Genomic DNA, 57,671 nt, shown 5'->3' on the forward strand with positions numbered 1-57,671 from the left:
TGCCACCACGACGAACAAGATCCTGCCAGCGCAAAGTCCGACGCCCTGTGGACAAATGGCCACGCATGATCAACACCTCTTCGTCGTCCACCTCCAGAAACTTCGCCGTCACAACGATTGCTTAGCGGCATTAGGTCTAATTCGTTGTCACGGTGAGGCGGACGAACTTGCTGGGATTGGAGGTGCTCATGGCCGGGGTGACGCGGATGGTGACGTTTTCCGTGACGCCATCGCCGGTGGGAGTTGAACTCATGACCTGAACGTTGGCTCCCGTTTTGTCCCAGGTGGCGAGATTGCTGCTGGTTTCCACGGTGTAGGAAAGTCCGGTGCGCTGGATGCGGCGGCGGAACTGCATGGTGAGGTATTTGTCTCCGGTAGTACCATCAGTCTGCAGCGTGGTGGCTGGCAGCATGGAGCGCGGGTTTGCGGTGCCGGCCGGAATGCCCATGGCGTGCTCCATGAGGCTGCTGATGCCGTCGTTGTTGGTGTCCTGCACAGGATTGGTGATCTGATAAACGGTGGTGGTGATGGTGGCGGTGTTGGCCGGCACGACGCTGTCCGTGGCGGTGATGGTGATGGTGTTGGGGCCATCCTGGAGGCCGGAGAGTGGGCTGCTCCAGGAGGAGAAGGAGCCGGTGACAGGAGTGCCGGCCACGGTCATGCTGGCAATGCCGCTGCCCGCATCAAACGCGGTGCCGCGCAGAGTCCCGGTGGTGCCGCTGATGGTGGTGACGAGCGCTGTCACATCGGGCGGGGTGGCATCCTGGACGGAGCTGACGGTGCCTGACCACGCGCTGGTGACCGTCTGGCCGGGAGCGGCGGTATAGTCCACGCTCCAGTCATTGAGCTGCGGGGTGGCGCTGGAGTCCGAGGTGGAGAGGCTGGCGCGCAGCATGATGGCGGAGGCGGAGGCCACGGCAGGCAGGGTGTTCAGATCCGTGCCAGAGGCGACGTTGGCGGCCAGCACGTTGCTGCCAGAGTCCAGCACGCTGACGGAGAGAGCGGTGCCGGCCGGGAGCGTGGCACCATAGTTCAGGCGGCCCCACAGCTGACGCACGGCGGGAGAGAGGGTGCCCGAGGTGATGGTGCCGGTGTTGAAGCTGTAAACAGGCGTCTCACGAGTGATCGTGATGCTGTCAAACAGCATGGCGCTGCTGCCGTTGAGCGTCCGCAGGCCGGCGCGGCCGGAGGTGTGGTGGCTGTCGTAGGCGACGAGACTGGCGGAACCGCCGTTCAGGATGGGGGTTTCAACCACGCTGCCACCACTGACGCCGACCTTCCAGGCGTTAAGGACGAGACGGGGCCCGCTGGCGCTGAACGTGAGCCGGATGATGTCCGAAGCGGAGACCGTCACGGAGGGGAAGGCGGCGATGTTGCCAACGCCGGTATAGGCGATGGAGATGGTGGCGGAAGTGGCTGAATTGTAGGTGACCAGGGCCTGATAGCCCACGGGTGCGCCGTTCACGACACCGCCGCGCAGGATCAGCGCGCCGCTCATGGCCGCCGCCGGTGTTTCGGGGCAGAGGTAGGCGTCGATGGAGCCATCGTAAAAATTGTTGGCAGGGGTGTCCGCGGCCAGGCACCAGGCGTAGGCACCGCTAACGCGGCCTTCCATGTCTCCGTTCTGGTTGATCGGCAGTTCGGGCGAGGTATTCGGACCGGCGGTCAGGGCGCTGCGGGCAAAGGCATAACCAGAGGTCCCTCCCTGAACGGTGAAAAGGTTGCTCCAGGTCACGCCACTGGCGTTGAAGTCTTCCACCACTGCCGACGGCGAGGTGGCCGTGGGGGCGAGGGTCACGCTGCCGGCGACCGTGTCCGCAGACACACCGGAAAGCGCATCCGCAGCAAAATCCCCCCAACGGGTCTGTGACCAGGTGGAGTCTCCAAACGTGACCGAGCGCTGATACCGCAGTCGGTACCAGTACTGCACATAGTTGCCGAGGGCGGTGGCAGTGGCGCTGGTGCCTGTGGTGGACTGGTTGATGGCCAAGGTGGTGAAGTTGATGGGATTGTTTGTGCCCTGGATGTCATAGCTGAGGGCACCGCTTACTGGTGGCCAGGACAAGGTATTGGAGGTGCCGCCGGTGAAGAAGGGCTCAGAATTCATGGAAGGAGCAGCCGGGGCGAGCACGAGCCCCCCGACTGTGCCGGAGCGTCCGGAGCGGTCGCTGATGGTGAGGCTCACATCCTTGGCCGCGCCTTGCAGGGTGACGCTGCCGGACCAGACGCCGCCTGTGAAGGAACCTGTCTGGCCGGGGGAGACGGCGATGCCGCCATTCACCAGCAGGCGAAGCTGGGGCTGCGAATAGCTTCCGGCCACAACGGGTGTGGTGCCGCCATCCCATGAAACGGGGGTGCCGTTGGTGCTGTTGGCGCCGCCGGAGGTCATCATGATGGCGTCGGCAGAGGTATGGCGCGCGTTGGCTGTTGAGAAGATGTTGCTGTTGTCAAAGCTCAGGTCCACCATGAGGTTGTCCGTGCCGTTGTAGTCAAACGGCGTGCTGAAGGTGTAGGTGTTCCAGCCGACGATGGGTGTGGTCGTGCCTTGGTAAACGGTCACCCAGCCAGTCTCCCAGGCGAAGGTGCCACTGAAGCTGGCCTTCGTGGTGTGCTTGAGCCGGATGGTGTAAGTGCTGTAGGCGCCGCCGGAATTGGCGATGTTTAGAGCGAGACCGGAGAGGCTTATGGGGCGGCCGCCGAGCTGAGCGGCTGTGTAGATCACCTGGGTTCGCGTGTCATGGTTTCCGCCGTAGAAAGGAAAGACCGAGGTCGTTGCGCCATCTCCCACCAGCACCTGGCCCAGTCCTGGTGCGCTGACGGAGATGTCTGCGGTGCCGTTGTAAGTGTTGTCGGTGGTGCCTGTGGCATTGACCGCACGCACGGTGATGCTCTGGCTGGTGCCGGAATTGATCTGGCTGCCGCTCGTGAGGCCGGTGATGACAAACTGTGAGGACGTACCCGCGCCGACGGCATTGAGCGGGAACTCGCCCGAGGTGCCCGTGACGCTGCCGCTGGTGGCCGTAATAACGGCAACGCCAGCGCTTCCTATAGTGACATTCCCACTCCATAGGCCGCCTGAGAATGTGCCGGTGCTGCCGGGGGTGATGGTGTTTGCGGTGCCTCCGACCGTGCAGGCCAGCGCTGCGGAGGTGCCGTCAACCGCGGTGGCTGGGTAGCCATCGATGGTGCGAGCGCTGGCCGTAAGTGGGAAGGATGTGCCGGCAACGCCCGACCCTGAGAGCGTGGTGAGGCTGAGGTATTTGAGGTCATCATCGAACACATTGATCGGAGCGGTGCCATTGCCGAAACCGCTGGCGCTGGCGGTGACAGTGGCCGTCTGGAGACCGTCGGTGAGGCTGTCATTGATGATGTTCAGCGTGAAAGCCGCGGAGGTGCTGCCGGCGGGGATGGTCACCGTAGCCAGTGCAGGCTGGGCTTCCGTGGTGTCGTTGGAGGAGAGGCTGACAAGCGTATCGGTGGCCTGCGAAACAGGAATGGAAACGGTGCCTGAAACGCTTCCTGCGGATTCGACGGCAGATGCGGGCAGGGAGAGGGTGAGGGGCGAGGGGGACAGCGGGTTAAAGATGTTGCTCAAACCCAGCGTGGTCCCCGACTGCGCCTTCAGAAGAACGCTTGAGGTGTAGGGGACTGTGAATGAGCCGGTCCACACTCCAGAAACGAAAGCCCCTGTGATGGATGGGGTGGGGGTGAAGCCGGGGTCGGAACCCAGAATGAAATCCGGACGGAGGTTGGTGGTGGTGCCTGCATAGGACCATTGCAGCGGATCGCCGGAAAGAGCGTTGGCATAAACGGAAAGCGGCGCGCCCGCATCGGTGGCGCTCGTCATGGCGGTGGCGGGAATGACGCCCGTCGTGAGGCACATGTCCACCAGCACGTTCTGCGCGCCATCGTAGGTGAAGGGAGTGGTGAAGGTGAAGGTGTTCATTCCGGCAAACGCCGCCGTCGGTCCCTGGTAGCAGGTGGTCCAGCCGGTGGTCTCAAACAATGCGGACGCCGTGTAGTCGGACTTCGAGGTGTGCTTCATCCGAATGGTCAAGACCCCCGTGTTTGCGGAAGAACCGAGGGAGATAACGTTGAGAGACAGGGACTGGAACACTTTGGCCGCTCCGAGCTCCGCGGCGGTGCAGATGGTCTGCGCCCGGTTTGAGAAACCGGTGTGGCTGAGAGGATAGGACCAGCTGGAAGCTCCGGTGCCGGTCTTGGTGGCCTTCATGGCGGTGACGCCTGCGTTGCCCGTAAAGCTGCCCACGGTGTTTCCATAGATGTCCAAAGCGGAGACGGTGGTGGAGAAGGGCACTCCCGCCGTGGGCTGGGTGATGGTGCTCCAGCCAAACTGGACGGCTGTGCCATAGGTGACGGCGAAGGTGCTGCTGCTGCCTTTTCCTCCGGTGACGGGATCCGTGAGGGTGAGGACGGCGTTGGTGGCAAAGCTGGACACCGTCACACTCTGGGATCTTGTGCCACCGCTGAATGAGCTGACAGTCGTCGGCGAGACGGTCAAAGAAGTGGCGCCATCTACAGCGGTGAGGACCGGGGCCCCCGAGTAATTGGTGATGACGACATTGTTCACGTCGCGTGCGGTGAAGGTCACACCGAAGGGCGCATAGCGCACCTGGGTGCCCACGGCGGAAACGAGGAAGTTGTCCACGTCATCGTCGGTGACGCTGATGGTGGCGCCGCCGCTGGTGGTGTTGGCGGCGCTGGCGGTGATGGTGGCGCTTTGCGTGCCGTCACGCAGGGTGTCATTGACGATGTTGAGCGTGAATGACGCGGAGGTGGATCCGGCGGGGATCGTGACGGTGGAGGTGGCGGGCTGGGCTTCCGTGGTGTCGTTGGAGGCTAGATTGACCGTGAGTGCCGACGGCAGCGCAAAGGAGACCGTGACGGTGCCGGAAACGGTGGCCCCATTTTCAGAAACGGAAGCCGGCAGAGTCACCCCCAGAGCGGGGGTGCTGACCGTGAAGTTGCCCGTGGCGCCCGCGGCAACGCCGCTGCTGGCACGGAACTTGACACTGGAGGCCGTCGTGCTCCCAGGAGTGAAGCTTCCAGTCCATACGCCGTTGGTAAAACTGCCGGTGACCGTCGGAGTCACAGGAAGGGCGAAACTGGAGGAGCCGAAGCGTGCATTGGGCACCACGGCATTGCTGGCGGGGGTTGGGTTGGTCGTGCCGGTCCAGGTGAGAGGGCTGGCGTAGTCCGTGTCTGTCTGAAGCAGCACGGTACGGGTCGCGGAGGCGGTGGTGTATTGGACGTAGCCCTGGACGGTGCCGGTGGCGGAATTGTAGTAGCTGTAGTCCACCATGAGCGAACTGGTGCCGTTATAGGCAAAGGGTGTGGTGAAGTCGAACTGCTTCCATCCGGTGGAACTGATGGCCGGATTGCCCTGATAAACGGTCGTCCAGCCGCTGCTGTCCCAGGAGGCAGTGCTGTAACTGGTCAGCGCGCTGTGCTTCATGCGGATGGTGAAGTTGCTGAGCGTGCTGCCGGGCACGGTGCTGACATACAGAGCCAGATTGTTGAGGTTGCGGGCCGTGGCTCCCACCTCGCTGGGCAGGTAGATCACCTGCATGCGCTGCGTGCGGCTTTGCGAGCCGAGAGGAATGGACCAGACCGTAGTGCTCGTACCGGAGGTGTTAAAAGTCGGATCACTGGAGATGGCAAGATTGGCCGTCTGATTGAAGGAGCTGAGAGTGTTGTTGAAGGCATCCTGCGCGGTGATGGTGACCGGCTGTGCGATGCCATTGGCAAGGACCGAGGAAACCGAGCTGATGCTGAAGTGATCCAAGGGGCCGTACGACACGACAAACGGATTGCTGCTGCCTTTGCCTCCGGTGGTCGCGTCCGTGGCGGTGATCACGGCATTGGTGGCGAAGCTGGAGATGATGATGCTCTGGGTTTTCGTGCCACTGGAAAAGCCTGACATCGAGGTGGGGGAAATGGTGAGCGGAGTGACACCATCGAGAGCCGTGAGGGTGGGCGTGCCGGAGTAGGTGGGAATGGTGACGTTGTTCACGTCACGGGCCGTGAAGGTCACCGAGAAGGCGGCCGCGCGCACCTGGGAGGAAACGGCGGAAACGAGGAAGTTGTCCACGTCATCGTCAGTGACGGTGATGGTCGCGGTGCCGCTGGTCATGCCGCCAGCGCTGGCGGTGATGGTGGCGTTTTGAGAACCGTCCCGCAGGCTGTCATTGATGATGTTAAGCGTGAAGGCGGCGGAGGTGGAGCCGGCAGGGATCGTCACGGTGCTGGCGGCGGGCTGGGCTTCGGTGGTGTCATTGGAAGAAAGACTGACCGTGGTGGCGGAGGCCTGGGGCACATTGAGCGAGACCGTTCCGGACACTGTGCTGGCAGACTCGACGGCGGAGGCAGGCAGGGAGATGGAAAGGGTCGGCGGGCTGGTGGAGAAAAAGTTCGACATGCCGGAGATGCTGCCGGCGCTGGCTTGAAGCCGGATGCTGGACACAGCGGTGGGCACGGTCAGGCTGCCGCTCCAGACGCCGCCAGTGAAAGCGCCGGTGGTGGCGGGAGTCACCGCGATGGTGGTGCCAAAAACCAGCTTCACATTCGGGAGCTGCGTGGTGGTGAAATTGTTGGCGTAAGTCCAGGTGTAGGGATCGCCGTAGCCCCAGGAACGCTGATTGCTGCCGTAGAGAACCCGCGCCGACGCGGTGGTGGTGCCCAGGCAATAGCCTGCGGCGGCGGAGGAGGCATTGTCGAACACCACATCCACCAGCAGATTTTGCACGCCGTCATACGAAAACGGGGTGATGAAGTTGAAGGTCTTCAAACCAGTGGTGGCAACGCTCTCAGATGGACTGGAATACACGGTGACGAGACCGGTGTTGTCGAAATTGGTGCTGCTGGGATAGGAAGCGGTAGCGGTGTGTTTTACACGGATGGCAAAACGAGACATCGGCAGGCCGGGCAGGACGGAGATATTGAACTTGATTCCTGTCAGCAGTCCGGCACCGCCGATCTCAGACGGGAGAAAAATCATCTGAGTACGCGTGCCATCGTAACTGGTGTCGAAGGGCTTGCCCGCAGAGACGGTGCCGGTGCCAATGGTTGACTCGGAGGCGGTGGTAATCCCCTGCACGCTGGCGGTGCCTGTAAAAGTCGGGACGGTGTTTCCCTGGGCGTCCTGGGCGGTGACCGTTGTGCTGAAAGGCACTCCGGGAGACTGCTGGGTGCCGATGGCGCTCCAGCCAAACTGGCTCATGGTGCCATAGCTGACCGCAAACGCATTGCTGGAACTTGTGCTCCCCGCAACGGAGTCCGTGACGCTGACGATGGCGCTGGTGGCATAGCTGCCGATGGAAAGGCTCTGCGTTTTGACGCCGCTGGAGAAGCCGCTGAGCGTGGCCGGGGTGATGGGCAGAGAGGAGCCTCCATCCGCCGCGCTGAGGGTGGGCGTGCCCGCGTAGGTGGTGATGGTGACGTTGTTCACGTCCTTCGCGGTGAAGGTGACGTTGAAGGCCCCGTTGCGCACCTGCGGGCTTGGGATCGTGGTCATGGCAAAATGATCCACGTCATCGTCCAGCACCGTGATGTTCTGCGAGGAAGAGGTGAATCCGGCTGCCGTGGCGGTGAGGGCCACGATCTGCGAGCCGTCCTTCAGGTTGTCGTTGACCGGCGTGAGCGTGAAGTAATTGCTGCTGGAACTGCCGGCAGGGATGGTGACCGTGGCGGGGACGGTCAGCTCAGTGGTGTCGTTGGACGCAAGATTGATGGTCAGCGGACTGGTCACGCTGCCGGACAGATAAACGTATCCGGCGGAGGTCTGCGGAGCAGCACCCTCGCTGATGCTGCTGTAGAAAAGCGAGATTGTCAGATTGGTACTCTCATTGTCGAGGACTTGAATCGTCGCCGTGCCCGGGGTGGAGCCGGCCAGGGTGGCGGTAATGGTGGCGATCTGTGTGCCGTCGATGATGGAATTGTCCGGCGCGGTGATGGTGAAGGCGGCGCTGCTCTGACCGGCGGGAATAACTACCGAGGCAGGCACGGTGGCGCGGGCCGTCAGGGATGAAGCCAGCGTCACGGTTAAATCTGCCGCAGTGGGGCTGGCGAACTGCACGGTGCCCTGGGCGGTGGCTCCCTCGGTCACGGTGGCTGGCAGCGTCACGGTAACGGTGGTGCTGTCATTGTCGGTCACCGTGCTGGTGCTGGTGGCGGTGGGGTAGCCGGTGGCCAGTGCGCGGCACTGAACGGTTTGGGGACCATCCAGCACCGCGTCATCCACCACGGTGACATCGAAAGTGACGGTGGTCTGTCCGGCTGGAAGTGTGACCGTGGCCGGAAGAGTGATCTCCGAGGTGTCCAGGCTCTCCAGGGATACGGTAAGCGCTGAGCCCGGAGCGCTGGAGACTGTAACCCTGCCTGTGCCAGACAAGACGCCCTGGCCTTCTGCCACGCTGGCAGGGAGTGTGAGAGATAGCGTCTGCCCCGAGGATGTGGTGGTCACGGTATTGCTGGTGCCGGTGGCGCTGCCTGACGTGGCGGTGACGGCAATGCTCCCCACCGAACCCAGGCGGATGTCTCCACTCCACACGCCGCTCACAAAGGCTCCGGTGTTCACTGGAGTGATCAGCGCCGGGGCGCTGGATTTGACCAGCCGGAGGTTTGGCTGCGCGGTGCTCGTGTAGGCGTAGGTGCTCGAGCCACTCCACGTCAGCGGGTCGCCTGAGTATGCACCGTTGTAGATGGTCCGGGCGGCGGCGGACGTGGTGTATTTGCAATAAGAGGCGCTGCTGTAGCTGGCGCTGGCAAAGCTGATGTCCACCATCAGATTGCTGGAGCCGTCGTAGTCAAAAGGGTTGGTAAAGGTGAAGTAGTTCAAGCCCGTCGCGAGGGTCTTGCTGCCGGTGTAAACGACCGTCCAGCCGCTGCCCTCCCAGGAGGTGTCCGAGGAGTAGTTTGCCCGGGTGGTGTGCTTGAGGCGTACGGTAAAAGTACTGGTGGTGGGAGACCCCAGTGTAGCCACATCCAAAGCGAGGCCTGTGAGACGGCCCGCCGAGCCCGCCTCCGCCGCCGTGTAGATGGACTGGGTGCGGTGGACCTGATAGCTGGTGTCCAGAATGTAGTACGTGCTGCTGATGCCAGTGCCGACGGTGGTTTCACTGGCGGCGGATGTATTCATGGCCGTCAGCGCCGCCGTCCCCGCAAAGTCCGTGACGGGATTGTTCGCGGAGTCTTTGGCGCGCACTGTGACTGTTGCCGGCGCATTGACCACCAGAGGCGAGGAGATGCTGTCCCAGTCAAAGTGGTGCAGGCCCGGCGTGACCGTCATGGCGACCGGTATGGTCTGCTGGGGCTGCAGGCCGTCGTTGCTGTTGATCTGCAGACCTGCCTGATAAACCCCCGGCTGCAGGCCTGAGGCATTGAAGCCCACCTGCAGCGGTGTGCTGCCTCCGGGCGCGATGGTGCCGCTGGTGGGCGTGGCGGTGAGCCAGTTTGCCTGTTCGGCAATGTCGAGGAACTTGGTGAAGATGGCCGTGGTCTGCGCATCGTTGATGTAGCCGCCGCTCTGTCCCGCATAGAGCAGGTAATAGACCCGCGTCACTCCAGTAAGGCCCGTGACGGTGTGCTGGTCGTCATTGGTGTCCGTGGCATAGGTGTGCGCCACGCTGCCGTTGTCCGCGACGATGATGATATGATTGACCGAAGGGTCCCCGGCATTGTACACGCGTTTGACGAAGCCCTTGTAGTTCACTCCCGAGCGTGACGCGGTCAGCACTGCGGCATCCATCGAACCACCGCTGTCCGCACCCAGATTGCCGGTGATGCCGAAGGTCGAAAGGCCGGCGACATCCGCCGCGAACACAAACAAGCCGGGCTGTTTGCGCGTGAAGTACCTGCCTCCCGCGCCCAGGCTGGTGGCCGGGGATAAGATCACATTGTCGGAGTAGGAGATGGAGGTGCCGAGGTTGGTGTTGAGGTAGTTTCCGCCGTCATACATGTCGTTGCCACCATCCGAGATGTAGTTGCCCGTGACACCATCGGAGAAATCGTAGCGGTTCGGGATCAGTGCAGTGATCTCGGCGTAGCGGGCATTGATCTGCGCCAGGCAGTCGTCCAGGCCCCTGCCGAAGCCCAAGGACGAAACTGCGGCCGCCTCGGGCGTGCGGGGTTCCGACCAGGAAGTGGCAGGGCGGGAATCCGCCTCCTCTTTGGAGATGGGCATGGTGAGGCCGACGAATTCGCGACCGGAAGCTACGCTCACCGCATAGGAAGGGCTCAGGCTCCACGTCAGCGGACTGACGCCGGGGTTGCTCAGCGTCAGCGTACGCGTCTTCGAGGTGTTTTGGGCGATGCTGAGCGCAAAGCTGGACGGGCTGGCGGACAGACGCGGACCGGCCGCGACATCAAAGGCATTCGACAGCGTGGTGGCCGTGGGTGAGGCCACGGTAAGCTTCACATTCGTGCCAGGCCCCATGACGCGCACGTTTCCAGTCCACACGCCATTGGTGAAGGGAGCGAGCACGGCAGGCAGCACATTGATGGCGCCGCCATCTCCCGCGGCGGTCAGATTCACCGGACCTCCGACAGCCGTGGTGATGGTGACATCATTGACGTCCTTGGCGGTGGCGGTGAAGGCAAAGGCGATGCCTTCATTTTGCGAACCGGGAACCGTGGAAAGAATGAAGTGATGCACGTCATCGTCCAGCACATCGATGTCCGCGCTGCCGCTGGTGAAAGTGGCCGCGCTGGCGGTGAGCGTGACATGCTGCGTCCCGTCCAGCAGGAGGTCGTCCACGGGATCGAGATCAAAAGCTGCCGAGGAAGCTCCGGCGGGGATGGTGACCGAGAGGGTGGGCAGCGCGGTGGTGTCGCTGGAAGTCAGCGTGACGACGAGGTCCTCGGCCGTCTGGCCTGCGAGAGAAATCGTGGATGTGGTTAGCGTGGCCGCGCCTTCGCTGATGCTCGTGGGCACGCCATTGATGGTGAGGGTGCGCGCTTCATTGTCCGTGATCGTGAGAGTGTTGGTGCCGCTGGTCCAGCCGCCGACGGTGGCGGAGAGCACGGTGGTCTGCGGCCCGTCCACCAGGGGGTCATCCACCACGGTGAGGCTGAAGGGCACGGAGGTGGCGCCCGCGGGCAGAGTCACGCTGGCAGGCACGGTGGCCTCGGTGGTGTCGCTGGAGGCCAGCTGCACCGTGATGGCATTCGCCGGTGCAGCACTGGAGGTGATGGTGCCGGAGATCGTGCCCGCATCTTCGGCATAGGTGTCTGAAGAGAGATTGATCGTCAGCGTCGCGCCCTCGTCATCATTCACGTCGAGGGGTGTGCTGACCGCTGCGTAACCGATGCCAACCGCACCGATCTGAGTGGTCTGCGGCCCATCAAGGATGGCGTCATCGATGATGTTCAGCGTGAAGGGAGCACTGGTACTGCCTGCGGGAATGGTGACGCTGGCAGATGCCGGCACAGCGGCGGTGGCGACACTTGAGCTGAGGGTCAGGACCACATCCGCGGCAGGCGCTGGCGAGACGGTCACCGTCCCGCCGAAGGTCCCCGCATTTTCGCCGACGCTGGGGCCTGCAAGACTGATGCTGAGCGTGCCGTCCGCGGTCACATCAAAGGCATTGGAGTCTCCCGTGGCACTGCCCTGTGTGGCGCGCAGCCTGCCGCTGGTGAATGGCAGCCCGGCGGTGACGTCTCCGCTCCAGGCGCCGTTCACAAAGGTGCCCGTTTTCACCGGGGTGAGGGGCTGCGGGATGTTTTGCGGACCGCTGGCAGCCACCGCATTGGCCACGACACGGTCCATCGAGGTGTTGGTGGTGAAGTAGTCCGTGCCGATCAGGATCACCTTGCCGAGGTCTACATTGCGGTGCACCACCACGGGGTAGCCGGTGCTCACCTCGCGGATGGAGACCACTCCATTGGTGGTGGCGGAGTAGGTGCTCATCCACTCGTGCGTGATGGGCGGTGTGATGCCTGCATTGAGAAAGGTGCTGGTGACATTCTCCAAGGTTGTGAACTCGGGAGACGTCATCTTGGTCACAGTCAGCAGACCTGACTGGACTAGGATCTGCTCTTCGTTCACCCCGTAGGAGCAGACGATCACCGTGCCGCCCTGGGACACAAAGGTGTTCAAAGTGCTGCTCCAGGCCGTGCCCAAAGCCTGCATCTGAGAAAACGTGCTGTTTTCCTGCTCAGGTATCAGAAGCACGTGCTGGCCTGCGAGCGCAGTCGTTAGCGCTGACACAGTGGTGGAGGAGAAGGAGGTCTCCACATAGTCGGTGAAATAGCGTGAGATGGCGGTTTTAGTGTTCGGATATTCCTGAGCCGTGTCCGCGTAGCCGACAAAACTGACGACTTTCACCGTGGCGGGGCCGGCCACGCCCGTGAAGGCGCTGAGGCCCGCTGGGCCTTCGTAGTTCGTCATGGTGCCGCCTGAACTGTCCTTCGCAGTCACGGTCACGGGAAAGGGGGAGTTCACGCGCTGGGGAGAGGGCACCGCGTCCCAGGAGAAGCTGGCCACGGGCGCGGTGACGTTCAGCGTCACGGGCACGCCCACGGTGGGATTGGTGTAATCATTCGAGGTGATGTTAAGCTGCGCCGTGGTGGTTCCTTCCGAGAGCGAGGCCGCATTGAAGGTGACCGACACCATGGCGGACTGGCCCTCCTCCACCGTTCCGCTGGCCGGCGCGCATGTCAGCCAGGTCTGGGACCCGGAGGCATTCCAGGTCATGGTTCCCTGGCCGTTGTTGGAAAGGGTGAGTGTGCGCGTCTTGCTGGACTGGCGCGGGATGTCCAGTGTGAAAGAAGCGGGAGCGACGCCGAGGTGCGGGCCGGGCAGGACATTGAAGGCATTGCTCTGCGCCGTGGCCTGCGGGCCAGTGACGGTGATGACGACGTTCATGGCCGGAGGCAGCACGCTCACGTTTTGCTGCCACACGCCATTCACAAATTCCGCCGCCGGGTAGCTGTAGCTGATGGGACCGGAACCATTCGCCGCCGTCTGGGTGACAGGTCCGGCCACGGCAGGCAGCGTGAGACCATCGATGTCGCGTGCGGTGATGGTGAACTGAAACGGCGCGCTTTCCCGCTGCGGACTGGCGACCGTGCTCAGCGCGAAGCTGGCCGCATCATTGTCACGCACCGGGATGGTGCCCGTCACTGGCGGATTGCCAAACGCGGAGGCGCTGACGGTCACGGTCTGAGTGCCGTCGAGATCTGTGTCATCCAGTATTTCAGCGGAGAGCAGGACGCTGCTCTGCCCCGCAGGAATGGTGACGGTGGCAGGCAGGGTCAGCTCCGTGATGTCGCTGGAGGCCAGGGCGACCGTCACGGGCGTAACCGCTATGCCGCCGAGAGTGACGGTGCCCACCGTGGTGCCCACTCCCGCGCTCTCGTTTGTTTCCGTGTTCAAAGTCAGGGAGATGGCGGCCGCTTCATCGTCCAGCACCGTCACGGTGGTGCTTCCCGGCGTCCAGTTCGGCACGCTGGCGGAGATGGCTGCGGTGCGGCTGCCATTGAGCAGATTGTCATTGGGAAGCAGCAGGGTAAAAAGGGCGAGCGTCTGCCCGGCGGGGATCGTCACACTGGCAGGCACCTGGGCGGAGACATTGTCCGACACGAGCGTCACGGTCACATCCCTGTCCACCGGCGTGCTGACGCTCACGGTACCTTCCGGTGGTGAGCTTCCTTCTTGGACACTCGAAGGCAGGGTGAGAGTGATCACGGCCGTTTCATTGTCATTCACAAGAAGGGTCTTGATGGCAGGTCCGAAAGTCGCTGCGTTGGCGGAGATGAGCACCGGTTGCGTGCCGTCGATAAGAGAGTCGTCCAAGATCGTGACCGGGAAGGTCACGGAGGTCGAACCCGCGGGCACCAGCACGGAGTCGGGCACGGTGGCATCCGCCGCGCTGGACGCGAGGGAGACCGTCAGATCTGCCACCTGCGCCGGAGAGATGGACAGGGTGGCCGTGACAGGGGCGTCTCCTTCGCTGGCCGTTGCTGGCAGGGACAGGGAGAGCAGATTGTTGACCGTCTCGACGACTGCAATGTCGTCAATGGCGATGCCGTCCGTGGCAATGCCGTAGTTGTCGTATTGATTGAAACGGATTTTGAAATTCGAGCCGTAGGTGAGTCCGTGGGAGGCCATGACGGCGTCCATATCCACGACGTATTTGGTGTAAGTGTCCGTCAGCGAGCGCAGGGGTTGCACTTCATACCAGTTGATACCACCATCCGCACTGATGGCCACGCCGTCGAAATCATAGCCGGTGCCCGGGAATGGAGAAGGGGGAGGACCGTTGCCTTCATCGCTGTAGGATCTGGCCCAGAAACTGAGCTGCACGTTGTGGTGGCCGGCCATGTTGAGCGTGAGGGTGGCCTCATTGCGCGAGTAGTTGTCATCCACGCTGGAGTCCATCGTCAGATGGTAGGTGCCGGCATGGGGGGAGTTGCTGCTGGTGACCTGGGTGCGGTAGGAGTTCGTGCCAGTGATGGTCCAGCCGGCGCCGAGTGTCGGTGTGGCGAAAGGCTCGCTGAAGATGGGAATGGTAAAGGGATCCACCGTCAGGCTGATGCTGCGGGCGAGCACGGCGCCGCTGGTCGTATTGGAGAAACTCACCGTGTCCGTGTAGGAACCTGGGGGCAGACTGCTGGCGGCGGCATTGAAGGACGCGACGACGGTTGTGCTACCACCTGCAGCCAGAGTGCCGGATGCAGCGGAGAGTGTGACCCATGGCTGAGTCTTGGCGGCGGTCCAGTTCAGCGAAGAGGTGCCGGAGTTGGTCAGCGTAAAGGTTTGCGCGGCCGGAGTGAAGGGGCCGCCCACCACGCCGGAAGCCGTCGTGCTGGCGAACGGCGTCACGCCCAGATCGTCCGGAAAGTCAAAGGCCTCCACCAGGCCCACGGTGGTGCTGCTGGAGGGGGAGGTGGCGCTGGAGCCCATGCCGCGCTTGGCAAAGGCGGCCCAGATCTCGTTGCGGTTCGCGCCCCCGTTGTCCACCAGGTCGGCCTGGAGGATGGCATCGCGGGACTGCAGCATGTTCGGATTCACCGGGCAGAGCTTCATGGCGTCCGTCGTGAGCTGCAGCGTGAGCTGATTGCCCACCGCCCAGCCATAGCGGGCCACCAGGTTGGCGCGCATCTCCCACAGGGTCACGCACCAGACTTCGCCCTCGTTGTGCACTTCATCCGCGGTGCTGCCGATGACGCTGCTGCGGGGGATGCCTGCATGGGCGCTGGCCTGCGTGGGATCGATGTCCCTGAAGGTCAGCGGGTTTTTCGTGAGGTTCGTGGAGTACGGGTAGCGCCGGATGCCGTAGTAGTAGTTCTCGGTGAGGCCGAAGAAATTCTTCGTCGCATAGCCGCCGGCGGCATAGTTGCCGTTGATGTCGTCGGAGGCTTCGCTGAGCAGGCAGAGCGCATAAAAGTCGGACCAGCCTTCGCCCATGCCCTGGGTCTGGTTTTGGTAGATGCCCACACCGCCGCCCACCAGGCGGTTGCTGAGGCCGTGGGTGTATTCGTGGATCACCACCTCGTGGTCCAGGTCGCCATCGCGCTGGGGAGAGGGGTTGGAGAAAATGTACATCTGCATGCGGCCGGGAGAGCCGTCGGAAGGGGTGGAGAAGTTGGCATTGTCCGTACCGCTGCCGTCCTGCGCGTCTGCCTGCACGGCATCATTGCCCAGGCCGCCACGTCCGAAGTTGTTCGTCTGGAAATTGCCCGCGCTCTCGGTGAAGCCCAGCCCGTAGTAAACGTCGTGAATGTAGTTGCAGAGGTAGAAGAGATTGGTCACCGCTGCATCGCGATACGTGGACGGGGCCTGGGTGAGGTCCATCGTGAAATCGAAGTTACGCGTGGCGGAGGTGGGGCGTGGGAGATCGGCCACGTTGTCCGCATTCGTGTCGGTGTGCGCATCCACGTTGTTGCCCAGGGTTTGCGTTCCACCGTCGTCGATCCAGCCGTTGGGGGAGGCCGTGGTGTTCAGGGCGTCCAGCGTGACCAGATTCCGGCTCACCTCCGCCGGCTGTACGCTGGAGGGCGTGCTGTAACCCGGAGAGAATGGCGTGGGGCTGTCATACGGCTGGAAGCCGGGCTTGGCGTACACGCGGTAGCTTGCATTGCTGATGTCAGTGGTGATGCTCTGCCGCACCAGCACCGTGCCCTTTTCCGCATCCACCAGCACGCGGAACATCTCGTTTTGCTGCAGGCTGAAGGTCTCCACCTGCCATGCCAGGCGCAGGGTGCTTTCATCAATGGGCACCCAGGTCAGGTGCGCCGTGGTGTCTGAATAACCGGGCGCGGTCAGCTTCTGCGACTTGTCAGCACCGATTGAAGAGGCGGCCTGAGTGGCGACGACCGCGGCCTTTTGCAATTCCCCGCCCAGGTTCGTGGCCACCGTGGTCAGCGCGTCTCCAGCATCCAGCGGCGGCCTGGCCACCAGTGCCGCCTGGTCTCCAGCGGCCTGCACGGGGTCCGTGAGATAATGACTGCCCAGGGTCACCAGGTCACCATTTTTTGTCAGGTTCGCCTTCAGGATCGTCTGGAAGACGGGCACGCCGGCCACCTCCTGCTGCCAGACGACCGTGCGCATGCCGTTGTGGGCCGTGATGTCTTCACGAGTGACGCGGGACTTGCCCGGCTCCAGGGCGGCCGCCCCATGGCCAAACAGGGCTTCGTATTTGGTCACAAACTCCCGCACCGCTGCATACGGGTCCGCAGTCGCGCCCTTTCCCGTGGTCAGAAAGCGGCCCGCGGCCATGATGTTGCTTGGGGCGCCGGTGATGGCGTCGAAGTCCACCTGCACGCCGGGGATCTCCTGGCGCAATGCGGCGAGCGCCTGGACTCGGGTGGCGCTGGGTGCGGCAGCCTTAGCCTCCCGGCGGTCGATCTCCTCCACGCGCTTCTTCGCGCGGTCCAGGATGAAGCTGCGTTTCGCCTGGGCCACAGTTGGCTTGACAGCAGTGCTCGTCTTAGATGATTTCTCTGACGCAGTCTCTACCTCAGTTTTATGAAGAAAGCTTCTTACGGCTGTAACGACTAGCAATAAGGCTAGGACAAAGCCTAATCTTTTAAGAAAAATCAATTTCACGGCGGGATGATTCCCCGAGTGAACGTGTAAAGACAAGAATTATTTGGTGAAATAACGCGCGCTTTGCCCGATCGCGCGACTGACGGCAAAATCGGGTGCAAACCTTTCCTTGTGTAGCTGCGTGCCTGCGGCCATTTTTGTCTGCATGTACGCGACCACCAGCTTTGACTCCGACCTCGACCGCTTGGGTCTGGAAACACCCATTTCGGGCATCGACCGCGCTCTCAAACAGCTGTGGGAGAGTGACGAGGCAAAGACACGCGCCTCGCTGATCAATCTGGCGATCTACACCGAGGACTCCAGCCAGCTGAACAAGGACAACGAGCTGCTGGACAATGTGGCCGCGCAGAACGCCTGCCGCGCGCTGCTGATCCTCGCCATGCCGGAGATGCGGCCTCCGCGTGCGCGGGCGTGGATCCAGGCGCGCTGCCGTCCCTACCAGGGCAAGCAGGTCGTCTGCAGCGAGCAGATCAGCTTTGTGCTCGAAGGCGGAGACGCCACGCAGGTGCAGAACATCGTGTTTGCCCACCTGGACTCCGACCTGCCCCTGGTGGTCTGGTGGCAGGCGGACCTGTCCAAGAACTTTGAAGAACGCCTCTACAGCCGCATTGACACCCTGGTGATCGACAGCGCGCGCTGGGAAGATCCCGCCCGCCAGTTTGACGCGCTGCTGACCGCCATGAACGCGGGCCATGACCGGATCAATGTGCGTGACCTGGCATGGACGCGCTCCCACTTCATGCGCACGGCGCTGGCCGCCTGCTTTCAGGATGCCACCGCCTGCCGGAATTTCTCCAAGCTGACCACCATCCGCATCACCCATTTCAAAGGCCAGCGCACCTCCGCGCTGCTGCTCGCCGCTTGGATCAACCAGCGGCTGAAGGCAAACCTGGAGGTGGAGCTCAGCGAAAAGGACAGCGGGCCCGCGCTGCAGGGCCTGGTGCTCGAAGGGGAGGGCATCCGCGGCGAGGTGCGCCGTGACTGCGACTCCTGCTTTGTACGTGTGAACTCCACCTGCGGAGACCACAAGCACGAGGAGCTGCTGCCTGCGGACGTGGACAGCGACGCCGAGCTCGTGAGCGAACTGCTTTCCCGTTTTCATGGCAGCACGCTGTACTCCTCCATGCTGCCCTTTGTGCGCAGTATGTTGAAATAACCGTTCGACATTCCGCGCCGGGGATCTCAAGACTGTAGGCATGCGCCCCTGGCTCGAACTCGCCCGTATCTCCAATCTTCCCACCGTCTGGACCAACGTCACCGCGGCGTGGCTGATCGCGGGCGGCGTGGCCACGGATCACCGCTTTGCCTGGATGCTTCTCGCGGCCTCTCTGCTCTACACCGGCGGCATGATTCTGAACGATGCGGCGGACGTGAAGTTTGACAGCGAGCACCGGCGGGAGCGCCCCATCCCCAGCGGCAGGGTCAGCGCCAGCACGGCGTGGACCATGAGCGTGCTCATGCTGCTGGGCGGAGCGACGATGGCGGCCTGGTTTGGCTCCAATCCGCGCGTGACCGCCATCCTGGTGGCGGCCATCGTGTTTTACGATCTCTTCCACAAAAAATGGGCCGGCTCTGTGGTCATCATGGGCATGTGCCGTCTGCTGCTGTACCTCATGGCCGCCAGCGCGGTGTCCGGAGACGGCTGGATCCAGATGCCTGCTGCCGACCCCGCTGCTGCTGCGGCGGCGGATCCCGCGGCGGTGCCACCGGGATTCATCATCACCCTGCCTGCGGCGTTTGCGCTGGGCTGCTATGTGGTCGGCATCACGCTTGCAGCGCGCTCGGAGCACAAGGCGGGGATGGCGCCCGCGGCCTCCACGCTGCTGGCCCTGGCACTGCTCTACACACCGGGGATCGTCTTCATGATGCGTTTTGCCTCGGCGGGTGGGAATGCCATGCAGATATTCATTCTCGCCGCCTTTGCCATTCTCATCTCCTATGCCACCCAAAAATTGCGCCAGGGTGGCCAGGCCACCGGTCAGGCCGTGGGTCTGCTGCTCGCGGGTATCGTGATCGTGGATGCGCTCGCAGTATCCAGTGTCTCTGTGACCGTGGCGCTTGGATTCGTCGCTCTGGCTCCCGTGCTCCGCTTCTGGCAGCGATGGGTGGCGGCCACGTGAGTGAGGTGGAATACCGCGGATGGCTGCACCTGTTTGGAGCGCACTCCTCGCCACCAATCCCTTTCCATCCATTCGGCACACTCCCCTGCCCTACCCCAGTTCCACCCCAAAAAAATCCAGCATTACCTGCCGGTACACCCGCCGCTTGAACTTCGGCACCCAGTCCATCTGAAACTCAGACGGCTTGATCCATTTGAAGCCCGCAAACTCCCGGTGCGTCGCATCCAGGTTAAAGTCTGAGTCCGCTCCGTTGAACCGGCACAAAAAGTACGCCTGCTCCTGCCCGCCATAGATGCCGTACTTCAGACGCCCTTTCGCAAACGCATACCGGTAGCCGTCACGCCGCTGGAGGATCTGCAGCATTTCACGCTTCACCCCGATCTCCTCCTCAAGCTCCCGAAACAGCGCCGTTTCCGCATCCTCCCCTTCGTCCACGCCGCCCTGGGGAAACTGCCACGCATTCTTGATGTTGATCCGTTCCGCCACAAAGATGCAGCCGTCCTCCCGCTGCAAGATCGCCGCGACGTTCGGTCGGTAAACAATGGCTTCGGCGGGAATCATAGGCCGGACGGATGGCGCATTACATACCCTTTCGTTGGCCGCGAGCGGCTGCTCCAGCGCGGTCCGTCGCTGTCCGCGTCACTGTATCCCGTGTCCAGCCGCAGCCCCGCCACTTCCAAAAACACATGCCCCTTGCGCGCATACACCGTGATCCATTTGCCATGCCCGCTGCTGCCGAAGTTCCGGAAAGCCCCTGACACCGTGGGCGCGTTCAACGCCCCCGCTGCGTGCAGCACATACGAGGTCGTCCCGGAACAGTCATAGGCGCTGTCCTCAAAATGGGCATGCCCGCCGCCGCGCCGGTACGGCTTGGTGCAGATTCGGTTCCCTGCGGAAATCGCCCGCATCACTGCCGCAGGCGCATTGGCTGGCGGCACGGCCCTGCCCCCGATGATCACTGCAGTCTTGCCCGGGGCATATTTGTAGTTCCAGCTCGCGCCAGCGCTCCCGCCGCCGCATTGGCAGAGAAGAACGCAAAGGGACAGGGACATGACAAGAAAAAGCAAGCGCATCATCCGTGCCATCGTATTCAGCCCGCTCGAAATGACAAGGCGGGTCAACACCGCCTTGCCTTGTTTTCAAACACCCGCCAGAATCCGCCAACCATGATCAAACAACTCGCTGCTCCCCTGATGCTGGCCGCCGCCGCCTGCGTCGTGGCCTTTTCCGCCCCTGCCCCCAAGCACAAGATCCTCTTCTTCTCCAAGTCCAGCGGCTTCGAGCACAGCGTCATCTCCTGGAAAAACGGCAAACCCAGCTACGCCGAAAAAGTCCTCCTCGAACTCGGCGAGAAAAACGGCTGGGAATTCGAATTCTCCAAGGACGGTTCCAAATTCAGCAAGGACTACCTCGCCCAGTTTGACGCCGTCTTCTTCTACACCACCGGAGATCTCTGCAGCGAAGGCACCGACAAAAACCCACCCATGAGCAAAGAAGGCAAGCAGGCCCTCTTCGACTACGTGAAGAGCGGCAAAGGCTTCATCGGCACCCATTCTGCCAGCGACACCTTCCACACCGACAACGAAGCACTCAAAGGCCCCGAGCGTTACCTCAACCACGGCGAAAAAGCCGACGCCTACGTCCACTTCCTCGGCGCCGAGTTCATCAAGCACGGCAAGCAGCAGGACGCCAAAAACACCGTCACCGATCCCAAATTCCCCGGCTTCGAAAAAGTCAGCCCCACCTACGGCTTCATGGAGGAATGGTACTCCCTCAAAGATTTCTCTCCTGACATCCACGTCCTCAGCGTCATCGATGCCCCCGCCATGGAAGGCAAGGAGTACGAACGCCCCGCCTACCCCAGCACCTGGGCACGCAAAGAAGGAGACGGCCGCGTCTGGTACACCGCCATGGGCCATCGCGAAGACGTCTGGACCAACCCCACCTTCCAGGAAATCCTCATCGGCGGCGTGAAATGGGCCCTCGGCGATGTCAAAGCCGACGTCCCCCCAAACCTCAAGGAAACCGCCCCCGGCGCGATGACAAATCCCCCCTACGTCGCCCCACCGCCGCCCAAGCCTGCGAAGGCGGATGCCGCCAAAAAGTAGTCCAGTTGCGCCGCAACTGGAGCCTCTTCGGGTCCGTTTAGTCCGACTTTCCCTCTGTTAATTCCCTGTCCAAATCCAGTTGCAGCGCAACTGGACTACTTTCCCTACCATGCCCAAGCCCATTCAAGTCCTCATCTGGATTGCCGTCTCCGCTCTCGGGGCCGGTGCCGTCGCCTTCTCCGCCTTTCATAATGGGGAAAAGATCAACGCTCTTTGGCTCATCGTCGCGGGCGTCTGCTCCTTCGCCGTCGCCTACCGCTTTTACAGCAAGTGGCTCATGACGAAGGTGCTCGTGCTGGATGCTCACCGCGCTCCGCCCTCTGTCACGCACAAGGACGGCAAGGACTTCGTTCCCACCAACAAGTGGGTCGTCTTCGGCCACCACTTCGCCGCCATCGCCGGCCCCGGCCCCCTCGTTGGCCCGGTGCTTGCAGCCCAGTTTGGCTACCTTCCCGGCATGCTTTGGATCCTCATCGGCGCCACCCTCGGCGGCGGTGTGCATGATGCCATCGTCATGTTCGCCTCCATCCGCCGCGGCGGAAAATCCGTCGGCCAGATGCTCAAGGAAGAGGTCAATCCCGTCGTCGGCCTCGTCGCCATGATCTCCGTCCTCGCCATCATGACGATCCTCCTCGCCGTGCTCGGCCTCGTCGTCGTCAAAGCTCTCGCCGAAAGCCCCTGGGGCCTCTTCACCATCTTCATGACCATCCCGCTCGCCTTCATCATGGGCTTTGGTCACACCATCTTCGGTGTCAGCGTGCGCAACATCACCATCTTCGGCATCATCGGCCTGCTCGTCAGCGTCTGGGCTGGCAGCAATCTCAAGCAGTGGGGCATCGAGCACTACTTCTACAAAGATGGCGAGACCATCGCCTGGTCCATCATGATCTACGGTTTCGCCGCCTCCGTGCTCCCGGTGTGGATGCTGCTCGCTCCGCGCGACTATTTGAGCACCTTCATGAAGATCGGTACCGTCGCCGTTCTTGCCGTCGTCGTCATCTGGGTCGCGCCAGAACTGCAGATGCCCAAGCTCACCAAGTTCATCGATGGCAGCGGTCTCGTCTTCCTCGGGGGCGTCTTTCCCTTCGTCTTTATCACCATTGCCTGCGGTGCCATCTCCGGCTTTCATGCGCTCATCTCCTCCGGCACCACCCCCAAGCTCCTCGACAACGAGGGAGACATCCGCAGCGTGGCCTACGGCGCCATGATCACCGAGATGCTCGTCGCCCTCATGGCACTCGTTGCCGCCAGCGCCCTTCTTCCCGGCGAATACTTCGCCATCAATGCCGGCATCAACAAAACCATGGCCCCGGCCCAGGTCGTCGAAGTTATCTCCAATGCCGGCTTCCCCGTCACCGTCGCAGGCATGGACAAATTGGCTGCCGACATCGGCGAAAAGACCATGTTTGGCCGCGTCGGCGGCGCTCCCACCTTTGCCGTCGGCATGGCCCAGATGTTCTCCCGCGCTTTCGGACCTGCCTGGATGTCCTTCTGGTACCACTTCGCCATCATGTTTGAGGCGCTCTTCATTTTGACCACCATCGATGCCGGCACCCGCGTGGGCCGCTTCATCCTGCAGGACTTCCTCGGCGGCCTTTGGAAACCCCTGGGAAACACCCGCAGCCTTCCCGCCAACGTCTTCGCCAGCGCCCTTCTCGTCGCTGCCTGGGGCTACTTCCTCTACCAGGGCGTGGTAGATCCCCTCGGCGGCATCAATACCCTCTGGCCCCTCTTCGGCATTGCAAACCAGCTCCTCGCCGTCATCGCCTTCTGCCTCGGCACCACCATCCTCATCAAAATGGGCAAGGCGCGCTACATGCTCGTGACCGTCATCCCGCTTCTCTTCCTCATGAGCGCCACCTTCACCGCCGGCTACATCAAGCTCTTCGACTCAGATCCCCGCATGGGTTTCATCTCCGGTGCCAAGCTCTACGGCGACAAACTCGCCAAAGGCGGCACCCCCGCCGAAATGAAAACCTGGACCGCCCAGCAGTTCAACTTCACCGTCGACACCGTCGTCACCGCCTTCTTCCTCCTCGCCGTCGCCATCATCTTCCTCGGCTGCCTCGTCGAATGGATCAAGCTCCTCAGCGGTGCCAAAAAAGTCGTCCTCAACGAAGAGCCCTACGTGGCGTTGCCGGAGGGCGCTTGAATCGACGCGGCAGCACCCGTAGAACGAGCTTCCAATTCGTTTTCCCAGCCCCCCGCAAACACACGGCATGCTCAAGCCGCGGGCCAGGGTCTTGGAGTGCGGTCGCGCAGATGCACGGCGCAAGCCTGCATCGAAGCTACCGCTTTCTAGAGCTTCCAAGGGCACTCCATCCAAAGGCAGCCCTCCGGCTTGCAAAACTAGCATCACGCCCAGGCTCGCCACACATCATTCATTTCATCACCGCCTGAAGATCGCGAGAGCCATGCAGCACCCGCCAGATTTGCAGACGCTCACCGCAAGGCGCATAAAAAATGAGATAGCTGCGAAAGCCCTGAACCCTCCAAGACCGCAGTCCCGCATGTGCAAATTCAGGCCGCGCGCGACCAATCTTGGGATTCTCCGCAAGAAACTCAAAGGAATCGTAGGCAGCCTCCAAAAACCGGCGAGCGACCGCCTCATCGTCTTGCCGAATATAACGATAGATGGCCTGCAAATCGCAGAACACATACTCACTCTCATCGTATCGCACGGGAATCAGGCAGCAGCGATAATGCGTTGAATATTGGCTCGATCACCGGGAACAAAACGTCCAGCGGCGGCCTCATCAAGCCGGGTCTGGATAAGTGGCGGCGTTTCTGACTCTTCGCTCATCCAGCGCAAAAATGCCTGCCTTGCGACTTCGTCAGCGTCTTTATAACCTTGAGCCACTTGGCGCTGAATAAAGGCTTCAATAGGGCCTGTAAGCGTGAGTTGCATGGCATTCATTGTTTAGGACCAAATGCTTGATGTCAAGCCTCACAGAAGCATCAAAGCCGCGTGTTTTTTGATCGTCAGCCGCCTCAGCCTTCGTATGAAGCGCCACATGATTTCCAAAAACGCTCTCTTCTCCGCCGCTGGTCTTGTTGCGCTGGCCGTCTCTGCATCCGCCGCGCCCACCACCACCTCCGCCAACTGGCCCGAGTTCCGCGGCGCAGCCGCACAAGGCCACTCCGAGGCGAAGAACCTCCCCCTCACCTGGAGCCCAACCTCCCACATCGTGTGGAAGGCCCCCGTCCCCGGCATCGGCTGGTCCTCACCCGTCGTCATCGGCACCCGCATCTTCCTCACCTCCGCCCTGCCCATCGGCGGCGTCGAGGATCCCAAGGCCGACCGCTCGCTGCATGCCCTCGCCCTGGACGCCGCCACCGGAAAGCCCGTCTGGGACGTCGAGCTCTTCACGGCCAAAGCCCCCCGCGCCCACCGCAAAAACAGCCACGCCAGTCCCACCACCGTCTTTGAAGACGGCAAGCTCTACGTCCACTTCGGCCACCTCGGCACCGCCTGCCTCGACGCCGCCACCGGCAAAACCATCTGGTCCACCCAGGAGTTCGCGTACTCCCCGGTGCATGGCAACGGCAGCAGCCCCGTCCTCTTCGAAGACCTCCTCATCTTCAATGCCGATGCCGAAACCGAGCCCAAGGTCATTGCCCTCGACAAGACCACCGGCAAACAGCGCTGGACCTTCGCCCGCCAGTCCGAGGCGAAAAAGAAATTCTCCTTCTGCACCCCGCTGATCATCGACGTGAACGGCCAGAAGCAACTCGTCACCCCCGGCAGCGGCGTCGTGAATGGCCTCGATCCCAAAACCGGCACCGAAATCTGGCACTTCAATTACGACCAGGGCTACTCTGTCGTCCCCCGCCCCATCTACTCCCACGGCATCATCTACCTCTCCAGCGGCTACGACAAACCTGTGCTCTACGCCATCAAAGTAAACGCCGAGTCCAAAGGCGACATCACCCCCACCAACCTCGCCTGGCGCATCGACAAAGCCGCCCCTCACAATCCTAGCATGGTCGTTGTGGGAGAAGAAATCTACTTTGTCGCCGACAACGGCATCCTCACCTGCGCCGATGCCAAGACCGGAGCCATCCATTACTCCGAACGCTGCACCGGCCCCATCTCCGCCTCCATCCTCTCCGCCGACGGCAAGCTCTACCTCCAGGACGAAAAAGGCCTCGGCATCGTCGTGAAGCCCGGCAAAAAATTCGAAATCCTCGCCCAAAACGACCTCGCCGAACGCTCCCTCGCCTCCTACGCCATCATCGGATCCGACCTCCTCATCCGCACCGAAGCGAATTTGTACCGCATCAAAAAGTAGGCCCCTGAAGTACGATGGTCACTCCTGACCGTCGATCAGCGGCCCCGCAAGCACGCGCCCTTCACGCGTTACGCGAACCGTCCGCCTCCTGCGGATGCCGACCGGCGCCAGCCCCCTTCGCGCTCCCTGTCGTTAGCGCGTTTGGAACCTCGATGCCGCATTGTAATGGCGCTTCTCCATGCGCCCCACAGATTCAGGCCCGTCGTCTGAATCGTCCCATGATCGAAGCCCTGCTCGCCATCCTCGCTTCTCTGTTCGAATTCCTGCTGGCCATCGCGGAGCCAGTGATCTCCCTCGTCCTGGGCATCCTCAGCCTCGATCAATCCCTCGGCGAAAACTCCCGCCTTGGCGAGTCCCCCATCGCCCGTGAAGGCCGCCGCGATTGGCGCAACTGCGGATTCGGCTGCCTGTTCCTCCTCTTCTTCGCCTGCATCGCCTCTGCCTTGGGCTGGTGGTTTCTTTCCTGAGTCCAGAAGCCGCGAGCGGCCCTCGCGGACCACCCAAGTCGCAGTTCCAAACACGACGAGGCTGCGCCCCTCTCTCTTCTGCCATCTCTCGCGCCTGAGCTGCATGCGCATACCCAAGCGTTTCCACCAGCAACTTTGACCCGCCAATCATTCAAAAGCCCCCAAAACAACCCGAAAATCTTAATTTTGAAGCCAATCACCGCTTCCAACAGCCCAATTTAACCTCAAAAACCCTTATTTTAAATTGCAATTTCCCCATTTCACCCCACTCTACCCCTCCAAATCGCAATTTTCACCCCAACCATCATGAGCCAGCAAAAAATGGACGGCGCACAGGCCCTCATCAAAACACTCGCCGATCTCGGCGTTGAGTACGTCTTCGGGTACTCCGGCGGTGCCGCCATCCCGATCTTCGACGCCCTCCAGACCGTGAAGACGGACATGAAGTTCATCCTCGTCCGTCACGAGCAGGGCGCCGTTCACATGGCCGATGGCTACGCCCGTGCCACCGGCCGCCCAGCCGTTGTCCTCGTCACCTCCGGCCCTGGAGCTGGCAACACCATCACCGGCCTCATGACCGCGCAGATGGACAGCGTCCCCATGATCGTCCTCTGCGGCCAGACCGTCAGCTGGATGCTCGGCAAAGACGCCTTCCAGGAGGCTGACATCTTCAACATCACCGCCCCGGTTGTTAAGCACAACTACCTGGTCAAGAACACCAACTCCCTCCCCCGTATCGCCAAGGAGGCCTACCACATTGCCACCACCGGCCGCCCCGGCCCGGTCCTCATCGACATCCCGAAGGACATCTCCCAGGGCGTCTTCACCGGCACCTTCGATGAGCCCATGGACCTCCCCGGCTACCATCCGGAGAACGACTTCAAGATCGATCAGGCAGGCATTAAGGAAGCCGCGCGCCTCATCGCTGCCGCCAAGCGCCCCGTCATCCTCGCCGGCCAGGGTGCCATGATCGCCCGTGCAGACAAGGAGCTCCTCACCCTCGCCGAAACCCTCGGCTGCCCCGTCACCACCACCCTCCTCGGCAAGGGCGTCTTCCCGGAGACCCACCCCCTCTCCCTCGGCATGCTCGGCATGCACGGCACCGCCTACGCCAACAAGGCCATGATCGAGGCCGACCTCATCTTCAATGTCGGCTCCCGCTTTGACGACCGCATCATTGGCAAAGCCACCATGTTCGGCCGCAATGCCAAGCTCATCCACATCGACATCGACGCCGCCGAGCACCACAAGATGATCAAAGTGGACGTCGCCATCAAGGGCGATGCCAAGGCCGCCCTCAGCGACCTTCTCCCGCTCGTGGAAAAACTCCCCACCGAAGACTGGATCGCCCATCTCGACGGTTACAAAAAGAAGTACCCTCTCGGCTACAAGAAGCAGGGCGGCCTCCGCATGCAGCAGGTCATCGATGAGCTCTACAACCTCACCAAGGGCAAGGCCATCGTCTCCACAGACGTCGGCCAGCACCAGATGTGGGCTGCACAGTTCTACAAGAACGACAGCAGCTACCACTGGCTCAGCTCCGGCGGCGCCGGCACCATGGGCTTCGGCTTCCCTGCCGCCATCGGCGCCCAGCTCGCCTGCCCGGACAAGACGGTCGTCTCCATCTCCGGAGACGGCGGCTTCCAGATGACCTTGTTTGAGCTGGCCACCGCCGCCATCCACAAGCTGCCCATCAAGATTCTCATCCTCAACAACAGCTACCTCGGCATGGTCCGCCAGTGGCAGGAGCTCTTCTTTGAAAACCGCGAGAGCGGCGTCGATCTCATCGGCAACCCCGACTTCGTCAAACTGGGCGAAGCCTATGGCATCAAAGGCTGGCACATCCGCCGTCCCGCCGATGTGGAGCGCATCCTGCAGCAGGCTCTCGACTACAATGACGGCCCCTGCATCATCGAAGCCGAGTGCATCAAGACCGAAAACGTCTTCCCCATGATCCCCGCCGGCGCTGCGCTGGAGGACATGCTCATCGAAGCTCCCAAGCAGAAGATGGAGAAGCCCACCGGTTCCACGTAATCCGCAGCGCAACCTCGTAGTGCAACCGTCCCGGTTGCATCATGCAAGCCAGAGGCTTGCGCTACCTATGGACACCAACCGCATCATTCACGGCGACGCTGTCACGGAACTTCAAAAACTCCCCTCCAGCGTCGCTCAGTCCATCATCGCCGACCCGCCTTATTTTAACGTACTCGAAGATGAAGCCTGGGACACGCAATGGAAAACAGCCGCCGACTACATCGCCTGGTGCGATGCCTGGGTGGCCGAGTCCATGCGCGTCCTTCGCGATGACGGCCTGGCCTTCATCTTCGGCCAGCTAGGCAAGCGCGAGCACACCTTCCTCCACCTCATGTCACGCCTCAGTCAGCAGCACCAGTTTCACGATCTCATCATCTGGGATCGTGCCGTGGGCTATGACGAGCGCCGCGACAGCTTCACGCCGCAGTACGAAATGATCCTCGTCCTGCGCAAAGGCGAAAGCGTGAAGTTCAACAAAGGCTCCGTCCGCATTCCCTACGACGCCGCCACCATCGAGACCTATCTCAAGGACAAGCGCTACAAGGACAAAGACGCCCGCCGCGCCCATCTTGAAAAAGGCAAGTACGCCACCAACATCCTCCGCGTCCCCAGCCTCAAGGGCATTTCCAAAGAGAAGTGCGGCCACCCCTCGCAGAAGCCCATCGCCCTCATCGAAAAATTCGTCGCCTGTTCCACCGACGTCGGCGATCTCGTCCTCGACCCCTTCCTCGGCTCCGGCACCACCGCCGCCGCCGCCCAGCGCCTCGGTCGCCAGTGGCTCGGCATCGAGAGCGATTCCAGCTACATCGAGATCGCCGAAACACGCCTCGCCGCCGACGCCACCCTTTTTTCCAAATCATAAATCAAAAATCGTAAATCATAAATCTCATGAGCGACCGCATCCCCGCCACCACCGACAAAAAGCCCGCCCCGCAGGCTGACATCATCAACATCCACACGCTCAGCGTCATGGTGAACAACCAGCCGGGCGTCCTCGGCCGCATCTGCTCCGTCTTCAGCCGCCGTGGGTTCAACATCGAGTCCCTCGTCGTCTCCCAGACCCGCGATCCCCGCTTCAGCCGCATGACCATCGGCATCAGCGGCCATCCCGAAGGCCTCAGCCAGATCATCCTCCAGGTCAGCAAGCTCATCGACGTCATCCATTGCATCGAGCACACCGACCGCGACGCCGTCGCCAAGGAAATGGTCCTCATCAAGGTTGCCGCCACCTCCGCCGAGCGCACCGAGATCCTCCAGATCATCGAGCACTACAACGGCAAGACCGTCGATCTCCAGGAGGACAGCCTCATCGCCCTCATCAGCGGCAACACCGACAAGCTCGACGCCGCCGTCCGCCTCCTCACCAAGTTCGAAATCGTCGAAACCGTCCGCACTGGCAAAGTCGTCATGGCCCGCGGCCTCACCGAGACCTGAACCGCATCGCGGGAATGACGCCTGCCCATAATGGGATAAAAAATCTTGATGGTCTATCCATGAGCAATACCTCCAGTAGATTGGTTCACTTTTTACTGGGTTTGTTGCTTACAAACAAGAAGAACCAAATGTGAGGAGCGCGGCCCGTGAATGTCAGAAATTATGTTCTAAGCGGAATATTTTGTTTCACGAGCTGTGCCGCAGGCCCGAAACATATCAATTTAGGACATAAGCCCAGCATAAGATCTGCACAATTATTATGTTATATTAAGTGTAATCTGCGTCGTCATCATAGCTTGCCTCGTTTGGCTGAAAAAAAGGAGGAAGTATATGTCAAGATTGTTGATTTTGGATCGAACTTTCCTCTCAAGTTGCATGACGGAGAGCAACGCGTTTTTGTAAGATTTATCAACGACGATGTGGTGTTATCTTTAATAACGCCAGACGTCTATAGCGAGGAGGACATTCGGAACGCGCTGGTTAATAAAAATGCGCCCTCAGTGCCTGTTAATAATTTTGTTACAATCTACTAAAATAATGAGTGGCTCCGGCTTCGTCTTCGTCTTCGTCTTCGTCTGAACTGAATTTGCCATGTTAGAATATTTGAAGGCTGTAGTCGAAGAAATTTTAAAAGAGAAAAGCCGGGCACGCTGAATTGTTGAAACCTATCTTGTTCTTGTCTCAGCCATTCGGGTACCGTTGTAAATAGGATTAATTTACGCTGGAATTCCGAATGTTGAATGATCGAAAGCCAGAGCACCTCACCGTGCTCTGGCTTTTTCATGCACCAAGCTCCCAACCAATCTTCCTCGTCCCCCCTTTCAGAGGGCGCCGTCCATCAAGAACACTTTAAATCCATTTCATGTTCGACGAATCCAGTGAGGCCGACGCAACTCTCCCTCTCCCCGCCCCTGAGAAACGAAAACTCCAAAATCTCCCTCCGGGGAGAGGGTTGGGGTGAGTGGAGCCACATTTGGCTCCTCCGACATTATCTGGCGCTGGGAGCGTTGCCAACCGCCGTAGGTTGGGCGTGGCGACAGCCCGCCCGACCACCAGCGCAAGATGACGCCCTACACCTCGCAGCCGTCCTAGCCGCCGCCCCCTCCCGCCCCAACTCTCTCATCTCCAAAAAAATCCCTTGGCCTGACGCCTCTCCAAGCCGAAATCCAAAGGACGAACGGCCCCCCGCCAGCGTATCCCTTTTCCACGTCATGGGTTCGGCCTCCCTCCGTCCCGTCCCTTTCGTCATTCGCCATCCGTCCCCTTTTTCATGCGCATCCTGCACCTGACCCCCGGCACCGGAAACTTCCACTGTGGAAGCTGCCTGCGCGACCACGCGCTCATCAAAGCCCTGCGCGTCCGCGGCCATGACGCCCTCATGGCCCCGCTGTACCTTCCCCTCGTCACAGACCGTGAATTCGGCTCGCAGGAGCTCCCCATCCAGATCGGTGGCATCTCTCTTTTCATCCAGCAGAAGCTCACCTGGTTTCACAAGCTCCCCCGCTTCATTCATAAGTGGCTCAACAAACCCTCCCACCTTCGCTTCGCCTCCCGCTTCATGGGCATGACCAGCCCCAAAGTCCTCGGAGAGATGACCCTCGGTGCCCTCCTCGGCACGGACGGCCGCCAGTGGGGTGAATGGCGCGGCCTCATCGAATGGACCCGTACTCAGGGCAAATTTGACATCGTTTCCCTTTCCAACAGCCTCCTCATCGGCCTCGCTCCCTCCATCGAAAAAGAGCTCGGCGTGCCCGTCATCTGCTCCCTCCAGGGAGAGGACAGCTTCCTGGACACCCTCCCAGATCCCTACCGCGAACAGTGCTGGCAGGCCATGCAGCGGAATGCCCGCAGCGTCCGCCTCTTCATCTCCCCCAGCCAGTTCTACGCCGACCGCATGCGCCAGCGTCTCGATCTCCGCGCGGACCAGATCACCGTCCTGCCAAACGGCATCGACACCACCGCCTTCACCACCTCCTCCCCGGACCCGAACTGGCCCACCATCGGCTACTTCGCCCGCATGATCCACGGCAAGGGCCTCACCACCCTCGTCGATGCCTTCATCGACCTCGCCAAACGCGGCACCGTCCCCCGCGTGAAGCTCCGCATCGGCGGCGCCAAAACTCCTGCCGATGACAAATACGTCGCCGGCCTCCAGGCCAAAATTGACGCTGCGGGACTCACCAAGCGCGTCGAGTGGCATCCCAACATCACCTTCAAAGACAAGGTTCATTTCTTCCACGACCTCACCGTCTTCACCGTCCCCGCCACCTACGGCGAAGCCTTCGGTCTCTACGTCATTGAGGCCGTCTCCAGCGGCGTCCCCGTCATCCAGCCGGACCACGGCGCTTTCCCAGAACTCATCGCCGCCACCGAAGGCGGCCTCCTCTGCAAGCCCGACGACCCAAAGGCCCTCGCCGACTCCCTCGAATCCCTCCTCAACGACGACGAACTCCGCGAGAAATTCTCCAAAAACGGCATCTCAAAAGTCCGCCAGGAATTCAGTTCCACCCGCATGGCCGAACGCTTCGAGTCCATCCTCCAGGATGCCATGCGCAAATAATCCGCAAAGCCCCGCCCGCCGCCCTGTTCGTCATTCTCATTCCCTTCTTCCCCTTTTTCCTCCAAAGTCCCTCCGTCCATGACTTCCATCACCTTTGGCGAGGCCGTCCGGCGCTCAATTCAGAAAGACCCCCGCTACCATCCCGCTGCATACGAGCTGGTGCGCGATGCCCTGCACCTGGCCGCCAAAAGATTCCGTGACGAAAACGCCGAAGATCAACACGTCACCGGCCAGGAACTCCTCGCCGGCTTCCGCGACCACGTGCTCGCCGAATACGGCCCCATGTCCACCATCGTCCTCGACCTCTGGGGACTTCAGCGCGGCGAAGACGTCGGCATCATCGTTTACAATCTCATCGAGTGCGGCTACTTCGGCAAAAACGACGGCGACAGCCTCGAAGACTTCTCGGGCGGCTACGACTTCGCCCACGCTTTCTCCACTCCTTTCCTTCCAGCTTCGCAGCGTGAATCGCGCGAGCGAAAATCATCATGAAAAAAGTTCTGTCCCGCACCCTTTCCGCCAAATCAAACGCCCCCTCTGTTCCGTCCCTGGACGGTAGTGTCACCACCCTGCCAAACGGCCTGGAAGTCATCGTTAGGGAGGACCATGCCCATCCCCTCGTCAGCGTGCAGGTTTGGATCAAGGCAGGCAGCATGCATGAGGAGCAGCACACGGGCGCAGGCATCGCTCATTGCGTCGAGCACATGCTTTTCAAAGGCACCGAAAAGCGCGACCCCGCGCAGATCTCCCAGGGCATCCAGGCCCTCGGCGGTTATGTCAATGCCTATACCTCCTTCAATCGCACCGTCTATTGGATCGACGGCCTCGCCGAGCACACCGGCGGCTACCTCGACATCCTCGCGGACATGATCCGCAACTCCAAGTTCGATGCCGACGAACTCACCCGTGAAAAGGAGGTCATCCGCCGCGAGATGGCCATGGACAATGACGATCCTGGCAGCACCATCCAGCACCTGATGCAGGCCACCGCCTTCCGTCAGCACCCCCTGCGCCACCCCATCATCGGCCATCGCGAAGTCTTTGATCAAATCTCCCGCGCGGACGTGTACGGCTTCGTTCAGCGCCATTACGTCCCGAACAACGCCTTCGTCGTCATCGCCGGAGACGTGGACCCCGCCGCCATCCTCGAAACCGTCCGCACTCACTTTGGCGACTGGCAGCGCCGCGCCTTTGATCCCGTCCTGCTCACCTCGGAGCCACGCCAGCAGGGCACCCGCTTCGCTGCCAAAAACTTCGCCACGGAGCTCACCCGCATCGCACTCGGCTGGCAGATCCCCGGAGAAAATCATCCGGACAAGCCCGCGCTGGATGTCCTCGCCTTCCTCCTCGGTTCCGGCCGCAGCTCGCGCCTCTACCAGGAGCTCCGTGAAAAGCGCAGCCTCGCCCATTACGTCTGGGCAGGCGCCTGGTGCGCTCCCGAAGTCGGACTCTTCAACATCGAGGCGGAGTGCAATCCCGACGATGCCGAAAAGCTCCGCAAAGGCATGCTCGAAGTCGTTGCGCTCATGCAAAAATCCGGCCCCGGCCGTGCCGAGCTCGACAAGGCCGTGCGCGCCACTCTCAGCAGCCAGATGCGCACCCTCAGTTCCGTCAAAGGCCAGGCCAGCAGCCTTGGCAACGGCTGGCTCCTCTCCGGGTCTCTCGACTACCAGCGCCAGTTCCTGGATGCCATCACCGCGCTCACCCCGGACGCCATTCGCGATGCCGCCCGCCACTACCTGCGCACTGACTCCATGAGCACCGTGCTCGTCGGCAGCGACGTCGAAAGCGCCAGCACCGTCAAATCCGCCGCCGATACCGCCCGCCCCGAGACTCAGCGCTTCAAGCTCAAAAACGGCCTCATCCTTCTCGTGGGTGAAAATCCGCGCCTTCCTCTCATCAGCATCCGTACCAATTTCCTCGCGGGTGTCCTTGCCGAGACAGACCTCTCCGCCGGTGTCACACAGGTCTCCGCCCAGATGATGCTCAAAGGTACCAAAAAGCGTGCCGCCGCACAGATCGCCTCCGAGCTTGAAAACCGCGGCGGCAGCCTCATCTGCTCCGCGGACGCCCATCGCTACATCGTCGGCGCGGACGTCATGTCCGGAGACGAAGAAGACGCGCTCGATCTCATCGCCGATCTCATCCTCAATCCCGCTCTGCCCCAGGCCCAGCTTGCCGATGTGAAGAAGCGCCAGATCGCCAGCATTCTCGAAGAGAAGGAGGATCCGCTCACCGTCGCCATGCGCAAAGCACGCCGCGAGATCTTCGCCGGCCAGCCTTTCCACCGCACCGCGCTCGGCACCGAAGAAACCGTCGGCGCTTTGAAGCTCGCCGACTGCCGCGCCATGCTGCACGCCAGCTTCACCACCGGCAACGGCATCATCTCCGTCTTTGGCGATGTGAAAGCCTCCACCGTCAAAGCGCAGGTGGAAAAAGCCTTCGCCAAACTCCCGCGCGGCAACCGCCAGATCCCCCTTGGCCGCGAGTACCACGCCAGCGCCAAGCCCGCCGCCTGGACCGAGCACCTCGACAAAGAGCAGGCCGTCATCGTCGTCGGCTTCCGCACCGTCGGCCTCGAAGACCGCGACGTGCACGCTCTCAATCTCATCGACGAAGCCTGCAGCGACATGGGCAGCCGATTGTTCAACCGCATCCGCGAAGAACTCGGCCTCGCCTACTATGTCGGCGCGCAAAACTTCGCCGCCATGGGCGCCGGCGCCTTCTACTTCTACGTCGGCACCGATCCCAAAAAAGTGAAGCTCGCCGAAAAGGAGCTCATGGCCCAGATCAATGACCTCGCCGCCAACGGTCTCCATCCCGATGAGATCGACCGCGCCCGCGTCACCTGGCGTTCCTCCCTCCTGCGCGCCCAGCAGGGAAATCCCGGCATGGCAGACAATTGCGCCTGGAATGAAATCAACGGCCTCGGCTGGGACCACATCCAGAAACTCCCCGCCATCATCTCCGACATCAGCTCCAAGGAAATCCAGCGCGTCGCCGCCAAATACTTCGGCGAGAAAAAAGCCTTCATCGTCCGCGTCCTTCCGAAGTAATCCGCATCCCAAGGCGTGGGGGGCTTCCGCGTCCTGCCACGTCCGCGAAATTTCAAAACATCGTTCGTCCACAAAGCGAATCCCCTCTCCCCACCGATGCCACGGCAACGCCCAAAACGACCTCTGGGGAGAGGCCGGGTGAGGAGCCGTCCAAAGCCATCATTGCATGCGCTCTGACCGCGCTTTTGCATCCCCGCGTCCACAAAGCGAATCCCCTCTCCCCATCGATGACACGGCAACACTCTAAAAATCTCCTCTGGGGAGAGGCCGGGTGAGGAGCCGTCCAAAGCCATCATTGCATGCGCTCTGACCGCGCTTTTGCATCCCCACGTCCACACCACAGATTTCTCGTGGCAGAAAGATCAAGCAGTTGCTACCCCTCCCCCATGACCCCTTCCGACTCCCAGGAAAACACCACCGCCGAACTCAACGCCCTGAGAGCTGAAATCAAAGAATGGGCATTCGGCATCCGCTGTGCATTCGCAGGATTAAATCTGCTGCCCCTTTATTACTGCACCCGAGGCCTGCAGTCAGCGCCCGCGTTCCAGAGCATCTTCAAAGACATGCTGGGTTCGCTGGACAAGCTGCCGCCCATGACCCGCTTCGTCATCACATGGTCTCACGACGTGCTCATAACCGTGTGGATCTTCGCCGTCCTGGCCATCGTCCTGATCTTCCGTGCCACCCGCGCACGCACGGTATGGATCACCACCCTGCTCCTCAGCACGCTTCTTCTCATCACCGGCCACCTCGTCATCTCCACACTCTTCGAACCCCTTGGCGCGGTAATCCAAAATCTCTCCGGCGGCACAAGCCCCTGAAAAAAACTTCGGCCTATTTTTCATTTTTCCAAATTTCCCCGCCAAACTTGGCCCACCGCCTGCTTTATCAACAACTCAGTTGGGGCGCAAGCTTCACAAACATTTCTCAGGTTCGCCTGAGGAAACACACAACGAGCTGGGGAGTCGCTTCATGGTTGGGACTCCTTGGTCACCTAAAGGCCCGGAAGGATTTTGGTTGGGTCCTTCCGGGCCGAGTTGTTTTTACGATTCGGCATCCCAAAAGAATGACACTCATATCGGGATCTCTGCGCTCACCAAAAGCTCCGCGATGCAAGAGTCCGGAGACGCCGCCAAATCTCTGCTCCCTCTGCCTCTCTGCCCTTTTCGGCAACATCGAACATCCCTGTGACAGATCCACGCCGTTGGTTTGAGCCGCGACACACCTCCCCTAAAGTTTTTTTCACACTTTCACTTCATCTTCTTCATCCTCTTGGCCCACAGCCTGCTTTATCTAAAGACCGTTGGGGCGCGAGCTTCATAAACATTTCTCAGGCTCACCCCTGAGGAAACACACAACGAGCTGGGGAGTCACTTCATGGTTGGGACTCCTTGGTCACCTAAAGGCCCGGAAGGATTTTGGTTGGGTCCTTCCGGGCCGAGTTGTTTTCAGTCCTCAAGGTTCCCTCCAAAAAAAATATCGGCAGGGCAAGGTTTTTCAGAGATGCTCCGTGTCTGCCAGACGCGACAGCTCCATCCGATGCGATTGTGCAGGGGGCAGCAACCACCTTCCCCGCAGCCGTATCCTCCGCCCACCTCCCACCATGAGCCGCGCATTCGTCAAAGAAGACATAGAAGAGCCGCAGCGCGCCACCCAGCGCAGACCGGCCACGGGCCTGCCACCCGGCGCGCTCAATCTCATGACATCAGACGGCGCACGCATCCTGCGCACCCGCCTCAGCACACTGCAGCGCGATCCCGCGGCCAGTCCGGACGAACTCGCCGCACTGCAGCAGTCACTCGATACCGCCACCATCATTGAGCACACTGCCAGGCCGGACGCCATCGTCTTCGGCTCACGCGTCACCCTTCGCCGCCCCGATGGCACCTTGGAAAAATGGCGCATCGTTGGCGTGGATGAAGTGCCTCTCGAATCCGGCTTCGTCAGTTGGCTCTCACCGCTCGGAAAAGCCCTGCTCGCCGCACAACCCGGCAAACCCTTTCGACTTCAGCCCACCTCGGAAATCTTCGGCACCGTGGTGGAAACAAGCTGACCTCTGCGTCCCATACATGCCGTTCCAGCCAGTCTGGTGCACGCATGTTGGATAATATCTCAGGCGCGCATCATAGGCGCATAACTTATCCATACAGTCATGTTAGCCAACTTAGAGACGGACCTGCCTTTATTCATTCACGACCGCAAGCCAGGTTACTTTTTCCACATTCCATGTTTAACTTTAAGTTACCACCACTTAGCATCTCGAATCTATGAGATACAGAGACCACTCCGCCGCGGGCAGGCTATCGGGAGTTGCTGCAACCCTTGCTGAATCTACAAAGCCACACACCTCCATGGGCAGAAACTTTCTCTGCTTCGCCTTGTGCTTGGCAGCTGCGCTGGCTTCCACTTCCTGCGGCCGTCAGCAGACTCTGCTCGTGCTCACCAAACCTCTCAGGCAGGACACCATGGTCACACGCACTTATGTCTGCGAGATACACCCCATCCAGAGCACCAAGATTCTCGCCCCCGAACGCGGCTATCTGGACGAGGTGAGCGTGCAGGAAGGGCAGCAGCTCAAAGCAGGAGCTGCCATGTTCAAGCTCCTGCCCCAGGCACGCAATAACGCGCCAAAGCGCACGGACTCGCAGCCGCAGGTGCCGGAACCTCCGCGCATCACCACCATCACCGCTCCCTTCGACGGGCAGACTGGCAGGCTGCGCCTCGCAAAAGGCAGCGTGGTGAAGAAGAACGAGGCGCTCACCACCCTGACAGACAACACCCAGGTATGGGCGGACTTCCACATGCCGGAGGCCCAATACAAAGAGTATTCCGCTTCCGCTCCCGCCGACAAAATGAACGAGGTGAAACTGATCCTGGCCAATCGAAAGCTCTTTGACCAAACCGGCACCGTCTCACCTCCTGCACAGACGGACGCGAAATCGACGGACTCCGTTCTTCTACGCGCACTCTTCCCCAATCCCAAAAAACTGCTGCGTCCTGGACAGGCCGGAAACATCCGCATGCAGAACAAGCTCAAAAACGCCCTGCTTGTTCCTCTTCAGTCCACCTTTGAGATCTCCCACCATCGCTACCTGTTTGTCGTGGACAAAGATCATGTGATCCGGCAGAGAAAAATCTCCGTCACCCACGAATTGGACAATCTGCTGGTGGTGAGCGCGGGAGTCGGCGAAAACGACACGATCATCTTCAACGCAGCGCCCAGGGTGCGTGAAGGCGAGAAAGCCTCAAACTACCAGTTTGAAGAGCCCGCCGCGGCCTTCGCGCCTCTGCTCTCGAAAAAATGACGCATTCGTTTTCCCCGCCCGAGACGCCGGTCTGCACCCGCTGAAACGAATCCCCCTCATTTTGATCATTGCAAATCAAGGCCTCCGTGGCTCATTCACCTCTCTTACCAACCCACTATGAAATCAATCGCACCGACTCTTGCCGCCTTCGTCCTTACGTTTGCCGGTCTGACCGGAACAACCCCTGCCCAAACCGTGAGTGACGCAAAACCCGTAAAAGTCGTGATGGAAACCAGCAAAGGCACCATCGAAATTGAACTCGATGCCGCCAAGGCTCCCATTTCCGTCGCCAATTTTGTCACCTACGTGAAGAAAGGCTTCTACGACGGCCTCATCTTCCACCGCGTCATCCCTGACTTCATGGTCCAGGGCGGCGGCTTCACCCCCGACATGCAGCAGAAGCAGCCGGACGGCCAGATCGAAAACGAAGCCAAAAACGGCCTCAAGAACGTCAAGGGCACCCTCGCCATGGCCCGCACCCCCAATCCCCACAGCGCCAGCTCCCAGTTCTTCATCAACCTCAAGGACAACAGCTTCCTCGACTACCCAGGCCAGGACGGCTGGGGCTACTGCGTCTTCGGCAAAGTCACCAAAGGCATGGACGTCGTTGACGCCATGGCCGCCGTCGCCACCGGCCGCAAAGGCCCCCACGGAGACGTCCCCCTCGAGCCGATCATCATCAAAAGCGCCAAGCTCGCGGAATAACCTTCCCGCACTTCGCTGCTAAACTTCCAATGCCAGCCGCTCACCCGGCTGGCATTTTTTATGCCTCCGCCAGCATGAGCTGCCCCTTCATCTGTCTTCGTTTCACCCGGCGGCATTTCTACACCTGGGGATGTTGCCAGCTCTTGTACACCGCCTCCAGACTATACCCATCAGGATCAAAAACATTCGCCGCATAGTACCGCGGATCATAGTGCAGCCTCGCTCCCGGCTTCCCGTTATCCCTGGCCCCCGCAGCCATGGCAGCCTCATGGAAAGCCCGCACCTCCGCTTCGCTGCGCGCGATGAATCCCACATGCACAGCCTGCGCCTGCGGTATCCCCTCTCGCAGCCAAAACGAAACCCGGTTGTCCCTCCCAAAACCCTTGAGATCCGGATGCCCCTCCGGTCCATCCTTGCCATCATAATCCACCGCATGCTCGATCCCCAGCGGCGCCAGCGCACGCTCATAGAAAGCGATCGAGCGCTCAATGTCCGAGACCGTTAGAAAGAGGTGATCCAGCATGGGGTCACATAAACCTCTTCACACGGTCGTGCACATCCCCTTCCAGCCGCTTCACATAATTCACCGAGTACTCCACCGGGCACATCTTGTCATCCCTCGTCAGCGGCGTCAGATCCATCGCAAACGTTAGCAGGCTCGTCTTGTCCGTCGTGTGGGAGTCAAAATACGTCGCATTCGCATGCCTCAGCCCCTCCTCCGCCAGGTCATAGCGCTTCCCCCCGCTGATCTGTGAATCAAACACCCCCAGCAGCGGCCTCAGCATGTGCGGGTGCTTGTCCACCCACAGCATCACCTTGTCGTCATGCAGCAGCCAGTCCAGCTTCCGCCACACCTCGCAGCCATACACCTTCTCCGGCCGCATCTCCATCGGCAGCTCACGGATCGCCTCCAGGCACCGCAAAAACGTCGCCACATGCGTGTCATGCCGGTCGCACGGATTGTGAAGATAAAGAATCTTCGGCTGCGCCTGCTCCAGGATAAATTTCAAATCCGCCACCGCAGGCGCATGCTGCGGCTTCTTGATGTCATCGCTCGGGTACCCCAGCTGCACCATGATGCTGTACTCCCCCACATACGCCGCCTTCCTCTGCTCAATCAGCCGCACCTTCTGCATCTCCTCGTCCGTGTAGCTCTCATACGGCCCCTTGCGCGGACTCCCCGCCCCGTCCGTCACCACCACCCCGCCAAACCACTGCTCCTTCTGCTTGAAGCACTCCGTGATCCCATGGTACGCCGCGATCTCCAGATCGTCCTGGTGCGATACAATCCCCAGATGCGTCACGCGCTTCAGCGCTGCCCCCGGTTCAGTTTCATCAGGAATGTAGAGGTCGTGTTTAGGATGTCGAAATTGCACAGCCCGATCATGCACCTCCTCCGCCAAACTGCCAACCCCATTCCCATTCGTCCCTTCCTAATCCCCTCCCCCCTCCCCTATCTCAAACAAACGCTCTATCTCCCCATCTGGAAAATTTTTCTACCCCTAATTTTTCTACCTCCACTCCGTCCCTCCCGCCCATCCCCCTCACTCCCCCACGTGTAACCCATGTCCTGAACCTCAAGCGCTACCCTCGTCCCGCATCCAGCATCCAGCATCCAGCATCCAGCATCCAGCATCCAGCATCCAGCATCCAGCATCTACCATCTAGACAAATCCCCCCGCCACCGCCATGATCGCCCCTCCCTCCCCAACCCCACTCCCAGCCCCCTTTCCATGAGCTTCATCGCCCAAATTTCCGAAGACCTGAAAAACGCCATGCGTGCCAAGGACACCCTGGCCCTCAATGTCATCCGCAATCTCAAGTCCGCCCTCAAATACGCCGCCATCGAAAAACTCGGCGCTGACGGCGAACTCGGCGACACCGATGCCCTCGCTGTCGTCCGCAAAGAAATCAAAAAGCTCCAGGACACCGTCGATGGCGCCGAAAAAGCCGGCCGCCCCGAAGCCGTCGAAGCCGCCAAGGCCGAGATCGTCGTCCTCCAGAAATACCTCCCCGCCGCCATGAGCGAATCCGAGCTCGGCGCGCTCGTGGACGCCGTCATCGCCGAACTCGGCGCCACCTCAAAGAAAGACATGGGCTCCGTCATGAAAGTCCTCCAGGAGCGCGTCGCCGGCCGTGCAGACAGCAAATCCATCTCCACCGAAGTCGCCAAACGCCTCGCTTAACCGCAGAACACGAAAAAACCCACCGCCTCTAGATTCAGAAGCATTCTCTGCGGTCTTCTAATCTCTCGCGTTGTAAAACCCGTGTCCGCTTAACTCCGGCCAACTGCCCACAGCCAACCGAGCACCGCCAACCGCATGACCTCCGCCATCATCGTTGCCGCAGGCAGCAGCCGGCGCATGGGCTTCAACAAGCTCCTCGCCCCGCTCGCCGGAGAGCCCGTCCTCCGCCGCACCCTCGCCGTCTTTCAGGCCTGCGATGCCATCGATGAAATCATCGTCGTCACCAGCGACGCCCTCCGCCCCGAGCTCGACACCTGGCGCGCCACCGGCACCCTCGCCAAAATCACCCAGGTCATCACCGGCGGCGCCGAGCGCCACCTCTCCGTCCACGCCGGCCTCCAGGCCCTCCATCCCGACAGCCAAATCGTCGCCGTCCACGACGGCGCACGCCCCCTGATCTCCGTCGCCCAGATCACCCGCTGCATCCAGGCCGCCCGCACCCAGGCCGCCGTCGCCTGCGCACGGCCCATGACCGAAACCCTCAAGCGCTGCGATCCCTCCGGCCGCATCATCGACTCCATCGACCGCGCCCACGCCTGGATCATGGAGACCCCCCAGGTCTTCCAGCGCCCTCTCCTCGTGCGCGCCTACGACGCCGTCCTCCGCGACTCCCTCCTCGTCACCGATGAAGTCTCCGCCGTTCAGCACCTCGGCGCCCCCGTCTTCGTCGTCGAAAACTTCGAACTCAACCCCAAGATCACGTTCCCGGCAGACATCCTGCTCGCCCAACGTTTTGTCGATTAACCGACCTCATGCCCGACTCCGCCTCCCTCGACGACGCACCGCATCTCCCACGCCGCAACTGGGCGTCCATCGTGCTCGTCCTCTTCGTCCAGGCGATGAACTCCTTCAGCGACAACTTCGTCAAGATGTTGCTGATCGCCCTCTCAATCATCATCGCCAAAGACTCCTGGGTCGGCCGTCACATGGAGCTCTGGCTCGGCGCCATCTTCTCCCTCCCCTACATGATCTTCGCCCCCCTCGCGGGCTACTGGTCAGACCGCTTCTCCAAGCGCAAAGTCATCGTCTGGATGCAGGTCATGCAGATCATCTGCTTCATCTGGCTCTCCCTCGCCCTCTGGATGCAGCGCGTCCCCGGCTCATTGGAGATCTCCCTCCTCGGCTTCTTCCTCCTCGCCGTCCAGGCCGCCGTCCTCAGCCCCGCCAAAATGGGCATCATGAAAGAGCTCTCCGGCTCCCGCCGCCTCGGCCGCGTCTCCGGCTGGCTCCAGGTCACCATGCTCGCCGGCATCCTCGGCGGCATGTGGGCCGGCGGCATCTGGTACGGCACCGAGTATGAAAAAACTCACGATGCCTGGCGCTCCGCCCTCTATCCCCTCATCATCATCAGCATCCTCGGCATCGTCGAGCTCATCGCCGCCATCTGCATCCAGTCCACCCCCGCCCACCCCGAAGTCCACTGGCGCAAAGGCATGGCATGGGAGCATTTCGAGAGCCTCAAAATCGTCTTCCGCCGCCGCTCCATCCGCCTCGCCGCCCTCGGCGTCACCTACTTCTGGTTCATCTCCAATGCCCTCAGCTTCATCCTCGTCACCTTAACAAAAGAGCTCCACCCCGACACCGGCCATGGCGATGGCCCCATGGAGCTCGCCAAAGTCGCCGGCATCCTCGGCATCGGCGTCATTAGCGGCAGCTTCTTCGCCTCCCACGTCTCCCGCAATCGCATCGAGCTAGGCCTCATCCCCCTCGGCGGCTTCGGCCTCGTCGCCGGCCTCCTCTGGTCCGGCCTCGCCACCCTCGGCTCCAGTTGGATGTACGCCGGCATCATCTTCACCGGCGCCGCCGGCGGCTGCTTCATGGTCCCCCTCTACGCCTTCGCACAGGACAAAGCCGAGAAGCACGAAAAAGCCCGCATCCATGCCGGCATGAATCTCATGGACTGCCTCGGCACCCTCGTCGCCGTCGCCATCGTCGCCCTCATGAAGGCCGCCGACCTCAGCGCCCCCACCCAGTTCCTCCTCCTCGCCATCCCCACCTTCTTCGCCGCCATCTACATCACCCGTCTCCTCCCGCAGGATCTCGTCCGCTTCCTCATGCTCGCCGCCGTCCGCTTCCTTTACAAAGTGAAGCCCGTCCACGCCGACCGCATCCCCGCCACCGGCGGCGTCCTCCTCCTCCCCAATCACGTCAGCTACGTCGATGCCCTCATCATCGGCGCCGCCACCGCCGGCCGCCGCCCCGTCCGCTTCGTCATGTGGGACGCCCTCTACAATCTCTGGTGGCTCAAATGGCTCATGCGCCTCATCGGCACCGTCCCCATCTCCGCCACCCGCGCCAAAGACGCCATCCGCGCCGTCGCCACCGCCCTCAAGGAAGGCGAGATCGTCTGCCTCTTCCCCGAAGGCCAGATCACCCGCCATGGTATGGTCAATGAACTCCTCAAAGGCTTCGAGCTCATGGCCCGCCAGGGCGGCGAAACCCAGGTCGTCCCCGTATATTTGGACGGCCTCTACGGCAGCATCTTCTCCTTCCAGGGCGGCAAATTCTTCACCAAACGCCCCAAGCACCTCCGCTACCCCGTCGCTGTCCACTTTGGCGAACCCCTCGCCCCACGCGCCGCCACCGCAGAGGTCGTCCGCCAGTCCATGCTCGCCCTCAGCGCCGAGGCCTTCCTCAAACGCAAAAGCTGGGCCCACGCCGAGCCAGGCGAGCTCGTCCCCTTCGCCAACGCCCTCCGCCTCGCCGAAATCGAATGGCACCACCCCGGCGATGTCTTCCTCTCCCTCGAGCCCGAAGGCAGCATCATCCACCGCACCGTCAAAGCCCTCACCCAGGTCCTCCCCGGCACCAAATTCATCGACCACGGCCCCGAAGCCCACCCCACCCACATCGTCGCCTTCACCACCCGCGCAAATCTAGACAAACTCACCGGCCAGGAACGCCTCTCCTTCTGCTTCGACACCTCTCCGGCCAATCCTCCTCTTCCTCCTACTCCTACTCTTCCTCCCCCTTCTGGATCTCCGTCTCAGTCCCCCCTCCCCGCCAATCCTCCCCTTCCGGCCAATCCTCCTCTTCCTCCTACTCCTACTCCTCCTCCCTCACCTCCGGCTACCGCCCCGTCTCCCCCACAGCCCTCTCAATCGCCCACCGCCGACGGCCCACTCACAACCGATTCACCGACCACTGACTCACCGACCACTGATTCGCCGTCCACCGCCGACAGCTCACCGACAACAGTCCACCGCTCACCGCTAACCGGCTACCTCGACTCCGAAACCGGCATCCTCCTCACCACCGAGGTCCCCAACCCGCCCATGCCCGTCGGCGACAAAGACCAGCAACTCGGCCAAAAACCCGGATCCCTCGGCCGCCTCCTCCCCGGCCTCGCCCTCACCTCCACCCCTGCAGGCCTCACCATAAGCAGCCTCCTCCCCGACTCCCCCCTCACCGCCACCATCCCCGGCGCGAAAATGGACGAGCAAGGCTTCTTGGTAGTCTAAGGGGACGCTAATCGCTCAGCGCCATTCGCGTCGGAAGCCCTCTAAACTTCGAGCGCTTGAGCCGCTCTTCTTTGAGTTATGGCATATATTCATCCTTGTTACTCCATTTTCTATATATAAATGAATGGATTAGATTAAAGCTGTTGCAAAAAGGACTAAAATTTGCTTGACGTGAAGATACCTATACACAACTCTCCGCATCCCCGAAAAAAAGCGGGGCATGGATTTATTACGCAAAAGTTTAAATCAAACAGATCAATCGGTTTCAAAACGCCGATTCGGTCCGTCAACTCTTAGAAGTGCTGCTGCAAAGCTTATTGGTAATGTTCCCGTGGAGCATCTTCATCCCAGCGGCGTTATAATCCTATTGGCATTTGCTATTCTTTGCGGTGGCTTCATTCAAATCCCCCACGAAGAGTCTAGTTTACGGGTGGTTTTACTGTTTGTGGGCTTCCTAACTATTGTGGGAGTGTGCGCACGGCCGCTCTCTAGCTCTAAAGGACGCTCGCTATTGCCACACATGGAATCTTCGTTGTCAAAGCAATCCATGGAAGCGCAACGGCCTTTTATTTTGGCTCGAGACATTGAAACTACTTCTTTGGTAAAAGCAATTCCTCAGATTAAGCGCAACCGCAGACAGCAGGCGGACGTGCAAAACGAGTTTCAATTTCATTAATCGGCTTAAGAAATCAATGCGATTGTAAAATCTGAGATTGCTCGCAATCTCGCCCCTCTTTTTGTCTTTAATGACTACCACGGTTGGATGGCCCAACTCGCCGATCAAGATACGGAACTCACCCCTCGTGCGCACGCGAAGGAGCATGGGTGAAATGGAGTAGGCACTCAGATTGGCCCAGCGCCATCTTCTCTAAACATATTGGAAACCATCCTTTATAGCGCATCTGACTGCGGACGAATATTCTGCTTTCGAGCGTGCACATCTTTTCAACAGCAACCGTGCAGAACTCTGTAATGCTGGAGTTGCTGCAATGGTTCCGTTTGCAACCAGGAAAACATACTTGAGCTTTTGCAACGAAGACAATCGCTTTGATTGTAAAGCTTTCCGGCGCAACCCTAAACCATCGATTGTTACGCGCCCTTTGCGTGAGCCGTTAATTGGGTAGGGGGTGTCTCCCCTGAAACCAATATGTTGCTCTGGATCTTCTAAACGGGGATTTATGAAAAGTGGCTTTTCAGCTGATACATCCTCCTTCGGAAATACGCACCTGTCCTGTTCGCTTTCCAATGGGAAATGATTTCGCTTTTCACGTTGGTTGCATATTTCACAACAAAAAAGAAAATTATTCCAATCATAGGCTAGCCAAAAATAACCGGGCCGTTCAAGCTTGGAACTCTTTACTCGCCGCCATCCTGCTTTCGGCCGAAAGTGCTCGACGTCACCGTATGCTATGTGTGTTACCTTTGATTCGCAAAAACAGCATTTTTCATGCTGAGCATCGACAAGTGCCTTCTTAACTGACTTATGGCCATAGATTGAGGAGGAGAAATTTAGTTTGTTCTTTCCAGTAGTGAAATTTGGCAGATCTGCGACTACTAAGGCTCGATTTGCCTGTGTTGCTTGGGCGCCTGAAGTCATCAGAATGTTGGGTTCGGCGCACTGTTGAATTTTAATCATCAGTTTACTTATTTCATTTTGTGTTCAGCGGCGACTTGCCGAAGGAGGTCCTCCACCTCACGCATTTCAGGCGTCTCTCCCATAGGTAACCTTTCGATTATTGCATCCAATATTTCGAGGCGCCTTTTGTCCTTTGCAGATAGTTTGGATTTTGAAAGTAATGCCGTTCGTTCATCGAATAGCTTTTCGGATTCTGGAGCTCGAACACGTTCTAGGCCGAACAAATCACTAGTCAGAATTTGATCGACGCGCCACTCTTTTATGGATTGCAAGTCTTGTTTAACAGAAACCGCTTTTCCATCTCGTTGTAGTAGAACAATATTATTGGCTTTACTGGACTGAATAATCAAAGGAGAGTGGGCGCTGACGATAAACTGTGTATTCGGAAATAGATCCGAAAGATATGTCATCACATTCTGCTGCCACTTTGGATGCAAGTGTAAATCAATCTCATCAATTAAAACTATTGCTGGCTCAGCTAAGGGGTTTTTACTCCCAGGATATCGTTGGTATAGTCTTCGTGTAAGATCTACTAGCCAAGATGTCATAGTCTGGTAACCAAAACTAAGGCTGCGTGAATCTAGCAACGCTCCTGAGACATGCTTAAACACAACTCGAACTAAAGGCGATTGGTCCGCATTTGCGTTCATCGATACTTTTGTGGTAATGTCATCAATGTCAGGAAGGACTTTCAAAAGTAGAGCCTTAACATTTTTAAGTGCATGGTTCGCTTTGGCTTGGCCATTGTGAGGAGTCTTAGCTAAATGATCCAATTCCAAAAGCCACTCCTCTGCATTGGAAAGTGGTCGGTCGTCGTCAAAGAGCGTTCGAAGTCCATCATCGGGATTGGGTCCATAGGGAACTCTAGACGTAACTGCCATCCGCCTTCCCGCCCCATATCCGTACATCAAGAATCCAGCCATGTTCGCGGGGTCAGCGGCAACTATGGTTGAAGTCATTTCAAAATGACCTTCTTTGCGGGACGTTTTAAATCCATACTTCCATGGAAAGAGGTCTGAACTTGGATCTGCTAGCAGAGTCCCTTTCTGCAATTCCAAGGAACACTCAAATAACTGATCTTTTGTATGCCGCCTTGGTAGCAACCATTGAAGCCACTCTTGTGCAGACCAAAGTGGCTGGACAACAGGCTTGTCTGGTGATCCTTTTTTCTTTGTAGGCAAAATGTCCGGTCGAACCGAAGCTCCCGCCAAACATTGCAAGATAGAAGTTTTTCCTATTCCATTTTCACCAAGGATAATTGTCCATTGTGCAGGGCACCCAGTTGAATCGAGCAAAGAAATCTCTACAGGATTTTTAAAGCAACGAAAATTTGTTATCTTAATACTTCGACAGTAGACAGGTGGAACCTCTGCTGGTTGGTCTGGGACAATAGGTAATTGTGAAATTTTCATTTAAAGCCAAAATGCATTAAGTTGAGCACCTAACATGAGCGTCGTGCCATTGAATAAACCTCCCATGGCTCTTCACAAACACCTTTTACCGCTCCTTCCTTTCTTTCGCGAGGACTTCCTTCTTGGTGATGTTCTGAACCGCTTCTGCCCTCTTCTGCAAAAGCGCATCCCACATCGCCCCCTGACAAAACGCCCTCATTCCTCAGATCAGAGACGTGTTGGAGAGGCGGGCGGGGTGCAAATTGTTGACAAATTACCGCCTTCCGGTCTGATCTCCAACCTTTGCCTTTTGCGACCTTCCCGCTGCCACAACCCGGTCCCAAAGCGAATAACCTGAGCCTCGTTTATTGACCAAAGCCAGCCCAGAGGAGTTTGAATGATCCAGGGGCAGTGAAGAAGCTAACCTCTTAAAGCTGTCCCGAACCATGAAGCCCAAACCACCCCTCATTCGCGTCCAAGGCAGCGGCCAGGTGGCCCCCACCCCGGACACCGTCATCCTCGATCTCGAACTCATCAGCGAACACCGCGACTAGGCCAAGGCCACGGCGGCTCATGGACACAGAAATCTCCGTTCAAGATTCAATTCGAAAACTCTGTGTCCATCGTGCCTCTGCGATGAAGAACTCTTGTCCTCCGGCCATTCCCCAGCCTCAATTCCGATGTGTCTTCCGTTTATTCCGTGCCTTCCGTAGGCACTCAAAATCTGGAATCTCTGCGTTCTCCAAAGCTCTGCGGTGCAAATCTCCGGCCAATCCGCACGCCCCCATCACCCCGCCAGCAAGGGGCTTGGATCTGACCTTCCGTTGGTGGAATGGGGTCATGGTGCAAATAATTGACAAAATAACTGCTCCTCCCTGGCCCATTTCCCCCGCCAAGTCAGCAGCGTCACTCACCGCAAGCCCTACCACAGGCACTCCCAAGCATTCATCCTCTCTCCATTCTCCTCCTCAGGCGACCGGATGAATCATCTCAATCAGCGTCCTCTCAGCCTCTCCTCAGCCCTCCAAATCCGCCGCCGCGCTGACTCCGCTCCCCCAGCCCCACCCGTCCCCCCCGCCCATCTCCCTCACTCGGTTTCGGTTCCGCGTATTCCGTTTATTGATTCGCTGTGCTCGGCTCCGTGTTCAGCTCTCAGGCTTGGAAAGCCGGGCCTCCCCTCAAGATCCAATTCAAAAACTCTGTGTCCATCGTGCCTCTGTGGTGAAGTTCCGGATTCTCCGACTGCCTTGATCATTCAGCTCTCAGGCTTGGAAAGCCGGACCTTCCCTCAAGATCCAATTCAAAAACTCTGTGTTCCATCGTGCCTCTGTGGTGAAGTTCCGGATTCTCCGGCTGCCTTGATCATTCAGGTCTCAGGCTTGGAAAGCCGGGCCTCCCCTCAAGATCCAATTCAAAAACTCTGTGTTCCATCGTGCCTCTGTGGTGAAGTTCCGGATTCTCCGACTGCCTTGATCAGCATCTTATGAGCGTCTAATCAGCGGTTAAAAACTCTGCTCCACCCTTCCTCCAATCTCAATCTCTGCCCCCTCCGCCTTGCCCTTCGTAGCTCGTGTCCTCCGACGAGTCCTCCCGAGTAACTTCCACTCAGGGACAGCGGCGAATTCAGACTCCAGGATCGATTCCGGCCTCTTCTATTAGTGTTTTATTAGTATCCGATTAGTGGTTCAAAATTCCAGTCTTGCTGCCCCCCTTTTTCGGCCAGCTCCTCCGGCATCCCGCTTTTTGCGTCTTTTTGTGCCTCTTTGAGGCCATTCCTCAGGTAAATCTCCTTTCCACAATCTAGCCGCCTTGAGTTCAGTTGCTCTGCGGCAAAATCGCTCGTCCCTTCGCCTCCGCAACGCCCTATCGCCCCCGTCTTTTCAGCGCCTCATCCGTTTTCCGGCATCCGTGTATTCCGTGTAATCCGTGGTTCAAATTCCGCCCCCCCTCCGTCTTCTCCGATTCACCCAAGCGAAAACCCCGCCGCCTCCAGCGCCGCGCGCAGCTTGGCCTTGCCCCCGCTCTCAATCACATCCCCGTGCCCCACGATCACCCGGTCAAAATCCCATCCCAGGATCGTCCCCAGCGACCCCTCAAACGCCGCCTTGTCCTTCACCCCCGCCTTCACAAACCGCGACATCCCCGGATGATGCTCCCCGCCCACGCCCACGCGCAGCAGCAACTCCGTCCACAGCGGCTCATCATCGCTAAAGTTAAACACCAGCTCCGTCAGAATCAGCGTCCGTGCCGGCACATGCAGCAATGCCGTATCGCGCGCATCCGGCGCCCCTTCGATCTCCAGCGCCAGCAGTTCGCCCTCCCACTCCACCGGCGCAGGCACGATCCGCTCCGTCGGAAACCCCACCACCGCCGAAAACCCCTCCGGTGCCAGATACGGAATCCCCGGAAACGCCGCGCGTCCCTCCTTCGCAAAAGTGTCATGCCGCAAAATCCCATCCAGCAGCCACCCCGGTTCCCCCAGCGCCCGGATCCCCGCCACATCCTCCGCCGAAAAAGGCCCCGTCGAGTGAATCACCACCTTCCCTGACCTCAGCCGGATCACCGTCACATTCCGCCGCAAATCCGCCCCCAGCAGCTTCAGCGGATAGCCCATCAGCCAAACATTCTCAGCCAGCGGTACCAGTGCAGTGCGTGTGTCCATAATCTCCCCCTAAATCGCCCCACCACCGCACTCCGCGCGTAAAAAAACACCCACCCATCCTCAACTCTCCAAGTCCGCCTCTGACATCCCTGTATTCGGTGAAATCCGTGGTTCACCTCTGATCTTCCTTTGCGTTTTTCAAATCTCAAGCGGCGCATAATTTCTGAAATTTTTCTACCCCTAATCTTTCTACCTTCATTCCGCCGTTTTCCTCAGCGCCCCGCCCTCACCCCAGGCCGCCAATACTCCATCCCTCACGCCTTTGTGGACCAAAAGATGAAATCTTTTTACCCTTAATTTTTTTACCCTATTTCCATCATCCACTTCGCTCTGCCTTCCCCAACTCCGGCCTTCAGAACCTCTGTGATCATCGCGCCTCTGTGGTTAAAGAAAGAATGGAAAACACGATCCAGCCACCGAGCCACACCACACGTCACCTCACAATGGCTGAAATCTTTTACCACCCATCTTTTACCAGCCCTCCTCCGGCACTCTGCTCCCTCTGCCCCTCTGCGGCAATCCGAACGTCCCTCCGCAGCACCTCTCACTCCGCCATAAACAGCGCCTGAATATCCGCCTGCGTCAGCTGCAGCTTGTCCGCACGCCCCGCCAGCAGCCCTTCCACCAGCGCCGCCTTCTTCTGCTGCATCTTCACGATCCTCTCCTCAATCGTGTTCTCACAGATCAGCTTGTGCACAAACACCGGATTCTTCTGCCCGATGCGATGCGCCCGGTCACTCGCCTGCGCCTCCGCCGCCGGATTCCACCACGGATCATAATGGATCACCGTATCCGCCGTCGTCAGATTGATCCCCGCCCCGCCCGCCTTCAGGCTGATCAGAAACACCGGCACCTTCCCCGCCTGAAACTCCTGAATCGGCGTCTCCCGGTCCCGCGTGCTCCCCGTTAGCTTCACATACCCCACCCCGTCCTTTTTCAGCCTCGCCTCAATGATGGCCAGCATCTCCGTGAATTGGGAAAAGATCAAAATCCGCCGACCTTCTTCAATCAACTCCGGCAGCATCTCATCCATTAGGTACGCCGTTTTTGCCGAATCCGACACACATCTCGCCGTCTCCTGCTTCAACAATTGCGGATGACAGCACACCTGCCGCAGCTTCAAAAGCGCATCCAAAACCACAATCTGCGACCGATCCAGCCCGTTCACCTCGATCGCCTCACGCACCCTCTTGTCCATCGCGGCACGAATTGTCTCATAAAGGTCCGTCTGTTCCTTCCCAAGCTCAATTGTGTGCAGAATTTCCGTCTTAGGTGGCAGCTCCTTCGCCACCGCATCCTTCGTTCTCCTCAGCAGCAGCGGCTGAATCCTCGTGCTCAGCTGCTTCTGCCTCTCCGCATCTGCTTCACGTTCAATGGGATTGCGATAGTGCTGCCTGAAAGTATCCGCATCACTCAGCAGTCCCGGCATCAAAAAGTTAAAAAGGCTCCACAGCTCCCCGAGATGATTTTCCATCGGAGTCCCCGTCAGACACAACCGGTGCTTCGCTTTCAACCCGCTGCAAGTCTGTGCAGCCAGGCTCTTCGGATTCTTGATGTTTTGTGCCTCATCCAACGCCACGATGTGCCATTCCTGCGCCTGCATCACCTCCGCATCCCTTACCAGCAGCGGAAAGCTCGTGACCACCAGATCATACTGTTTCAGGTGCTTATAGTCATTCTTGCGCCCCTGCCCCTGCATCAGCAGCAGGCTCAGCGAAGGCGTAAACTTGATCGACTCGTTGATCCAGTTCCTCAAAACGCTCGTCGGTGCCACAATGAGACAAGGATGCTTCATTCTTCCGCTCTCCTTCTCAATGAGGATATGCGTCAGCGTCTGCAACGTTTTGCCAAGCCCCATGTCATCCGCCAGAATGCCATGCAGCCCAAACTCACGCAGGAACTGCATCCATGATGCACCCTCACGCTGATAATCGCGCAAATTTGCCTTCAATCCCGCCGGCGGCGTGATGAGCCCAATCTCCCGGAAACTCCCCAACTGCTGGCTCAGCGCCGTCAGCTCAGCCGGCGCACGAATCGGCAGCCCGTCCAGCGTCGCCAGCTGTGCCGCCCTCAGCTTGTCCAACTGCAGCTTGCCATCCTTCCTCACCGGCCGCGTCGCCAGCAGTTCATCAAAGAAACGCAGCAGCACGATGAGCCTGCTGGCAGGAACGGAAAGCACATCCCCATGATCACCGCCGAGCGAGAGAAGAAAGCGCTGATCCAGATTCTTCTCCAAAACAGCAGCATTAAGTCCCTGATCGATGCAATCGACCAGCAACGGCACCATCGAGATGCGCCGTCCTTCGATCTCAACCCCCAGATCCAGCGAGAACCACTCACGTCCCGCTTGGTCTCCTGAGAGGTCCGTGAACCAGGCATCTTCGCCGGCTTCATGAATCTGGAAACCTATGTCCTCAGGCACCTCCACCCGCCAGCCACTTTCCCTCAACTTCGGCACCTGATCCTTGAGAAACTGCGACCAGAACAACGCCTGATCCCCCGCCACCGCCATGAAGCCAAGTGTCGATTCAGGCGCTTTGGCACCTGGAAGCGCTTCAGCGAACGATTTGAAACCTAGCGTGGAAAGGTCCGTCAGAAAGAGGCGCTCCGACCGCAAATTGCGCACCAAGGTGAATCGTTCCCCGCTCTCATCCTTCCACTGATGCGCCGGACTGCGGACCAGCATCTCAAAACGCAGCGGGCAGTCGTCATATTCCGCACAGGGTTGGATGAAGGCAATGCTGCGTGGCTCCCATCCCCCGATGTTTCGCTTTGCAGTGATCTGCGGCATTTCCACCATCATGCGCCTTACCAGCAAAATAGGTTTGGGTTCGGAAGGCGGCAGCTCGATCTCAGCCTCCTTCACCGGCGCCTCTGGCTCAGCGGCAACGGAGGTTTTGTCTCTCACCCGCGCCATGCCTTCAATGCGCCTGCGGCCGTCCTCAATATCAAGCATGAGCATCAGCGCCGCCGCGTGCTGGCAGAGCGTACCCACGGCGCAGGTGCAGTGGGAGGTCATGGTCAGGCTGCCATCCTCCCGCAGCCGCAGATGGGCGGTGACAGACGCCGAATTGAACAAGGCCGTGCCAATTCCCGCGATGATCTCCACCTCGTTCTCCGCACACACATGCACGCCTGCGAGCCCAATGTCCCCGTGCTTGAGCAGCCGCCCGCCCTCCTCAATTTGTTGCCGCCGAAACAGCCACAGCCAGGATTTTGTGCGCACCTGCGCCCAGAGCTTGGGAAATGAAAAACCGCCGAGATCCATCGAATCAGATCAAGACAGCATCGTTGGGATAAGTCGCGACCATTCCCTGGTCAAGCGTGGCCACTTTACCGCCGTTTCGGCGTGCCAGTTCGACCAGCCAGGCATCCGTCACCTGGCGGTGGCCCTGGATCTGCCGATGAGGAACCTCGCGATAGGGAAGGTCATCTGACCAGTAAACATGGCATGGGTGCGCTTCAAAACCCTCCAGGGCATTCCATGCAGCCGAGGCACTTTGATCTGCCGCACATAGCATGTGCAGCCGCAGCAAAGTTCCCTGAGTAACAGCGCAGGTGGCAAAAGAGTCTGTCATTTTTTCAAACCAGCTCACGGCGCGTTGATGTTGCTCATGAGTATCCACGGCATAGGCCACCAGGACGTTGCCATCCACGAGCCAAATCATGAAATCCCCCGCATGTCATTTTCATCCTCTGCCGCATAAACCTCCTCCGAGGTGAACGGACGCCCACCTTTGGAAATGGGGATCTTATACCCATGCGCAGCCTTTACCGGCGGCTTCCGCAAACCAGACATGCGGCTAAGTGCATTCTTCACCACACTGCTGACGCTGGAATGCTCACTCCGCGCCACGGCTTCGATGCCGGCGTAAGTTTCGTCATCAATCTCGATGGTCAGTTGCATGACTCAAAAATGCCTTCTGCAGACGACCTGTCAAACACTGTGCTTCACTTCGTCCCACGCTGCGTCCATCTGCTCCAGGGAGAGCTTTCCCAGCTCGTGGCCTTGGGTGCGGAGGTGCGTTTCCATGGCGTGGAAGCGGCGGGTGAATTTTTCATTCGCGGCGGCTAGGGCGGGTTCAGATTCGATGCCGAGTTTGCGGGCGAGATTGACGACGCTGAAAAGGAGGTCCCCGAGTTCTTCCTCCATGTGGGTTTTGTCACCGTTGGCGATGGCTTCTTCGAGTTCAGCGGCTTCTTCGCGAATCTTGGCAAAGACGGGCGTGGCATCCGGCCAGTCAAAGCCGACGCGGGCGGCTTTCTTTTGGAGCTTCTGCGCACGCATGAGTGCGGGCAGCCCATTGCCGGTGCCGTGGAGGAGTCCTTCGTGCTCGGTGCCTTTCTCGGTGCGCTTGATTGCGTCCCATTGCTTCAAAACGGCGTCTGAAGTGGCGGCGCTGGTATCGCCAAAGACGTGCGGGTGGCGGCGGATAAGTTTCTCGGTGAGGCCGTGAGCCATCTTGTCGAGATCGAAGGCTCCGGTCTCGCTGGCAATCTCCGCATGCAGCACGGGCTGGAGGAGGATGTCGCCAAGTTCATCGCAGATCTGGGCGGGGTCTCCGCCGCGGATGGCGTCCGCCACTTCGTAGGCTTCTTCGATGACGTGAGGGATGAGGGATACGTGGGTCTGCTCCATGTCCCAGGGGCAGCCGCCGGGCGCGCGCAGGCGGTGCACGACGTAGCGCAGGCGAGTGAGGGCATCGGGGTGGTTGAGCATATCTTCCATGCAGGGAGGTAGTGCCGTGCGTCAATGAGGTCAAGGCTGCGACGGTCAAGAGGTGGTCACGAGGTCAAGAATGCCCCTGCTTGACCCAGGAGCCTCGCCCCCGGCTTCTCGTGACATTTTTTCGCCATAAGTGATGAGAGCTTGGCAAAACTCGCGTTTTCTTGGACAATCCGCCAATAACCCAATCAAACCATGCCGCGTAAAATCAGCCATATTGCACCGGAGTGGTGGGACTACACCACGTTGGAAGATGACCTTATCAACGACGCAGCACGGCTCACGGAGCGGGATCTGCGGCAACTCTCCCGGCCTGGATTCAAGGTGGTGATGTTTGACACGCTGGAGGATTTTTACCTCGCTGAAGCGCTGGAGTACATCCACGCGTGGAAGCAGGCCACGCCGGACAATCCCGCGGGCATCTGCGGCCCGATCGGCCCGACGGAGCAGCTTCCGCTGGTGGCGCGGCTGATCAATGATCTCGGCATTTCCATCAAGGACGGGCATTTTTGGGGCATGGATGAATGGTATGACGAGCACACCAAGAAAGAGGTGACCCTGGAGCACCCGCTTTCCTTTGAACGGGCGGACCGCGAGCTGTGCTTTGACCGCATGCAAAAGAAACTCTGCATGCCAGATTCGCAGCTGCATTTCCCCAAGGCGGACACAGCGGCCTACATCAAGAGCTGGCAGAGCGGCATTCGCTGCGCCGTGATGCAGGGCGGCCAGGGAGACATCAAACACTGGGCATTCAACGATCCGCCAAAGCGCACGGGAAAGTACAAGAACGAACCTCCACCACCGGCGGAGTATCGCAAGCTGACCACGCGCGTCGTCGATCTGCATCCGGTCACCCTGATGCAGAATGCGCGCACCTCAGGCGGTGGCAACATCACCCTGGTGCCGCAAAAGGCCATCACGGTGGGTCCCAAGGAAACGTGGATGGCGGAGAAGGTCAGCATCTGGCACGCCGGGCAGCATGACAATCCGCTGGGCCAGCGCCTCACCGCTCTCATGATCTCTAAGCGGCTGGCCGATGCCGCCGTGCCGATGTCCCTGCTGGCCGATCACCCAAATGTGCAGTTCAACTACTACCGCGGCGGCTTGGGCCAGTGCGAAGTGGAAATGCACTGAGCCGCTTTCCGCCTGCGTCCCTTAAACATTCCAAACTAACGTTTGCAATTCCCCCGATGGGGGCGAAGGGTGTCACTGCAAGTTAACCTGATAAAGGCGAAGCTAAGTCGTTCATCAGGTTGTTTCTTTGGTGTTCTTAAATCCGATCCCGGAGCTTGGTTCCCGCCCCACACAGGCTGGCTTCACCCAAGCAAACGATATGAACACTAAAATGTATGTGGGCAACCTGCCCTTCTCCGCCACCACCGACGACGTGAGTGCGCTTTTCTCTGAATACGGCACCGTGACCGACGTCCATCTGCCCATGGACCGTGACTCCGGCCGCCCACGCGGCTTTGCCTTTGTGACAATGGACACCACTGATGCCATGAACGCAGCCATGAACGCTCTTAACGGGCAGGACTACGGCGGCCGCAATCTGGCCATTAACGAAGCTCGTCCGAAGGAAGAGCGTCCTTCCGGCGGTTACGGCGGCGGTGGTGGTGGCCGTGGTGGATACGGCGGCAAAGGCGGCGGCGGCGGCGGTGGCCGTGGCGGCTACAGTGGTGGCGGCGGCGGTGGCCGCTACTAAGCTACCCTTGGCATAGAAACTATTTTCAGCGGCATCCTGGCAACCGGATGCCGCTTTTTCATGCCTGCAGCAAATGCGTTATCCGCAGCACCCACCACCTCCACAGCAGCCACCTTTGTCATTGCCGCCTTTGCCGCAGGTGCTGATGCCGAAGGGGGCATAGAGCGGGCAGAAGCGCACAAACGCGGTGAGCAGCGGCACTGCGCCGATGGCTCCGAGCCAGGTGTGATTGACGATGCCGTAGGCGATGATGCCGAGGCCAGCGATGATGCGCAATGCGCGGTCCACAGTTCCGATGTTTGGTTTCATAGTCGTTTAGTTTTGGGTTGGAGATTCGGGATGAGAATGCTTGTTGGCCATGAAGTAGAGCACCGGCACGGCCATGCGGCTGATGAAGAGGCTGGCGATCTCTCCTGCCATGAGCGCGATGGCGAGGCCCTGGAAAATCGGGTCTGCCAGGATGACGGCCGCACCCACCACCACCGCCATGGCGGTGAGCAGCATGGGACGGAAACGCACGGCTCCGGCGTCGATCACGGCCTCGCTCAGCGGCATTCCTTCCTGAAGGCGCAGCTCGATGAAATCGACGAGGATGATGGAATTGCGCACCACGATACCACCACCTGCCATGAAGCCGATCATACTCGTGGCGGTGAAGAAGGCGTCCATGAGCCCGTGCGCGGGCAGGATGCCCA

At 60.0% G+C, this 57,671-nt stretch carries 38 protein-coding genes (1 of these 38 running past the window's edge); 22 read left to right on the forward strand and 16 right to left on the reverse strand.

Features of this window, described 5'->3' with window-relative positions; genetic code table 11:
- Positions 1-136: 136 nt before the first annotated feature.
- Complete coding sequence (locus ACILSR_RS30450) at positions 137-16,924, reverse strand: M36 family metallopeptidase (RefSeq protein WP_395753592.1); 16,788 nt, start codon at positions 16,922-16,924, stop codon at positions 137-139.
- Between the two features lie 289 nt (positions 16,925-17,213).
- Between ACILSR_RS30450 and ACILSR_RS30455 the strand changes: the two genes are divergently transcribed.
- Positions 17,214-18,224, forward strand: coding sequence for a glucose-6-phosphate dehydrogenase assembly protein OpcA (locus tag ACILSR_RS30455; protein ID WP_395753593.1), 1,011 nt, complete (start codon positions 17,214-17,216; stop codon positions 18,222-18,224).
- A 40-nt stretch (positions 18,225-18,264) separates the two neighbouring features.
- Positions 18,265-19,188, forward strand: coding sequence for a UbiA family prenyltransferase (locus tag ACILSR_RS30460; RefSeq protein WP_395753594.1), 924 nt, complete (start codon positions 18,265-18,267; stop codon positions 19,186-19,188).
- A gap of 90 nt (positions 19,189-19,278) precedes the next feature.
- On the opposite strand, the gene ACILSR_RS30465 is transcribed toward ACILSR_RS30460, so the two are convergent.
- Positions 19,279-19,749, reverse strand: a complete 471-nt coding sequence (locus ACILSR_RS30465) for an RNA pyrophosphohydrolase (protein WP_395753595.1) — start codon at positions 19,747-19,749, stop codon at positions 19,279-19,281.
- Positions 19,746-20,240, reverse strand: a complete 495-nt coding sequence (locus ACILSR_RS30470; RefSeq protein ID WP_395753596.1) for a peptidoglycan endopeptidase — start codon at positions 20,238-20,240, stop codon at positions 19,746-19,748. The genes ACILSR_RS30465 and ACILSR_RS30470 overlap by 4 nt, the downstream gene beginning before the upstream one ends.
- 114 nt (positions 20,241-20,354) lie before the next feature.
- On the opposite strand from ACILSR_RS30470, the gene ACILSR_RS30475 reads away from it, so the two are divergent.
- Entirely contained in the window at positions 20,355-21,296 is a 942-nt protein-coding gene (locus tag ACILSR_RS30475; protein WP_395753597.1) for a ThuA domain-containing protein, read from the forward strand.
- Between the two features lie 109 nt (positions 21,297-21,405).
- On the forward strand, positions 21,406-23,448 hold the full coding sequence (locus tag ACILSR_RS30480; RefSeq protein ID WP_395753598.1) for a carbon starvation CstA family protein: 2,043 nt from the start codon (positions 21,406-21,408) through the stop codon (positions 23,446-23,448).
- Positions 23,449-23,677: 229 nt separating this feature from the next.
- Here the strand turns inward: ACILSR_RS30480 and ACILSR_RS30485 are convergent, their stop codons facing one another.
- Positions 23,678-23,977: a type II toxin-antitoxin system RelE/ParE family toxin gene (locus ACILSR_RS30485; protein ID WP_395753599.1), complete on the reverse strand. Its 300-nt coding sequence runs from the start codon at positions 23,975-23,977 to the stop codon at positions 23,678-23,680.
- A gap of 5 nt (positions 23,978-23,982) precedes the next feature.
- Positions 23,983-24,204, reverse strand: a complete 222-nt coding sequence (locus ACILSR_RS30490) for a hypothetical protein (protein WP_395753600.1) — start codon at positions 24,202-24,204, stop codon at positions 23,983-23,985.
- A 106-nt stretch (positions 24,205-24,310) separates the two neighbouring features.
- Here ACILSR_RS30490 and ACILSR_RS30495 point away from each other — a divergent pair, with 106 nt between their 5' ends.
- The 12 genes from ACILSR_RS30495 (at position 24,311) to ACILSR_RS30550 (ending at position 39,149) form a co-directional block, all read left to right on the forward strand.
- A complete protein-coding gene (locus ACILSR_RS30495; protein ID WP_395753601.1) occupies positions 24,311-25,588 on the forward strand; it encodes a PQQ-binding-like beta-propeller repeat protein in 1,278 nt (425 codons plus the stop codon).
- A gap of 218 nt (positions 25,589-25,806) precedes the next feature.
- A complete protein-coding gene (locus ACILSR_RS30500) occupies positions 25,807-26,055 on the forward strand; it encodes a hypothetical protein (RefSeq protein ID WP_395753602.1) in 249 nt (82 codons plus the stop codon).
- Between the two features lie 306 nt (positions 26,056-26,361).
- Positions 26,362-28,089, forward strand: coding sequence for a biosynthetic-type acetolactate synthase large subunit (gene ilvB / locus ACILSR_RS30505; protein ID WP_395753603.1), 1,728 nt, complete (start codon positions 26,362-26,364; stop codon positions 28,087-28,089).
- A 67-nt stretch (positions 28,090-28,156) separates the two neighbouring features.
- Positions 28,157-28,951 (forward strand): DNA-methyltransferase, encoded by a 795-nt coding sequence (locus ACILSR_RS30510; protein WP_395753604.1) that lies wholly within the window; start codon positions 28,157-28,159, stop codon positions 28,949-28,951.
- 26 nt (positions 28,952-28,977) lie between these two features.
- The gene (gene ilvN, locus ACILSR_RS30515; RefSeq protein ID WP_395753605.1) at positions 28,978-29,523 is read left to right on the forward strand and encodes an acetolactate synthase small subunit; all 546 of its coding nucleotides are present in this window, start codon (positions 28,978-28,980) and stop codon (positions 29,521-29,523) included.
- Positions 29,524-30,793: 1,270 nt separating this feature from the next.
- A complete protein-coding gene (locus tag ACILSR_RS30520) occupies positions 30,794-32,083 on the forward strand; it encodes a glycosyltransferase family 4 protein (RefSeq protein ID WP_395753606.1) in 1,290 nt (429 codons plus the stop codon).
- Between the two features lie 78 nt (positions 32,084-32,161).
- Positions 32,162-32,575 (forward strand): Minf_1886 family protein, encoded by a 414-nt coding sequence (locus ACILSR_RS30525; RefSeq protein ID WP_395753607.1) that lies wholly within the window; start codon positions 32,162-32,164, stop codon positions 32,573-32,575.
- Entirely contained in the window at positions 32,572-35,139 is a 2,568-nt protein-coding gene (locus ACILSR_RS30530) for a M16 family metallopeptidase (RefSeq protein ID WP_395753608.1), read from the forward strand. The genes ACILSR_RS30525 and ACILSR_RS30530 overlap by 4 nt, the downstream gene beginning before the upstream one ends.
- A 386-nt stretch (positions 35,140-35,525) precedes the next feature.
- Positions 35,526-35,960 carry a hypothetical protein gene (locus ACILSR_RS30535; protein WP_395753609.1) on the forward strand — a complete coding sequence of 145 codons (435 nt, stop codon included), beginning with the start codon at positions 35,526-35,528 and terminating at the stop codon, positions 35,958-35,960.
- Positions 35,961-36,742: 782 nt separating this feature from the next.
- Positions 36,743-37,192 (forward strand): GreA/GreB family elongation factor, encoded by a 450-nt coding sequence (locus tag ACILSR_RS30540; protein ID WP_395753610.1) that lies wholly within the window; start codon positions 36,743-36,745, stop codon positions 37,190-37,192.
- 298 nt (positions 37,193-37,490) lie between these two features.
- Positions 37,491-38,444 (forward strand): efflux RND transporter periplasmic adaptor subunit, encoded by a 954-nt coding sequence (locus ACILSR_RS30545; RefSeq protein ID WP_395753611.1) that lies wholly within the window; start codon positions 37,491-37,493, stop codon positions 38,442-38,444.
- Between the two features lie 225 nt (positions 38,445-38,669).
- Positions 38,670-39,149, forward strand: coding sequence for a peptidylprolyl isomerase (locus ACILSR_RS30550; protein ID WP_395753634.1), 480 nt, complete (start codon positions 38,670-38,672; stop codon positions 39,147-39,149).
- Positions 39,150-39,267: 118 nt separating this feature from the next.
- Here ACILSR_RS30550 and ACILSR_RS30555 read toward each other — a convergent pair whose 3' ends face one another.
- Together ACILSR_RS30555 and ACILSR_RS30560 are read right to left on the reverse strand one after the other, a co-directional pair.
- Positions 39,268-39,672: a VOC family protein gene (locus ACILSR_RS30555; protein WP_395753612.1), complete on the reverse strand. Its 405-nt coding sequence runs from the start codon at positions 39,670-39,672 to the stop codon at positions 39,268-39,270.
- Between the two features lie 4 nt (positions 39,673-39,676).
- The gene (locus tag ACILSR_RS30560; protein ID WP_395753613.1) at positions 39,677-40,525 is read right to left on the reverse strand and encodes a PIG-L deacetylase family protein; all 849 of its coding nucleotides are present in this window, start codon (positions 40,523-40,525) and stop codon (positions 39,677-39,679) included.
- Between the two features lie 357 nt (positions 40,526-40,882).
- Between ACILSR_RS30560 and ACILSR_RS30565 the strand changes: the two genes are divergently transcribed.
- From ACILSR_RS30565 to ACILSR_RS30580, 4 genes are all read left to right on the forward strand, one after another.
- Complete coding sequence (locus ACILSR_RS30565) at positions 40,883-41,335, forward strand: GatB/YqeY domain-containing protein (RefSeq protein ID WP_395753614.1); 453 nt, start codon at positions 40,883-40,885, stop codon at positions 41,333-41,335.
- 135 nt (positions 41,336-41,470) lie between these two features.
- On the forward strand, positions 41,471-42,139 hold the full coding sequence (gene ispD, locus ACILSR_RS30570; protein ID WP_395753615.1) for a 2-C-methyl-D-erythritol 4-phosphate cytidylyltransferase: 669 nt from the start codon (positions 41,471-41,473) through the stop codon (positions 42,137-42,139).
- Positions 42,140-42,147: 8 nt separating this feature from the next.
- Positions 42,148-44,856: an MFS transporter gene (locus ACILSR_RS30575; RefSeq protein ID WP_395753616.1), complete on the forward strand. Its 2,709-nt coding sequence runs from the start codon at positions 42,148-42,150 to the stop codon at positions 44,854-44,856.
- Between the two features lie 220 nt (positions 44,857-45,076).
- Positions 45,077-45,532 (forward strand): hypothetical protein, encoded by a 456-nt coding sequence (locus ACILSR_RS30580; protein WP_395753617.1) that lies wholly within the window; start codon positions 45,077-45,079, stop codon positions 45,530-45,532.
- Between the two features lie 192 nt (positions 45,533-45,724).
- On the opposite strand, the gene ACILSR_RS30585 is transcribed toward ACILSR_RS30580, so the two are convergent.
- The 7 genes from ACILSR_RS30585 to mazG form a co-directional block, all read right to left on the reverse strand.
- Positions 45,725-46,492, reverse strand: coding sequence for a hypothetical protein (locus ACILSR_RS30585; RefSeq protein ID WP_395753618.1), 768 nt, complete (start codon positions 46,490-46,492; stop codon positions 45,725-45,727).
- A gap of 8 nt (positions 46,493-46,500) precedes the next feature.
- Entirely contained in the window at positions 46,501-47,904 is a 1,404-nt protein-coding gene (locus ACILSR_RS30590; RefSeq protein WP_395753619.1) for an AAA family ATPase, read from the reverse strand.
- 1,942 nt (positions 47,905-49,846) lie between these two features.
- Positions 49,847-50,545, reverse strand: coding sequence for a hypothetical protein (locus ACILSR_RS30595; RefSeq protein WP_395753620.1), 699 nt, complete (start codon positions 50,543-50,545; stop codon positions 49,847-49,849).
- Between the two features lie 544 nt (positions 50,546-51,089).
- On the reverse strand, positions 51,090-53,771 hold the full coding sequence (locus ACILSR_RS30600; RefSeq protein WP_395753621.1) for a DEAD/DEAH box helicase: 2,682 nt from the start codon (positions 53,769-53,771) through the stop codon (positions 51,090-51,092).
- 46 nt (positions 53,772-53,817) lie between these two features.
- Positions 53,818-54,213: a TA system VapC family ribonuclease toxin gene (locus ACILSR_RS30605; protein ID WP_395753622.1), complete on the reverse strand. Its 396-nt coding sequence runs from the start codon at positions 54,211-54,213 to the stop codon at positions 53,818-53,820.
- Positions 54,210-54,452, reverse strand: coding sequence for a hypothetical protein (locus ACILSR_RS30610; RefSeq protein WP_395753623.1), 243 nt, complete (start codon positions 54,450-54,452; stop codon positions 54,210-54,212). The genes ACILSR_RS30605 and ACILSR_RS30610 overlap by 4 nt, the downstream gene beginning before the upstream one ends.
- Positions 54,453-54,482: 30 nt before the next feature.
- Positions 54,483-55,274 carry a nucleoside triphosphate pyrophosphohydrolase gene (gene mazG / locus ACILSR_RS30615; protein WP_395753624.1) on the reverse strand — a complete coding sequence of 264 codons (792 nt, stop codon included), beginning with the start codon at positions 55,272-55,274 and terminating at the stop codon, positions 54,483-54,485.
- A gap of 192 nt (positions 55,275-55,466) precedes the next feature.
- On the opposite strand from mazG, the gene ACILSR_RS30620 reads away from it, so the two are divergent.
- Positions 55,467-56,405, forward strand: coding sequence for a glucosamine-6-phosphate isomerase (locus ACILSR_RS30620; protein ID WP_395753625.1), 939 nt, complete (start codon positions 55,467-55,469; stop codon positions 56,403-56,405).
- A 199-nt stretch (positions 56,406-56,604) separates the two neighbouring features.
- Positions 56,605-56,976 (forward strand): RNA recognition motif domain-containing protein, encoded by a 372-nt coding sequence (locus tag ACILSR_RS30625; RefSeq protein WP_395753626.1) that lies wholly within the window; start codon positions 56,605-56,607, stop codon positions 56,974-56,976.
- Positions 56,977-57,054: 78 nt separating this feature from the next.
- On the opposite strand, the gene ACILSR_RS30630 is transcribed toward ACILSR_RS30625, so the two are convergent.
- A complete protein-coding gene (locus ACILSR_RS30630; protein WP_395753627.1) occupies positions 57,055-57,285 on the reverse strand; it encodes a DUF2892 domain-containing protein in 231 nt (76 codons plus the stop codon).
- A gap of 6 nt (positions 57,286-57,291) precedes the next feature.
- Positions 57,292-57,671, reverse strand: the 3' end of a protein-coding gene (locus ACILSR_RS30635) for an efflux RND transporter permease subunit (protein ID WP_395753628.1). It continues 2,914 nt past the right edge of the window; 380 of the gene's 3,294 nt are visible here — the last part of the coding sequence; the start codon falls outside the window, past its right edge; it ends in the stop codon at positions 57,292-57,294.

The organism is Prosthecobacter sp., from assembly GCF_044222565.1.
In the GTDB taxonomy this organism is placed as follows: domain Bacteria; phylum Verrucomicrobiota; class Verrucomicrobiia; order Verrucomicrobiales; family Verrucomicrobiaceae; genus Prosthecobacter.

Coding starts and splice junctions, on each gene's coding strand:
- ACILSR_RS30545 (WP_395753611.1), top strand. CDS start 37,491: ATGGGCAGAAACTTTCTCTGCTTCGCCTTGTGCTTGGCAGCTGCGCTG.
- ilvB (WP_395753603.1), top strand. CDS start 26,362: ATGAGCCAGCAAAAAATGGACGGCGCACAGGCCCTCATCAAAACACTC.
- ACILSR_RS30530 (WP_395753608.1), top strand. CDS start 32,572: ATGAAAAAAGTTCTGTCCCGCACCCTTTCCGCCAAATCAAACGCCCCC.
- ACILSR_RS30455 (WP_395753593.1), top strand. CDS start 17,214: ATGTACGCGACCACCAGCTTTGACTCCGACCTCGACCGCTTGGGTCTG.
- ACILSR_RS30495 (WP_395753601.1), top strand. CDS start 24,311: ATGATTTCCAAAAACGCTCTCTTCTCCGCCGCTGGTCTTGTTGCGCTG.
- ACILSR_RS30565 (WP_395753614.1), top strand. CDS start 40,883: ATGAGCTTCATCGCCCAAATTTCCGAAGACCTGAAAAACGCCATGCGT.
- ACILSR_RS30465 (WP_395753595.1), bottom strand. CDS start 19,749: ATGATTCCCGCCGAAGCCATTGTTTACCGACCGAACGTCGCGGCGATC.
- ACILSR_RS30470 (WP_395753596.1), bottom strand. CDS start 20,240: ATGTCCCTGTCCCTTTGCGTTCTTCTCTGCCAATGCGGCGGCGGGAGC.
- ACILSR_RS30630 (WP_395753627.1), bottom strand. CDS start 57,285: ATGAAACCAAACATCGGAACTGTGGACCGCGCATTGCGCATCATCGCT.
- ACILSR_RS30480 (WP_395753598.1), top strand. CDS start 21,406: ATGCCCAAGCCCATTCAAGTCCTCATCTGGATTGCCGTCTCCGCTCTC.
- ACILSR_RS30525 (WP_395753607.1), top strand. CDS start 32,162: ATGACTTCCATCACCTTTGGCGAGGCCGTCCGGCGCTCAATTCAGAAA.
- ACILSR_RS30520 (WP_395753606.1), top strand. CDS start 30,794: ATGCGCATCCTGCACCTGACCCCCGGCACCGGAAACTTCCACTGTGGA.
- ACILSR_RS30535 (WP_395753609.1), top strand. CDS start 35,526: ATGACCCCTTCCGACTCCCAGGAAAACACCACCGCCGAACTCAACGCC.
- ACILSR_RS30625 (WP_395753626.1), top strand. CDS start 56,605: ATGAACACTAAAATGTATGTGGGCAACCTGCCCTTCTCCGCCACCACC.
- ACILSR_RS30460 (WP_395753594.1), top strand. CDS start 18,265: ATGCGCCCCTGGCTCGAACTCGCCCGTATCTCCAATCTTCCCACCGTC.
- ACILSR_RS30585 (WP_395753618.1), bottom strand. CDS start 46,492: ATGATTAAAATTCAACAGTGCGCCGAACCCAACATTCTGATGACTTCA.
- ACILSR_RS30575 (WP_395753616.1), top strand. CDS start 42,148: ATGCCCGACTCCGCCTCCCTCGACGACGCACCGCATCTCCCACGCCGC.
- ACILSR_RS30610 (WP_395753623.1), bottom strand. CDS start 54,452: ATGCAACTGACCATCGAGATTGATGACGAAACTTACGCCGGCATCGAA.
- mazG (WP_395753624.1), bottom strand. CDS start 55,274: ATGGAAGATATGCTCAACCACCCCGATGCCCTCACTCGCCTGCGCTAC.
- ACILSR_RS30540 (WP_395753610.1), top strand. CDS start 36,743: ATGAGCCGCGCATTCGTCAAAGAAGACATAGAAGAGCCGCAGCGCGCC.
- ACILSR_RS30500 (WP_395753602.1), top strand. CDS start 25,807: ATGATCGAAGCCCTGCTCGCCATCCTCGCTTCTCTGTTCGAATTCCTG.
- ACILSR_RS30550 (WP_395753634.1), top strand. CDS start 38,670: ATGGAAACCAGCAAAGGCACCATCGAAATTGAACTCGATGCCGCCAAG.
- ACILSR_RS30590 (WP_395753619.1), bottom strand. CDS start 47,904: ATGAAAATTTCACAATTACCTATTGTCCCAGACCAACCAGCAGAGGTT.
- ispD (WP_395753615.1), top strand. CDS start 41,471: ATGACCTCCGCCATCATCGTTGCCGCAGGCAGCAGCCGGCGCATGGGC.
- ACILSR_RS30475 (WP_395753597.1), top strand. CDS start 20,355: ATGATCAAACAACTCGCTGCTCCCCTGATGCTGGCCGCCGCCGCCTGC.
- ilvN (WP_395753605.1), top strand. CDS start 28,978: ATGAGCGACCGCATCCCCGCCACCACCGACAAAAAGCCCGCCCCGCAG.
- ACILSR_RS30620 (WP_395753625.1), top strand. CDS start 55,467: ATGCCGCGTAAAATCAGCCATATTGCACCGGAGTGGTGGGACTACACC.
- ACILSR_RS30580 (WP_395753617.1), top strand. CDS start 45,077: ATGGATTTATTACGCAAAAGTTTAAATCAAACAGATCAATCGGTTTCA.
- ACILSR_RS30490 (WP_395753600.1), bottom strand. CDS start 24,204: ATGCAACTCACGCTTACAGGCCCTATTGAAGCCTTTATTCAGCGCCAA.
- ACILSR_RS30510 (WP_395753604.1), top strand. CDS start 28,157: ATGGACACCAACCGCATCATTCACGGCGACGCTGTCACGGAACTTCAA.
- ACILSR_RS30605 (WP_395753622.1), bottom strand. CDS start 54,213: ATGATTTGGCTCGTGGATGGCAACGTCCTGGTGGCCTATGCCGTGGAT.
- ACILSR_RS30555 (WP_395753612.1), bottom strand. CDS start 39,672: ATGCTGGATCACCTCTTTCTAACGGTCTCGGACATTGAGCGCTCGATC.
- ACILSR_RS30595 (WP_395753620.1), bottom strand. CDS start 50,545: ATGGACACACGCACTGCACTGGTACCGCTGGCTGAGAATGTTTGGCTG.